Origin of the sequence: Streptomyces aureus (genome assembly GCF_000725495.1) — a bacterium.
Classification (GTDB): Bacteria; Actinomycetota; Actinomycetes; order Streptomycetales; family Streptomycetaceae; genus Streptomyces; species Streptomyces aureus_B.
On record NZ_JNZD01000032.1, the window covers coordinates 1 to 57671 of the forward strand.

A 57671-nucleotide genomic window follows, 5' to 3' on the forward strand; every position below is an offset into this window, starting at 1 on the left:
TCCCCCGAGCTCTCGGCTCCGCTCGAGCAGGGGGCACCCCCATGACGCCGCGCGGCCCGCCCTTCGGGCGAACGACGGGACTTTCGCAACACGCCCTAGGGCACGTGGTACGTCTCGCCGTACACCTGCCACCGCAGCGGGGTGTCCAGGCCGAGGTTCCCCTCGTCCAGGAAACGGCGCTGGGCCGTGTCGATGCGGGTGGTGTCCCGGTCCGGGTCCTTCGCCTTCATGGCCGCGCGCCGGACGTCCAGGAACGTTCGGAGGTACGTCCTCTCGTCGCCGCCCTCGGACGGCGGGGCCGCCTCGCGCAGCGCGCGCTCGCGCAGCCCCTGGAAGCCGTCACCGGTGCCGGGACCGTGCATCACCAGGGCGTCGTAGTAGATGAACTGGCCGAGCGTGCCGAGCCCGTCCAGCTTGGCGAGCCGGACCGCCGGGTCGAAGTAGACCCGGTCGCGCTCGGAGTCCTGGGCCTCGCGGAACGCGGCCACGCGGGCCTCGTGGCGCCAGGCCGCGACGAAGTCCGGGCCGAGCCCCGCGTGGGAGTCCGTGCCGTCGACCGCGCGCAGGGCCGGGAGGTAGCGGGCGAGCCCGTTGTCCGGGTGCGCCCTCGTGTAGCGCTCGACCAGGGTGAGCAGGTCGTGCGTGCCGGTGCAGAAACCGACGACGCCCGCCGTGTAGCCCTGGCCGTCACCGATGTCCTCGATGTAGCCGTACGCCGTGCGCCAGTTCAGCGTGGAGTTCTCGGCACTCGCCACGATCTGCTGGGCGAGCTCCTTCTTCGCCGGGGCGGCGAGTCCGGCCGGCCTGGCGGCGACGGCCGCGTCGTCGGCCGCCCGCTCCACCGCTGCCCGGCCGTCCGCCCGCTCCACCGCTGCCCGGCCGTCCGCCCGCTCCACCGCTGCCCGGCTGTCCGCCGCCCGGGACTGCGACGCCGGCGGCCGGCCGCCCTTGGCGTCGGCCGCGGCGTGCTCGGACGTGGCGCCGTAGACCGCCGCCGTGATCAGCACGGGAGCGAGGGCGAACAACAGGAAACCCGTACGTTTCATGACGGACAGGGTAGGCCGCGCGGGCCCGCGGGCGGGGAGGCCGGGCACACCGGACCCACAACCCCAGGTCCGGCCGTCACACCCTCGCTCCGTGTCGCCCCGGCCGGTCCGTCACACCTTTGCTCCGTGTCGCCCCGGCCCGTCCGTCACGCGCCGGACCGTGTCGCCCGGGGCGGCCCGTCACACCGCCGGACCGTGGACCCACTCGCGGCCTGTGGCAACCGCGGCCGTGTGGCCCCGAGCGGTCCGTCACATCCCGCCCGTCACACGGCGCCCGTCACACCGCGCCCGTCTTCAGCGCGGACACCTTCAGCACCGTGAGGGCCACCAGCAGCGCGAGCAGCCCCACGCAGACGGCCGCCTGGATCACTGCCCGCCGGGGGCCGCGGGGCGCGTACGCGTAGGCCGCCGTCACCACGCCGCCCGCGAGCAGTCCGCCGAGATGGCCCTGCCAGGACGTGACCCCCGCCGAGACCAGCAGCCAGATCAGCAGGCCCGCCATGTACCGGTTGACGCCGCTCATGTCCGCGCCGAGCCTGCGCGCCATCACGTAGTAGGCGGCGCCGATGCCGAAGATCGCGCCCGAGGCGCCGACCGTCTGGTCGCCCGGCGCGATCAGCAGCACGAGCACCGAGCCGCCGAGCGCCGACAGCAGGTACAGCGCGAGATAGCGGACCCGGCCGAGCTGGGCCTCGACAGTCCGGCCGATGTTCCACAGCGCGAACATGTTCATCACGATGTGGGCGATCCCGAACGTGCCCTCGGTCGGCGACAGATGCAGGAACGCGCCGGTCAGCAGCCGGTACCACTCCCCGGCGACCACGCCCTCAGGGTGGTAGAAGGAGGAGTGCACGTGGTCCCACAGGTAGTGGTTGCCGTCGGCGTCCACCAGGCCCGCGCCGAGCATCGAGAAGCGGTCCTCGACCGAGGAACGCACCAGTTCGCCCAGATAGGCCAGCACGTTCAGACCGATGAGGACGTACGTCACCGCCGGCACCGTCGAGATCCGGCCGCCGAAGGCCGTACGCGCCTGCCGGATCGACCGCGCTCCCTCCTTCACGCACTCCACGCACTGGTGGCCGACGGCCGCCTCGCGCATGCAGCCCGGACATATGTAGCGGTCGCAACGGGTGCAGCGCACATGCGACTCCACCTTGGGGTGGCGGTAGCAAGTGGTGACGGTGGACTCGGACTCCACGGCCGGCTCCTAGGAACGCGCGGGGAAAGGGGAAGAAACGAGCCGGTGGGGACGGCGGTGATCAAACTATCCAACGTCTCTGACAACGGGGAACGGCAGGGCCACGATCCGTGGCCGCCGTCCGCGGACCCCGGCGCCCGCCCTCCGGTCCCGGTCGCCAGGTGACGTAATCTCGGCGTTCCGCAGTCCGCGCACGACGGGAGCCCGCATGGCCGGAATAAGCCTCACCAAGATCGAGGAGGCCGCGCCGGCGCTGGTGGGCCCCTACAAGAGCGCCGGGATCAGCCTCGTCAAGCACGGACTGAGCGGCCAACGGGCCGCCGTGTACCTGGTCGTGGACTACTCCGGGTCGATGAAGCCGTTCTACGACGACGGCAGTGTGCAGGCCCTCGCCGACCGGGTGCTGGGCCTGTCCGCCCACCTCGACGACGACGGCACCGTGCCGGTCGTCTTCTTCTCCACGGACGTCGACGCCGTCACCGACATCGCGCTCGAGAACCACCGCGGGCGGATCGAGCGGATCGCGGCCGGGCTGGGGCACATGGGCAGGACGAGCTACCACCTCGCCATGGACGCCGTCATCGACCACTACCTCGACAGCGGCTCCAGCGCTCCCGCGCTGGTCGTCTTCCAGACCGACGGGGGGCCGATCAACAAGCTCGCCGCCGAACGGTATCTGTGCAAGGCCGCCCGGCTGCCGATGTTCTGGCAGTTCGTGGGTTTCGGCGACCGGGGCAGCAAGCAGTTCGACTTCCTGCGCAAGCTCGACGAACTGGCCGTGCCGCAGAAGCGGGTCGTCGACAACGCGGGCTTCTTCCAAGCCGGTTCGGACCCGCGCGCGGTGAGCGACGGGGAACTGTACGACCGGCTGGTCGCGGAGTTCCCGCAGTGGCTGGCAGCGGCACGGGCCCGGGGCATCGTGACCTGAGGGTGTGCGCCGTGGCCGGTGCGGGCGGGCACTGCGGTCCGACCGCACCGGCCTCTTCCTTCCCAACACCTCGCCGATGACGCCCCGTTGGCTTCGACCGGTCGACGTGCCACCCTGGTGGGCCGAGGGGAGCGGCGAATGGACGCACGAGAGATCGACTCCGGCAGGGCCGCACGGACTTCGGTGAACGGGGCACCTTCGAGCGGGACTTCGGGGACCCCCGGGCCGGAGGGGACCCTACGGGCCCGGCGCGGGCCGGAGACCGGCAAGGGGGAGCGGTTCGCCGACTGGGCCGACGGACGTCTCGGCGTCTACGCGCTGGCCAAGGCCAACATGCGAAAGGTCTTCCCGGACCACTGGTCGTTCATGCTGGGCGAGGTCTGCCTCTACAGCTTCCTGATCCTCATCATCACCGGTGTCTACCTCACCCTGTTCTTCGAGCCGAGCGGTGTCGAGGTCGTCTACCACGGTTCCTACGGGCCCCTGAACGGCGTCCTCATGACCCGGGCGTACGAGTCCACGCTCGACATCAGCTTCGACGTGCGCGGCGGACTCCTGATCCGCCAGATCCACCACTGGGCGGCGGTCGTCTTCCTCGCCGGGATGCTCGTCCACATGATGCGGGTGTTCTTCACCGGCGCGTTCCGCAAGCCGCGCGAGGTCAACTGGCTCTTCGGCTGGACCCTGCTGATGCTCGGCCTCATCACCGGGCTGACCGGCTACTCGCTTCCCGACGACCTGCTCTCCGGCACCGGCGTCCGCTTCGCCGACGGAGCGATCCTGTCCATCCCCGTCGTGGGGACGTACCTCTCTTTCTTCCTCTTCGGCGGGGAGTTCCCCGGGCACGACATCATCTCCAGGTTCTTCCCCATCCACGTCCTGCTGCTGCCGGGCATCATGCTCGGACTGGTCGTCGCCCATCTGATCCTGGTCTTCCACCACAAGCACACCCAGTACCCGGGGCCCGGGAAGGACCAGAAGTCGGTCGTCGGCATGCCGTTCCTGCCCGTCTACATGGCCAAGGCCGGCGGCTTCTTCTTCCTCGTCTTCGGAGTCCTGGCGGTCATGGGCGCGATCGCCACCATCAACCCCGTGTGGGCGTTCGGGCCCTACCGCCCCGACCTGGTCACCACCGGCGCGCAGCCCGACTGGTACCTCGGCTTCTCCGAAGGGCTCATCCGCGTGATGCCGGGATGGGAGGTCAACGCCTTCGGCCACACCCTCCAACTGGGCGTCTTCATCCCCTTCATGCTCTTCCCGCTGATCATGACCGCCATCGCCGTCTACCCGTTCATCGAAGCCTGGGTCACCGGCGACAAGCGCGAGCACCACGTCCTGGACCGGCCGCGCAACGCCCCCACCCGCACCGCGCTCGGCGTCGCCTGGCTGACCCTGTACGCGGTCCTGCTGATCGGCGGCGGCAACGACCTGTGGGCCACCCACTTCCATCTGTCGATCAACGCGATCACCTGGTTCGTCCGCGTCGCCGTCTTCGCCGGACCCGTCCTCGCCTACGTCCTCACCAAACGGATCTGTCTCGGGCTCCAGTACGCCGACCGTGACAAGGTGCTGCACGGACGCGAGTCCGGCACGATCACGATGCTGCCGCACGGCGAGTACATCGAGGTCCACCAACCGCTCACCCCGGAACAGCGGTTCACCCTCACCCAGCACGAACAGGCGCCGCCCTACGAGCTGGGCCCGCTCGTCGACGCGAACGGGGTGGCCCGCCGCGCCGGACCGGCCCGGCGGCTGCGCGCCCGGCTGGCGCGCGGCCTGTACGGGCCCGGCACGAGGGTCCCCAAGCCGACGGCCGAGGAGTACCGCGCGCTCACGAGCGGGGACGACCACCACCACTGAGCCCGGCCAGCGCCTCGGCCCTGCACACGGCCGGGGTGCCCCAGGCGCTCCGCAGGGCGCGGGCCTTGGTGAACCACAGGGACAGGTCGTACTCGGCGGTGTAGCCGATCGCGCCGTGCAGCTGCAACGCGGTCCTGGCCGTGCCGTACGCGGCCTCGCAGGCGGTGACCTTCGCGGCCGCCACATCGGCCGGCGCCATCGACAGCGCGGCCCCGAACAGCAGCGGCCGCGCGAACTCCAGGGCGATCAGCGCGTCCGCGAGCCGGTGCTTGACCGCCTGGAACGAGGCGACCGGAACACCGAACTGGGTCCGCCGCCCCGCGTACTCGACGGTCCGGCCGAGCAGCGCGAGCCCCACCCCGAGCGCCTGGGCGGCGGTGGCCAGCCGGGCCCAGGCCAGCGCCCGGAGCGCGGCGCGGGCGACCCCCGGTCCGGCGGCCAGGAGTTCACCGCCGCTGTCCGGACGGGCGAGCCGTCGGGCCGGGTCCAGGGACGCCCGCACCGGCCCGTGCCCGGCCGCGAGCCACAGCCCGTCACCGTCCACCACGAGCGAGACCGCGGCGGCGTCCGCGTCCAGCGCGTGACCGCCGGACAGGGCAGCGGGGTCCGCAGTGCCGCTTCGGGGCGATGACTCCGCCGGGTCGGGCAGGAGCAGGGTGGCCGGGCTCTTGCCCGAGGCCAGGTCCGGCAGGAGCCGTTCGGCCGGGCCCGGTTCACCCAGCGCGCTCAGCCCGCCCAGCAGGGCCGCCGCGGCGACCGTCTCCACCACCGGGCCGGGAACCGCGTGCCGCCCCAGCTCCACGAACGCCACCGCCAGGTCCACCGGCAGCGGGCCCAGCCCCTCGTACGCCTCCGGGACCGCCAGCGCGAACACGCCCGCCTCGGCGAGCCGCGACCACAGGGCCCGCCCCGGCACGTGATCGCCGCCGGCCCACGCCCGCACCGCCGCCGGGGTGTCCGCGGACCCCAGCATCGCGTCCAGCGAGGCGGCGAAGGCACGCTGTTCGGTGTCGAGGAGGAAACGCATCAGCGGCGGCCCTTCGGCAGGCCGAGCAGCCGCTCGGCGATGATGTCGCGCTGGATCTCGTTGGTGCCCGCGTACACCGGGCCCGCGAGCGCGAAGACGTACCCCTCGCACCAGGCGCCGTCCGCCGACTCGCCCCCGGCGCCCAGCAGATCGAGCGCCGTCTCGTGCAGCGCGAGGTCCAGCTCCGACCAGAACACCTTGTTCAGACTGGACTCGGAGCCGATGCCCTCCCCTTCGAGCAGCCGGGAGGCGTGGGCGTACGTGAACAGCTGGTAGGCCCGCGCCCCGATCACCGCGTCGGCCACCCGCTCGCGCAGAGCCGTGTCCGACGGGTCGCCCCGGTCCCGCCACAGCGCGGCCAGCCGGTCCGCCGCCGCCAGGAACCGGCCCGGCGAACGCAGCGTCAGCCCACGTTCGTTGCCCGCCGTCGACATCGCCACCCGCCAGCCCTGCCCCGGCTCCCCGATCACGTCCTCGTCGGGCACGAACACGTCGTCCAGGAACAGCTCCGCGAACGCCGGCCTGCCGTCCAGACGCCCGATCGGGCGGACCGTCACCCCCGGCGCGCGCAGGTCGAACATCAGATACGTCAGGCCCCGATGGGGTTTCTCCAGGCCCGGCTCGCTGCGGAACAGGCCGAAGGCCCGGTCGGCGAACGCGGCCCGCGACGACCACGTCTTGTGCCCGCGCAGCAGCCAGCCGCCGTCCGTCCGCACCGCCCGCGACCGCAGCGAGGCCAGGTCCGAACCCGCCTCCGGCTCGGACCAGGCCTGCGCCCACACCACCTCGCCGGTGGCCATCGACGGCAGCACCCGCGCCCGCTGCTCCGCCGTGCCGTGCTCGAACAGCGTCGGCGCGAGCAGACTCACGCCGTTCTGCCCGACCCGCCCCGGCGCGCCCGCCGCGTGGTACTCCTCCTCGAACACCAGCCAGCGCACCAGGTCCGCGTCCCGGCCGCCGTACTCCGCCGGCCACGACACCACCGACCAGCGGTCCGCCGCCAGTTCGGCCTCCCAGACGCGATGCGCCGCGAAGCCCTCCGCGGTCTCCAGCGAGGGCGGCGGGACCGCCGGGACGTGCTCGTCCAGCCAGGCACGGGCCTCGGCGCGGAACGCCTCGTCGGCGGGGGAGAGGTCGAGATCCATCGGCGGCACCTTCCGGCAACCTTCCCTAACAAGTGTTTGGTAGGTTAGCTTGGAGGCATGAGCGACGTCGAGAGCCCGGCGTACGTACCCGGCCACGGACTGCTGAAGGGCCGCAGCGCCGTCATCACCGCCGCGGCCGGCGCCGGCATCGGCGGAGCCACCGCCCGCCGGCTCCTCGAAGAGGGCGCCCGCGTCGTCCTCAGCGACGCCCACACCCGCCGCCTGGGCGAGACCCTCGACACCCTCACCAAGGAATTCGGCCCCGGCCAGGTCGCCGCACAGCCCTGCGACGTCACCGACGAGGACCAGGTCCAGGCCCTCTTCGACACCGCCACCCGCCTCCACGGCCGGCTGGACATCGTCGTCAACAACGCCGGCCTCGGCGGCATCGCACCCCTCGTCGACATGAGCGACGACCAGTGGTCCACCGTCCTCGACGTCACCCTGAACGGCACCTTCCGCTGCACCCGGGCCGCCCTGCGACGCCTCAGGGACGGCGGCCACGGCGGAGTCGTCGTCAACAACGCCTCCGTCCTCGGCTGGCGCGCCCAGTCCGGACAGGCCCACTACGCCGCCGCGAAAGCGGGCGTCATGGCCCTCACCCGCTGCGCCGCCGTCGAGGCCGCCGCCTACGGCGTCCGGGTCAACGCCGTCGCGCCCAGCCTCGCCCTGCACCCCCACCTGGCGAAGGTCACCACCCCCGGACTCCTGGAGGAACTGACCGCCCGCGAGGCCTTCGGCCGCCACGCCGAACCCTGGGAGGTCGCCAACGTCATCGTCTTCCTCGCCTCCGGCTACTCCTCGTACCTCACCGGCGAGGTCGTGTCCGTGAGCAGCCAGCACGCGTAGGACGACAATGACCCGGTGCCTACCAAGAAGAAGCCCCAGGTGACCGCCACCCCGGAGCGCCGCCGCGAACTCCTCGGCACCGCAGCCGAGGTGTTCGCCGAACAGGGCTACAACGCCACCACCGTCCGCCGCATCGCGGACGAGGCCGGGATGCTCGCCGGCAGCCTCTACTACCACTTCGACTCCAAGGAATCGATGCTGGAGGAGATCCTGCGCACCTTCCTCGACGAGCTCTGGGAGGGCTACGACACCGTCCTCGACGCCGGACTCGGCCCCCGGGAGACCCTCGAAGCCCTCGTCACCGAATCCTTCCGGGAGATCGACCGGCACCGCGCGGCCGTCGCCATCTACCAGAAGGAGTCCCGGCACCTCGCCGCACAGCAGCGCTTCGCCTTCCTCACCGAGTCCCAGCGCAACTTCGAGAAGGCCTGGCTCAGCACGTTGGAACGCGGAGTCGACGCCGGGGTCTTCCGCGCCGACCTCGACATCCGCCTGACCTACCGCTTCGTCCGCGACACCGTCTGGGTCGCCGCCTCCTGGTACCGGCCCGGCGGCCGGCACAGCCCCGAGGAGATCGCCCGCCAGTACCTGTCGATGGTGCTCGACGGCATCTCCGTGCGCGAGGAGACGTAAGCGGCACACCCACACCCCCAAGGAGCCGTCATGGCCGAGGCCTACATCGTCGAAGCGGTCCGCACCCCCGTCGGGCGACGCGGGGGAGGACTGAGCACCGTCCACCCCGCCGACCTCGGCGCGCACGTGCTCAAGGCCCTCCTCGAACGCTCCGGCGTCGACCCGGCGGCCGTCGAGGACGTCGTCCTCGGCTGCCTGGACACCGTCGGACCGCAGGCCGGGGACATAGCCCGCACCAGCTGGCTGGCGGCCGGACTGCCAGAGGAGGTCCCCGGGGTCACCGTCGACCGGCAGTGCGGCTCCTCCCAGCAGGCCGTCCACTTCGCCGCCCAGGGCGTGATGTCCGGCACCCAGGACCTCGTCGTCGCCGGCGGCGTGCAGAACATGAGCCAGATCCCCATCGCCTTCGCCTCCCGTCAGGCCGCCGCCCCCCTCGGCCTCACCGAAGGCCCCTTCGCCGGCAGCGCGGGCTGGCGCACCCGCTACGGCGACCGCCCCGTCAACCAGTTCCACGGCGCCGAACTCATCGCCGCCACCTGGGGCATCAGCCGCCTCGACCAGGAGGAGTTCGCCCTCCGCTCCCACCGACGGGCGATCCGTGCCGCAGACGAGGGCCGCTTCGCCCGCGAGACCGTCCCCCACGGCGACGTCACCGCCGACGAAGGCCCCCGCCGCGACACCACCCCCGAGAAGATGGCCGCCCTCGCCCCCGTCGTCGAGGGCGGCACCATCACCGCCGCCTGCTCCTCCCAGGTCTCCGACGGCGCCGCCGCGATGCTCCTCGCCTCCGAACGGGCCCTGCGCGACCACGGACTGACCCCCCGCGCCCGCGTCCACCACCTCTCCGTACGCGGAGAGGACCCCATCCGGATGCTCTCCGCCCCCATCCCCGCCACCGCCCACGCCCTCAGGAAGACCGGCATGTCCATCGCCGACATCGACCTCGTCGAGATCAACGAGGCGTTCGCCCCGGTCGTCCTCGCCTGGCTCAAGGAGACCGGCGCCGACCCCGAGAAGGTCAACGTCAACGGCGGCGCCATCGCCCTCGGCCACCCCCTGGGGGCCACCGGCGTCCGCCTGATGACCACCCTCCTGCACGAACTGGAGCGCACCGGCGGACGGTTCGGCCTCCAGACGATGTGCGAGGGCGGAGGCCAGGCGAACGTCACCATCATCGAACGCCTCTGAGCACCGGGCCCCGGCGAGCCGCGCGGCCGAACGGACACCTGCCGTCCGGCCGCCCCGGCACTCAGCTGCCCGGCCGCCCCGGCACCCAGTCGCCCGGCTCCACTGGCACCCAGTCGGCCGGCCGCACCGGGACCGAGTTGCCCGGCCCCACTGGCACCCAGTCGGCCGGCCGCACCGGGACCGAGTCGCCCGGCCGCACCGGGACTCAGTCGCCCGGGCCCCCGCCGCAGGTCTCGGCCCACGGCGGGCGCGCCCCGTCCCGTCGGGGCAGGGTGTCCAGGACCTCGTGGGCCTGTGCCATCACCCGCCCGACCAGTTCCGCGCACGACGGGAGGTCCTCGATCACGCCCGCCACCTGACCCGCCGCCATCACCCCCAGGTCCGTCCGGCCGTCCACCATCGACGCCTTCAGGAGCATCGGGGTGTTGGCGGCGAGCAGGACCTGGCTCCAGCTCAGATCGCGGCCGTGCCGCATCGCGAGACCGTCACGGACCATCCGGGACCAGGAGAGCCCCGATATCCGCCGGAACCCCGCGGCCCGCCGCACCGCCCGGACGAGCGCCCCGGTGCGCCCCGCCCGCTCCAGGCCCTCGACGAACTCGGTGCGCAGCATGCGGTGGGGCAGCCCGTCGACGGCCGTCGTCACGGTGACGTCCTTCACCGTCGCCGCCAGATACCTCGCCTTCACCGCGTCCGGGACCGTCGAGTCGGAGGTCAGCAGGAAACGCGTCCCCATCGCGATGCCCGCCGCCCCGTACGCCAGCGCCGCCACCAGCCCCCGCCCGTCGTGGAAACCGCCCGCCGCCACCACCGGGATGTCCACGGCGTCCACCACCTGGGGCAGCAGCACGCTCGTCGCCACCTCCCCGGTGTGACCGCCACCCTCCCCGCCCTGCACGATCACCGCGTCCGCGCCCCAGGCGGCGACCTTCTCGGCGTGCCGCCGGGCACCCACGGACGGCACCACGACCACCCCGGCCTCCTTCAGCCCGGCGATCAGCTCCCGGGACGGGGCCAGCGCGAAGGAGGCGACCCGAACACCCTCGTCGATCATGATCCGCACCCGGTCGCCCGCGTCCCCGGCATCGGCACGCAGGTTCACCCCGAAGGGCTTGTCCGTACGGGACTTGACCTCCCGCACCGCGTCCCGGAGCTGGTCCGTCGTCATCGTCGCCGAGGCCAGGATGCCGAGCGCGCCCGCGTTCGCCGCCGCCGAGACCAGACGGGGCCCTGCCACCCAGCCCATACCGGTCTGCACGAGGGGATGCCGGACCCCGACCAGCCGGGTCAGCGCGGTCTCCATCAGCGCCCGCCTCCACCGGGACCGGCGGGTATCCCTCCGCCCCGGGCACCGCCGTCCGCGTCGGCCGCCCCAGGCGCGTCAGCCGCCCCGGTCGCGCTCGCGCCGCCGGCCCCGCCCGGACTGACGCCTGTACGGCCGCCCGGACCGTCCCGCGGATCGGGCACCTCGCGTTCGCGCAGACCCCCTGGGTCGATCACTGTGCGGATCAGCTCCAGCTCCTCCGGCGTCGGGTCGCGGGTGAACGGCACTTCGTCCGGGACCGTCAGTGCGAAGCCCGTCGCCTCCGCGACCTGCTCGACGCTCACGCCCGGGTGCACGGACACCAGCCGCATCGAGTGATCGGGCGTCGCGAAGTCGAGGACGGCCAGATCGGTCACCACCCGCGGCAGCCGGTGGAAGCGGGCGGCGCCCGGACCCGCGGCGGCGATGCGGTCGTATCCCACCCCGCACACCATGTCGACCCGCTCCACGAACACCCGCGGCGAGTGCCGGGGGATCCAGTAACTGGTCGGGTTGTTCAGGGTGTTGACCGGTGCCCCGCGCACGCCCAGCAACTGGCGCCGGGGCCGGGACCAGTCACCGACACACGCGATGTTCTGGTTGCCGAACCGGTCGATCTGGCTCGCCCCCATCATCACGTGCCGCCGCCCGCCGGTCACCGCCGTCAGATGCCTGCGGTACGGCAGCCAGCCCTCAGGTGTGCCGTCCGGGGCGACGAGCAGCGCCTCGCCGTCCGTCAGCAGCAGATCCGGCGAGAAGGTGAGCCGGGCCAGCCGGGCGCCGACCGACGGGATCGCCCCCATCGGACTGGCCAGCACCTCGCCGTCACCCCGCCATGCCTCGGCACACGCGATCACGCAGTACTCGGCTCGGGTCACCCGGACCGCCCCGACGCCGTCCCCGCTCATCGCCACCGCTCCCTTCACCGCCCCCGCGCCCTCGTTCACCGCTCCCGCTCCTTCCGCCAGGTCCGCACCGCGTCCTGATAGTCCTGTTCGCCGCCGCCGAGGAACCGCTCGGCGAACTCGGCGTAGGGCGTGCTCGCGTACAGCCGCAAGAACGCCTCGTCCCGTCCGTAGTCCGGTGCGCACGAGGTGAAGTGCGCGCCGTTCGGCGTCTCCACCACCCCGGTCACGGACGACCGTTGGAGCAGCAACGTCTGCGGCGCCGCCTCCTTGGCCAGCTCCGCCGTGTCGACGATCCGCTCGCAGGAGACGTACGCCGTGTCCGCCGCCTCGCAGAACAGGTCGTCGAAGTACGGGTCGGGGCCCAGATACTGGCCGTTGCCCGCCCGGTCCGCGCGGTTCATGTGCACCAGCGCCGCGTCCAGGCGCAGCGCGGGCATGGCCACCAGCTCCTCCCGTATCCCCGACACCGGGTCCGGGTACGGCGAAGTGACCGTCCTGAGGTCAGGGTTGACCCGCATGACGTCCGAGCCGAGCCCCGCCCGCACCGGCAGGAACGGCAGTCGGTTCGCCGCCGCGTGCAACCCCCACATGAACATCGCCTCGTCCACCTCCCGCAGCTCGAACGCACCGCTCTCACGGGCCGCGCGGTAGTGCGGTTCGAGTGGGACGGAGTCGAGCGTCGCGAACGCGGTGACCAGGGTGCGGATCCGGCCGGCGGCCGCGAGCAGCCCGACGTCCGGGCCGCCGTACGACACGACCGTCAGATCGGTGATCTCGCTGCGGAGCAGCGCTCTCACCAGGGCCATCGGCTTGCGCCGCGCGCCCCAGCCGCCGATGCCGACGGTCATCCCGCTCTCCAGCCGGCCGACGACGTCCTGCGCCGACATGGTCTTGTCGCTCACCGGGGGGCCTCCTTGCCGAAGGTGTCGCGGACCCGGGACGCCACCCCGGCGAGAGCGGCCTCGAACGTGAAGCCCTGTTCGAAGCGGTAGCTGCGGCGCACGTCGACGGGGTCGATGCCGTTGATGGCGGCCTTGGCGAGCCGGATCAGCCGCCCGTCCTTCGCCGCGATCTCGCGCGCCAGCTCCAGCGCCGCCGCCCGCAGCTCCCCGCCGGGCACGACCCGCCACACCGAGCCGTGGTCGCGCAGCTCGGCCGCCGTCGCCGTGCGCGAGGTGTAGTACAGGACGCGCAACAGATGCGGGGGGACCAGGCGGGCCAGATGCGTGGCCGCGCCGAGCGCGCCCCGGTCCAGCTCGGGCAGGCCGAACACGGCGTCCTCGCTCGCCACGATCGCGTCCGCGTTCCCCACGAGCCCGATGCCGCCGCCCAGACAGAACCCGTGCACCGCCGCCACGACGGGCACCTCGCACTCGTACACCGCGGCGAACGCCTCGGCGCAGCCCCGGTTCGCGCCGATCAGCGCGCCATGACCGGTGTCGCGCTGGAGCTCCTTGATGTCGACGCCCGCGTTGAACCCGCGTCCCTCCGCTCTCAGGACGACACACCGGACGCCCGGGTCCTCGCCCGCCGCGCGCACGGCGTCGGCGAGCTCGAACCAGCCCCGCACCGGCAGCGCGTTCACCGGCGGGAAGTCGACCGTGACGACGGAAATCCCCTTTTCCGGGGACGAGGTGGAGACACCCATGGGCACATCAGCTACCTTTCCACCAAACGTTTGTTAGGTGTGATGCGAAGCTAGCAGCGATCGCGGCCCCGCGGGAGGCCCTGTGGACAACCCGGACACCACGAACCGACCCGGCCCCTCCGACCGGCCACCCCGGTCCGCCGACCGGCCGCCCGAATCCGCCGACCGCCCGCCCGGGGGGCCCACCGAGCGGCCACCTCGCTCCGCCGGTCGGCCCAGCCCTTCCGGTCGGCCCGGCCCCTCCGACCGGCCAGGTCCCCCGACCGGGCCCGAACCCCCGGACCCGCCCCGACCCCCGGACCCGCCCGGACCCGCCGTGGACCTCGCCGGTCGCACCGTCGTCGTCACCGGTGGCACCCGAGGGGTCGGGGCGGGCATCACGCGCGCCTTCGAGCAGGCCGGTGCCCAGGTCGTGGTCTGCGCCCGACGGCCGCCCGAAATCCCTCTGGGCAAGGCCGAGTTCGTCCCCCTCGACCTGCGCGACCCGGCCGCGGTACGGGCCTTCTTCGACGCCCTGCCCAGGCTCGACGTCCTGGTCAACAACGCGGGCGGCGCCCCGTACCGGCCCCTCGCCGAGGCGGACGCCGAGCGGCACGCCCGGGTGATCGAACTCAACCTCACCGCCCCGCTCACCGCCTCGCTCGCGGCCCGCGCCCACCTCAGGAGGTCCCGGGGCTCGATCGTGATGATCGGCAGCGTCAGCGGCTCACGCCCCTCGCCCGGTTCCGCCGCCTACGGCGCCGCCAAGGCCGGACTGGAGAACCTGGCCCGGTCGATGGCCGTCGAATGGGCGCCGGAGATCCGGGTCAACACCCTGGTCGTCGGCATGGTCCGCACCGAACTGGCCCATCTGCACTACGGCGGCGAGGACGGCCTCGCCGCCGTCGCCCGCACCGTCCCGCTCGGCCGTCTCGCCCGGCCCGGTGACGTCGGCGCGGCCGCCGTCTTCCTCGCCTCCGACGCCGCCGCCTACATCAGCGGCGCCTCCCTCCTCGTCCACGGAGGCGGGGAACGCCCCGCCTTCCTCGACGCCGCCACCGCCAACAAGGACCAGCCGTCAAGGGCCCAGCCGTCAGCCGACCAGGACCAGCCGTCAAGGGCCCAGCCGTCAGCCGACCAGGACCAGCCGCCAAAGGCCCAGCCATCAGCCGACCAGGACCACCAGGGAGCATCCCGATGAGCGCACCACCGCTGTGCCACGGGCGAGTCGTGATCGTCACCGGCGCGGGCCGCGGGCTCGGCCGGGCCCACGCGCTGGCGTACGCCGCCGAGGGCGCCCGGCTCGTCGTCAACGACCTCGGGGTCGGCCTCGACGGCACCCCCGCCGAGGACAGCCCGGCAGCGCGGGTGGCCGAGGAGATCCGCGCGGCGGGCGGCGAGGCGGTGGCCCACGGCGGGGACATCGCGACGACGGAGGGCGCCGCCTCTCTCGTCCGCACCGCCCTGGAGACGTACGGGCGGCTCGACACCCTCGTCAACAACGCCGGGTTCCTGCGCGACCGCATGCTGGTCAACCTCGACGAGGACGACTGGGACGCCGTGATGCGGGTCCATCTCAAGGGGCACTTCCTGCCGCTGCGGCACGCGGCGGCGCACTGGCGCGCGGAGGCCAGGGCCGGGCGCGCGCCCGACGCCCGGGTCGTCAACACCAGCAGCGGGGCGGGCCTGCTCGGATCCGTCGGGCAGGGCAACTACAGCGCCGCCAAGGCCGGCATCGTCGGCCTCACCCTGGTCGCGGCGGCCGAGATGGAACGCTACGGCGTCCAGGTCAACGCCATCGCCCCGGCCGCCCGCACCCGGATGACCGAACGCGCCTTCGCCGACGCCATGGCGGCCCCCGGCAGCGGATTCGACGCCATGGACCCCGGCAACGTCTCGCCGCTGGTGGTCTGGCTCGGCTCGGCCGCCAGCGCCGGGGTCACCGGCCGCGTCTTCGAGACCGAGGGCGGCCGGATCACGGTGATGGAGGGCTGGCGGCCGGGTCCGAGCGTGGACAAGGGCGCCCGGTGGACCCCGGCGGAGGCCGGCGAGACGGCCCGCGCACTGCTGTCCCGGGCCGAGGCGCCGGGCGCGGTGTACGGGGCGCTGTAGCGGATCCGCCCGCTTCGCGCTCCTCGGCGGCTCAGAGGCCGTGGCGGGTCGTGCTCGCCTTCAGCAGGGCGACGATCTCCGCGTGGCCGGTCTCCAGGTCGTCGCCGGCGAACGGACTGCCCTGCGCGTCCAGGAGCTGGACCTCGACGACCACGCCCTCGGGCGAGGAGTGCCGGTGGGTGACCGAGGCGTGCCCGGGACCGTGCGTGCGGGCCAGCGTCTCCCGCAGCTCGGCCTCGACGCCGACACCGAGCAGCCGGCGCGCCTCCGCCAGCGCCTCGCCCCGCGCACCCGCCCCGTGCGCCAGCAGCGCCCGTACGCAGCCGGGCGATCCCCGGTGCGCGGCCGCCACCAGCGGGGGTTCGCCCGCCGGTCCGGGCCGGCCGGGGTCCGCGCCCGCTCCGAGCAGCGCCTCCGCCACGGTGGTGTGACCCCGGCGCAGCGCCCAGGCCAGCGCGGTGAACCCGAACGCCTCCACGGTGTCCGGGTGCGCCCCCGCGGCGAGCAGGGCCCGGACCACCTCCGTGTGACCGCCGCAGGCGGCGCCGCACAGGGGAGCGTCCGTGCCCAGGCTGAGCCGGTCGGGCTCGGCGCCGGCGACCAGCAGCAGCCGTACGACGCCGGGCCGGTCGCTGACCGCCGCCAGGTACAGGGCGCTCTGGCCGTCCTCGTCGACCGCCTCGGGGCTCACCCCGGCGCGCAGCAGCCGTACGACCGTGTCCTCGTCACCCTCGTACACGGCGGGGAAGAGAAGCGCGGTCGGGTCGTTCGTGCTCATCCTTCGACCCTCGCTCGCCACCGGCGCGCGAGGCAAAGGCTTTCGGGGTGTTCTGCCTCACCCAACCCGGGGCCTGCGCCCGGCCTGCTCCGGACCCGAGCGCCGCCCGTTCCGTACCCGCACGCCGTCCGTACTCGGCCCGCGTGCCGTCCGTACTCGGCCCGCGTGCCGCCGGAGCGCGTCGCACTCCCCGAGGCGGACACGAGCTAGGTGTCGCACTCCAGCACCGTCCGGCACAGCCCGCAGCGCGCCCGTACCCGGCCCCGGACCGGCACCCTGATGCGCTGGTGGCAGGTCGGGCAGGGGAAGGCGACGCGCAGCGGCCCGCGGTCGTCGGGCGCGAACGAGTACGGGACGCCGGGGTCGTCGGGGGCGCGGTGGTCCTGGGCGTGGCGGCGGTCGCGGGCGTAGCGGCGGCGGCCCGCCCAGCCCGCCGCGGTCAGCGGCGGCTGCCGCGCGTCGTGCCGGGCCAGCTCCATGCCCTTGGTGTACGCGGTGTACGCCTGCGGGCTGGTGAACCACACCGACGGGTCCTCGCCGAAGACCAGGGCGCGCTTGGCGAGGACGTACCCGAACTCCTCGGGGGTCAGATAGCCGAGCTTCTGCGAGGTCGCGCCGTCCTCGCGGTAGGCGTCGAGCAGGAGCCAGCCCGCGCCGAGGTAGGCGGCGGCCGTGTCGGTGAGGATCTCGGTGTCGCGGATGCCGGGGAACGAGAGGTCCAGGCGGTGCAGCACGACGTGCATCACCTCGTGCGCGAGGGCGGCGCCGATGTCCCTGCGGTGGGTGCGGAACCGGTCGTTGAGCTCGATGAAGTACTCGGGTCCGGCGGCGAGTTCGACGTGCGCCGCATGGGTCATCTCGCGGAAACCGACGATCATCCGGGCGTCCGGCAGGTGATAGTGCCGCACCATCTCCCGGGCCACGCGCTGGGCGCCCAGATGCAGGTCGTCGACGTCCGCGAAGGCCACGTCGGCGGGCGCCACGCTGGTCGCGAAGGTGTGGACGGTGTCGTAGGAGAGCCGTCTGTACAGCGCGGTGATCGACGCCCGCACCGTGTCCAGATGCGGGTATCCGTGCTCGACGGGACCGCCGTTCGCCACGCCCGCACCCCCTGAAGACGCCGGAACCCCCTCTCCACTGTAAGCGGGGACCCGCCCGCCGGCGGGGCAGCGGGAAGGGCGGGGCGGCACCTGGCCGGAATGCGGCTCTTGCCCGGTAGTGCGGACGGTCCTCATAATCCCCACCAGCTTGGCAGGTGCATGCCATCGAGCCATCCGGCGTTCTCCGTGCATCCGCCCTGCGGACAACCCCCCACGGAAGGAACCACGTTGAAGTCTCCCAAGAAGTACGGCGTGATCAGAAGACTGCTCGCCATCGGCGCGGTCACCCTCGCCGCCGTCTCCCTCCAGCCGCTGTCCGCCCACGCCGCCCCCGCCCCCGTCGTCGGCGGGACCCGCGCCGCCCAGGGCGAGTTCCCGTTCATGGTCCGCCTCTCCATGGGCTGCGGCGGAGCGCTCTACACCAAGAGCATCGTCCTGACCGCCGCCCACTGCGTGAACGGCTCCGGCAGCAACACCTCCATCACCGCCACCGCCGGCGTCGTCGACCTCCAGAGCAGCAGCGCGGTCAAGGTCAAGTCGACCAAGGTGCTCCAGGCCCCCGGCTACAACGGCAAGGGCAAGGACTGGGCCCTCATCAAACTCGCCCGGCCCATCGAACTGCCCACCCTGAAGATCGCCACCAACACCGCCTACAACAACGGCGACTTCACCGTCGCCGGCTGGGGCGCCACCCGCGAGGGCGGCGGACAGCAGCGCTACCTGCTCAAGGCCACCGTCCCCTTCGTCGACGACGCCACCTGCCAGCGGGCCTACGGCAGCGACCTCGTCCCCGGCGACGAGATCTGCGCCGGATTCGTCACCCAGGGCGGCGTCGACACCTGTCAGGGCGACTCCGGCGGACCCATGTTCCGCAAGGACGACACCGGCGCCTACCTCCAGGTCGGCATCGTCAGCTGGGGCCAGGGCTGCGCCGAACCCGGCTACCCCGGCGTCTACAGCGAGGTCTCGACCTTCGCCGCCGACATAGCCCGCGCCGCCGCCGGCCTCTGATCCCCGGCCCGGCCGCGCCACCGGCACGAACGGGCCCGCGCCACCGGCACGAACGGCGCGGGCCACCCGTACGACCGGCCCGCGCCACTCGTACGTACGGCGCGCGAGCCCCGTACGAATCGTGAGACCCGCGGACCGCACGACACGTACGACGCGTACGACCCGCGAGACTGGTACGACCCGCGCACACGACGCCCGCGGCCCCGGCCGCGGGCGCCCCCGCACGCCCTCCCGTCAGGACCGGGCCCCCGCCCGCCCCGTAGGGTTGGCTGTCATGACCACCAGCAAGCCCCAGGAAGCCGGACCCGACGTCAGCGCGGAACTCGCCCGGCTGCGCGACAGCATCGACAACATCGACGCCGCCGTCGTCCACATGCTCGCCGAACGCTTCAAGTGCACCCAGCAGGTCGGCCACCTCAAGGCCGCCCACCAGCTGCCGCCGGCCGACCCCTCCCGCGAGGCTCACCAGATCGCCCGGCTGCGCCGCCTCGCCGAGAGCGCCAAACTCGACCCGGCCTTCGCCGAGAAGCTGCTGAACTTCATCATCGCCGAGGTCATCCGCCACCACGAACGCATCGCCGACGACGCCGGCGGCGCCACGACGGACCCCTCCGACCCGTCCGAGTGACCACGGCGGGCCGCGCCCGCCCCCGCCGCGCGACACCCCGCACCCCGGCACACCCCCTCCGCCGCAGCCCGTGACCGGGCGGCACCAAAGCGCACATACCGCACCACCCCTGTGTGCCGACCTCGCCATCGGGCAGCATGGGCTCATGTCCGTACTGACGCGCGACGAAGCGCAGACCCGTGCCAACCTCCTCGACGTCCACCACTACGGGATCGAACTCGACCTGACCGGAGGGGACGAGACCTTCGACTCCCGGACCGTCATCCGGTTCACCGCCCGTACCACCGCGGACACCTTCGTCGAGCTGAAGCCCGCACAACTGCGCTCCGTCACCCTCGACGGCCGGCCCCTCGACCCGGAGACCCTGGACGAGAACCGGCTGCCCCTGAAGGGACTCACCGCCGGCGAGCACGAACTGCGCGTCGACGCCGGCATGCGCTACTCCCGCACCGGGGAGGGCATGCACCGCTTCACCGACCCCACCGACGGCGAGACCTACCTCTACACCCAACTGTTCATGGAAGACGTCCAGCGCGTCTTCGCCGCCTTCGACCAGCCCGACCTCAAGTCCGTCTTCGAACTGACCGTCACCGCCCCCGAAGGCTGGACCGTCCTCGCCAACGGCGTCACCGAACACCTCGGGGACGGCCGCTGGAAGGCCGCCCCCACCCCCCTGATCTCCACCTACCTCGTCGCCGTCGCCGCAGGCCCCTGGCACTCCGTACGCACCGAGCACGCCGGCCTCCCCTTCGGCCTCCACTGCCGCCGCTCGCTCGCCCCCTACCTCGACGCCGACGCCGACGAGATCCTCGACGTCACCCGCGCCTGCTTCGACCGCTACCACGAGAAGTTCGACGAGCCCTACCCCTTCGACTCCTACGACCAGGCGTTCGTCCCCGAATTCAACGCCGGCGCCATGGAGAACCCCGGACTCGTCACCTTCCGCGACGAATTCGTCTACCGCTCCGCCGTCACCGACACCGAACGCCAGACCCGCGCCATGGTCATCGCCCACGAGATGGCCCACATGTGGTTCGGCGACCTCGTCACCCTGCGCTGGTGGGACGACATCTGGCTCAACGAGTCCTTCGCCGAGTACATGGGCTACCAGACCCTCACCGAGGCCACCCGCTTCACCGACACCTGGGTCGACTTCGGCGTCGCCCGCAAGTCCTGGGGCTACGACGCCGACCAGCGCCCCTCCACCCACCCCGTCGCCCCCGACCCGGACGCCGTCCCCGACACCGCGTCCGCCATGCTCAACTTCGACGGCATCTCCTACGCCAAGGGCGCCTCCGCACTGCGCCAACTCGTCACCTGGCTCGGCGAGAAGGACTTCCTGGCCGGCATCAACACCCACTTCGCCCGCCACAAGTTCGCCAACGCCACCCTCGCCGACTTCATCGACAACCTCGCCTCCGCCACCGAGCGCGACGTCCACGCCTGGGCCGACGCCTGGCTGCGCACCACCGGGGTCGACACCCTCACCCCCGAGATCACCGACGCCGACGGCCAGTGGCAACTCACCGTCGGCCACCAGGGCAGCCGCCCCCACCGCATCGCCGCAGGCGCCTACGACACCGTCCCCGGCGAGGACGGCCGGCTCACCCTGCGCGACCGCTTCGAACTCGACGTCCCCCAGGACGCCCCCACCGACCCCAGGCCCGGCCGCCGCCCCGACCTGCTCCTCCTCAACGACGGCGACCTCACCTACGCCAAGGTCCGCTTCGACGACAAGTCCTTCCAGACCGTACGGGCCGCCCTCTCCGGCCTCCCCGACCCGCTCACCCGGGCCACCGTCTGGAACGCCCTGCGCGACGCCGTGCGCGACGGCGAACTGGCCCCCACGGCCTACATCGAGGCCGCCCGCGCCCACCTGCCGCACGAGACCGACCTCGCCCTCGTCCAAGGCGTCCTGACCTTCGCAGGCGTCCACGTCGCCGACCGGTACCTGCGCCCCGAACAGCGGCCCGCCGCCCTCGCCACCCTCACCGACCTGTGCCGCGACCTCATCCGCCGCACCGAGGACGGCTCCCACCCCGGCCTGCGGCTGACCGCCGTGCGCCACCTCATCGACGTCGCCGTCCACCCCGACACCATCAGCGCCTGGTTCTCCGAGGGCACCGTCCCCGGCGGCCCCGAACTCGACCCCGAACTGCGCTGGCGCATCCTCGGCCGGCTCAGCGTCCTCGGTGCCGTCGACGACGCCGTCATCGAGGCCGAACTCGTCCAGGACCCCAGCGCCACCGGCCAGGAAGGCGCCGCCCGCTGCCGCGCCGCACTGCCCGACCCGGAGGCCAAGCGCGCCGCCTGGGACGCGATGTTCTCCGGCGACGACCTCTCCAACTACCTGTTCAGCGCCACCGCCCAGGGCTTCTGGCAGCCCGAACAGACCGACCTCCTGAACGGGTACGTCGAGCGCTACTGGCCCGACGTCGTGGCCCTCGCCGCCCGCCGCGGCCCCGCCATCGCCGAAGCCGCCGGCCGCTACGCCTTCCCGGCCTGTGTCGTCACCCCCGAGACCCTCTCCCTCGGCGAGGCCTGCCTGCGCGACGCCGACCCCATCCCGGCCCTGCGCCGCAAGCTCGCCGACCAACTCGACGACCTCGCGCGGGCGCTGAAGGTGAGGCAGGCCTAGGCCCCACCACCCGGTGACCGGCCGCCGAGGCCGGTCCCCCGACCGTCCTCCGGACCCCCGGAGCGATCCCGAACGCCGGACAGCCGCCCAAGGCCGTCCGGCGTTCGCCGTGCCAGGCCCGGGCCGTCCACGGCGCCTTGGCTGTTCCAAGGTGCGTGCGGCCGGCCCCCGGCGCCGCCGGCCGTTCGACGGCCTGTGCGGCCGTTCCGTGGCGTTCTCCGGTCCTTCTACGGCGTTTCCGTCCCGTCCACGCTGTCCGCGGCCGTTCCACGACGTCCGGCCCCGCTCACACAAATCCTCCGTACGGCAGTACCCCCGCCGGGGCCGAATCGTTGTCCTTGGCGGGCGCACCTGCCCAAAAACTCGTACACGCCGGGAAGGACCCGCCGCACGTCACCGGAGGACACCCATGAGCACGGCGCCCCTCGCCTCAGGCCCTTCTGGCCCCGACGCACTGCGGCCGTTGCTCGACACCGTCCTGGACGCCCTCACCCAAGGCGCCACCGCCCGGGGCGGCCCCCTCCCGGCCGGAGGGCCCACCGAGGTCGCCCAGCGCCTGCGGACGGCCCTCGGCGACCCCCTGCCCCGGTACGGCAGCCCCGACGCCCTGCACACCCTCGTCCGAGCCCTCGCCGAAGGCGCCGCCGACCCCGCCGACCCGCTGTGCGCGGCCCACCTGCACTGCCCGCCCCTGGCCGTCGCGACCGCCGCCGACCTCGCCGCCTCCGCCCTCAACCCCTCCCTCGACTCCTGGGACCAGGCCCCCGCCGCCTCCGAACTCGAAGCGGCCGTCGCCCAGGCCCTCGCCCGGCTCGTCTACGGCCCCCCGGACACCGAGGCCACCCCCGACGGCCAGGACGCCCGGGACGCCCCCGCCCCCCGGGACGCCCCCGACACCGAGGCCGGCCCGGACACCCAGGCCGCCCCGGAAAGCCGATGCGCCCGGAGGAGTCAGGACCGACAGGCAACCCCGGGCACCCAGGGCGTGCGAGACCCACACAGCGGCCCGCCCGCCCTCCCCGCCGACGCCCTCGTCACCACCGGCGGCACCGAGTCCAACCAACTCGCCCTCCTCCTCGCCCGCGAGAAGCACCACGGCATCCAACTCGTCTGCGGGGCGAACGCCCACCACTCCCTCCACCGCGCCGCCTGGCTCCTCGGTCTCCCCGAACCCGTCGTCCTCCCCGCACCCGCCGGCACCCTCGACCTCGCCGCCCTCGACAGCGCCCTGACCGACCTGCCCGGCCCCCTTCTGGTCGCCGCCACCGCCGGCACCACCGACGCCGGACTCATCGACCCCCTGCCCGACATCGCCCGCCTCTGCGCCGCCCACGGGGCCCGCCTCCACATCGACGCCGCTTACGGCGGAGGCCTCCTCTTCAGCGACCGGCACCGCGGCAGACTCGACGGACTCGCCCACGCCGACACCGTCACCCTCGACCTGCACAAACTCGGCTGGCAACCCGTCGCCGCCGGACTCCTCGCCGTGCGCGACCCCACCGACCTCGCCCCCCTCGCCCACCGCGCCGAGTACCTCAACGCCGACGACGACACCGAGGCGGGACACCCCGACCTCCTGGGCCGCTCCCTGCGCACCACCCGCCGCCCCGACGTCCTCAAGATCGCCGTCACCCTCAAAACCCTCGGACGCGACGGCATCGGCCGGCTCGTCGACCAGGTCTGCGCCCACGCCGAGGAACTCGCCGACCTCATCGCCGCCCACCCCGGCTTCGAGCTCCACGACCACCCCACCATCAGCACCGTCCTCTTCCGGCCCCACGGCGCCACCGACGACACCGTCGCCGCCGTCCGCCGCACCCTCCTCGACCAAGGCCGCGCCGTCCTCGGCCGCGCCACCCTCGACGGCCGCCGCTGGCTCAAGGCCACCCTCCTCAACCCCCACACCCGGCCCGGCGACCTGGCCACGCTCCTGAAACTGGTGGAAGGACACACCCCCCGATGAGACCGACCCCGCACCCCCCCCCCCCGCGCCCCCCCCCCCCGACCCCCCCCCACCCCCAGCGCCCCACCGCCGAGACCCCCCGCGACCTCGTCGGCATCGGCATCGGCCCCTTCAACCTCTCCCTCGCCGCCCTCGCCCACCCACTCACCGAACTCGACACCGTCTTCTACGAACAACGCCCCGGCTTCGACTGGCACCCCGGCCTCCTCATCGACGGCGCCACCCTCCAAGTCCCCTTCCTCGCCGACCTCGTCACCCTCGCCCACCCCACCAGCCCCTGGTCCTTCCTCAACTACCTCAAGGAACGCGACCGCCTCTTCCCCTTCTACTTCGCCGAGCGCTTCCACATCCAACGCGCCGAATACGACGCCTACTGCCGCTGGGTCGCCGACAACCTCCCCGGACTCCGCTTCGCCCACCAGGTCGACACCGTCCGCTGGAACCCCGAACACGACCTCTTCGAAGTCGACTTCACCCAGCTCGACAGTCACGGACAGGCCCAGGCCCTCGGCCGCACCCACACCCGCAACATCGTCCTCGGCGTCGGCACCGCCCCCCACATCCCCGAACCCCTCAAACCCCTCGTCGACGCCCCCGACGCCCCCGTCATCCACGCCGCCGACTACCTCAAGCACCGCGACCGGTTCCTCACCGCCGACCACATCACCGTCATCGGCGCCGGCCAGTCAGGAGCCGAGGTCTTCCTCGACCTCCTCCGCAACCGCCCCATCGGAAAAGAAAAGATCCACTGGCTCGCCCGCACCGAGGCCTTCGCCCCCATGGAGTACTCCAAACTCGGCCTCGAGCACTTCACCCCCGACTACACCCGCTACTTCCACGCCCTCACCGAACCCGTCCGCGACCGCCTCCTCGCCGCCCAATGGCAGCTCCACAAAGGCATCGACGCGGACACCATCGCCGCCATCCACGACGAGCTCTACCGCCGCACCCTCCACGGAGGCTGGCCCGACGCCGTCCTCACCCCCGCCGTCACCGTCCGCACCGCCGGACGCATCGCCACCACCAAGATCGAACTCCACCTCGAACACGTCCAGCAGGGCACCCGGTCCCGGCTCACCACCAACGCCGTCGTCCTCGCCACCGGCTACCGCGAACGCCCCATTGCCCCCCTCCTCGCCGGCCTCGACCCCTACCTCCGCCGCGACAACGCCGAACGCCCCGACATCGACGACCAGTTCCGCCTCGTCCTCGACCCCACCGTCACCGGCCGCGTCTACGTCCAGAACGCCGAACTCCACACCCACGGCGTCGGCACCCCCGACCTCGGCCTCGCCGCATGGCGCAGCGCCACCATCCTCAACTCCCTCACCGGCAAGGACCCCTACCCCCTCCCCGGACGCACCGCCTTCACCACCTTCGGCCTCGAACACGCCCCCCGCATCCCCGCCGCCCGGCAGGAACCCCGGACCCTCACCCCCCTCGTCCCGCTCATCCCGCTCGTCGACGGGCGATGAGAACCACCCCCGCATCCCCTCATCGGATCAGCCGCCCCGATCGGTTCACGCACCGGCCGGAACCGTCCGACCACCCCGCACACCCGCCGAAAACGCGACGGCGCCGACGCGAGAACCGCGCCGACGCCGCCACCTGAACCACCCACGCCCTAGAACACGGGCACACCCTCACGCGTCAGCTTCCAGTCCACCGACGCGAAGTCCTTCGGGTCCAGCACACCCTTCGCCGTGACCCACTCCGCGATCCGCGTCCGGATCTCCGTCGACTCCGACCACACCTCGGTCGCCGAAGCGACGAACGGGAACGCGCCGCCACCGTTCGCCCGGTAGTTGTTCACCGCGAACACGAACTGCTGCGCGTCGTCCAACGCCGCACCGTTGTACGTCAGGTTCTTGATCCGCGAACCCTCCGCCTGCGCGATGTCGATGTCGTACCCAAGACCCGACACATAGTCGTAGTTGTAGTCGGGGCGGTTGTTCGCGTTCGTCAGCTTCTCCGTGTCGACCGCCGCGCCCACCGGCGTCTGCACGAAGTAGTTCGCCGAATACTCCAGGTACGCCCGCACCTGCGCACCCGTCATCACCTTCGCCACCAGCGTGTTGTCGTACACGTACAGGCTCGACAGGTCCCGGATCGTCACATTGCCCGCCGGGATCTCCGACGTCCGCGAGAACGGCGACGCCTGCGCGATCACCGGCAGCGACGCGTACTGCGTCCCCACCAGCGCCGCCCGCACCACGTCCTCCTGCACCTTCGTGATCAGATCGATGATCGGAGCGTCCTTGTAGCGCGCCTCCACCGTCGTCAGCGTGTCCGTCGCCCGGCCCACCACCTGGTTGACGTACGTCACCACCGCGTCGTGCTCGTCCTTCAGCAGCCGCGTGATCCTCGGGTCGTCCGCCACCGAGTTCGCGTTGCGCACCGAGGCCGACACCGACTCGACGTGCCAGCGCCCCTTCTCGAAGACCAGCCCGAAGTCGAACACCGACAGCCGCTCCGCGAACGCCAGCGGCTCCGACAGCACGACCGTCTTCCCCGTCGCCGTGTTCGTGACCTTCAGCTCCGGGATCTCCAGATGCGCGTGACCCACCAGGATCGCGTCGATCCCCGGCACCTGCTGCGCCACCAGCGCCGCCGAGTTCTCCACGTACGGCACCTGGTCACCGTACGACGACGTCCCCGACGTACCCGAATGCGCCGACACGACCACCACGTCCGCACCCATCGACCGCAGCTTCGGCACCCACTTCGCCGCCTGCTCCTCGAGCCCCTGGAACGTCAGCTTCCCCTGCACGTACGCCTTGTCCCAGATCGCGATACCGGGATTCGTCAGACCCAGCACCGCCACCTTCACCGGCGGAGCCCCGTGCACATGGAACTCCTTCATGAAGTACGGGGGAAACGCCGGCTTCAGCGTCTTCGCGTCCAGCGCGTTCGCCCCCAGCAGCGGGAAACGGCACTGCGACTCGAACTTCCGCAGTGTCTCGATCCCGTAGTTGAACTCGTGGTTCCCGAGCGCCACCGCGTCGTACCCGATCGCGTTCATCGCCTGCGCCATCGGGTGCACCGGACCACCCTTGGCGGTGATCGGGTCGACCTTCGCGTAGTAGTACGTCAGCGGCGTGCCCTGGATCGTGTCACCCGCGTCCAGCAGCAGCGTGTTGCAACGCCCCTTCTCCGCACGGATCTCGTTCACCAGCGTCGAGATCCGCGCCAGCCCCTGGGCGTTGCCCGCCTTGTCCGCGTACTCCGCGTCCTTGAAGTAGTCCCAGTTGAAGACGTGACCGTGCAGATCGGTCGTCCCCATCACCGTCAGCTCGTACCGCTTCACCGGCCGGCCCCCCTTCGCCCCCTCCGCGGCCTGCGCCACAGGAGCCGCGCTCACACCCGCGAGCGCCACCCCCGCACCTGTCACGGCGGACTCTTTCAGAAACTTCCGGCGGTTCAACGGCATCTCTGGAACTCCTCGGGAAAAGGTCAATGACGCGCGTAGATTCTGACCCAACACCCGCCCCCGCAAAAGACCCTGGAGGTTTCCATCTGATGGCCGGACGGCACCGGAGACCCTCCGGGTCGTGACAGACCAGGACGTACGCCCCCACATGCCCGAGCGGACGCCCGCCCCCGACCCGCACACGCCCGACCCGCACACCCCCGGTCCGGACCGAACCCGCACTTCTCGACCGCGGACCCCCGGCCGCGGACCCCTCGACCGCGTACCCCTCGACCGCGTACCCCCGACTCGGGACCACTCGACTTGGGATCACTCGACCCCGGACCTGCGGCCCCTGCCCCGCACGTCCCGCCCGAGCGCGGATCGACGCCCGCTTCACCGGCACGCCACCGCGACTCCAGCCCCACCTGGCAGCATCACGGAATGTCACCACACAACTCGTCCGCGCACCCACCCCACCGCCCGGAGCACACTGGACGGAAACGGGAACGGCAAAGCGCCGACCGCACCAGGAGCGATCCTCCGCTCATCGGAGCGGTGCGGCGCACAATTCAACAGTTGTCAATAACCCTTCACGCAAAGGTTGTTGAGTAGTCATGCGCGACCAATTCTCTACCGACCGGTAAGGCCTAGGCTCGAATCATGCGCCGAGCAAAAATCGTCTGCACACTGGGCCCCGCCACCGACTCGTACGACCAGATCAAAGCCCTGGTCGAGGCCGGAATGGACGTAGCCCGCTTCAACCTCAGCCACGGCACCCACGCCGACCACGAAGAGCGCTACCGGCACGTCCGGAAAGCCTCCGACGAAACCGGCCGCAGCGTCGGAATCCTCGGCGACCTTCAAGGCCCGAAGATCCGCCTCGGCCGATTCACCGAAGGCCCCGTACTCCTTGAACGCGGAGACACCTTCACCATCACCGTCGAAGAAGGCGCCCAAGGAGACCGCGAATCCTGCGGAACCACGTACGACGGCCTCGCCGCCGACGTCACTCCCGGTGAACGCATCCTCGTCGACGACGGCAAGGTCTGCCTCGAAGTCACCGACGTCGACGGCCCCCGCGTCCACACCACCGTCATCGAAGGCGGCATGGTCTCCGACCACAAGGGCCTCAACCTCCCCGGCGTCGCCGTCTCCGTCCCCGCCCTCTCCGACAAGGACGAGGACGACCTCCGCTGGGCCCTGCGCACCGGCTTCGACGTCATCGCCCTGTCCTTCGTCCGCAGCGGCAAGGACATCCAGGACGTCCACCGCATCATGGACGAGGAAGGCCGCCGCCTCCCCGTCATCGCCAAGGTCGAGAAGCCCCAGGCCGTCGACAACATCGACGACATCGTCGCCGCGTTCGACGGCATCATGGTCGCCCGCGGCGACCTCGGCGTCGAAATGCCCCTCGAGCAGGTGCCCATCGTCCAGAAGCGCGCGATCAAACTCGCCAAGCGCAACGCCAAGCCGGTCATCGTCGCCACGCAGATGCTCGACTCGATGATCGACAACTCCCGCCCCACCCGCGCCGAGGCCTCCGACGTCGCCAACGCCGTCATCGACGGCACCGACGCCGTCATGCTCTCCGGCGAGACCAGCGTCGGCAAATACCCCATCGAGACCGTCAGGACCATGTCCCGCATCGTCGAAGCCGCCGAGGAGGACATCCTCGCCAAGGGGCTTCCGCCGCTCACCGAACGCAACAAGCCCCGGACCCAGGGCGGAGCCGTCGCCCGCGCCGCCGCCGAGATGGGCGACTTCCTCGGCGCCAAGTTCCTCGTCGCCTTCACCCAGTCCGGCGACACCGTCCGCCGTCTCTCCCGCTACCGCTCGCCCATTCCCCTCCTCGCGTTCACCCCCACTCCCGCCACGCGCTCCCAGCTCAACCTCACCTGGGGCGTCGAGACCTTCCTCGGCCCCCACGTCGACTCCACAGACGCCATGGTCGACCAGGTCGACGAACTCCTCCTCAAGTACGGGCGCTGCAACAAGGGCGACATCGTCGTGATCACCGCGGGCTCCCCGCCCGGAGTCTCCGGCTCCACGAACCTGGTCCGCGTCCACCACGTCGGCGAGGACGACAGCCCCAAGTAGCCCCACCCGCCCGAAGGGCCCCTGCCGGGCCGGCGATCCCACCCCGACCGCCGGTCAGTACTTGGGGCCCACATGGGCGTCCAGGAGGGCTACCGACGCCTTCTTGGCGACGGAGATGTTGCGGGAGTTCGGCTGTTTCCATTCGACGCCGACCGCGTCGAGCGTGCCGGTGAAGAGGCGCAGGATGTCGGCCGACCTGTTGGTGAAGAAGTACCGGGGATATTCGTAGCGCTTCGTCTTTCCGGCGACGACGCGGGTCGTCCAGTTGGTGACGCGACAGCCGTCGGAATGGATGAGTCCCCGGACGAATTCCCAGGGATGGGCATCGACGATGCGCTGCTGCCACGGCTCAAGGGCGATCTCGCGCTCGTGCTTCTTGCCGGGACCGTGCTGGGGGAACAGGCAGGGCCAATGCTTGCTCGAACCGGTGACGTATTGGCATCCCGCGCTCCGGACACGGCAGACCCTGTTGTCGGGACGCAGGAGTTGTACGGCCTCCACGCATGCGTCGATGAGTCCTGGCCAGGCGTCGGCGCATGCGATGCGGAGTGAGTAGACGCCCCGGCGGAGGGGGCTGATACACCCGTCCCCGAGATAGAGGCCAAGGAGATAGGCGTACGCCGCGGGCTCGTCGGGATCCTCGGGTGTGGCCCGGCATCTCGGACAGGGCCGCGAGCGGTTGTCGTCGAGCGGTTCGACGCGTATCCGCCATGAGCGGATCGCGGCTCGGGAGATCCCGGTCTCCTTGCTCACCGAATTCAGGCTGCGGCCCTGATCGGCCAGAGCGAGAGCTCGCCTGCGTGTGCCCATGTCGTACATGAGCTCCACTCTGTGGATGATGGAGGCGTGACACGCAGCAAAAAGCGGATGTTCACGAGAACGGGAACATCCGCTTCTGGATGGCGACCTTGGAATCCAAGGAAAAGTGCCCCGAGTCGGACTCGAACCGACACTGTATGGGTTTTGAATCCATTGCCTGCTGCCAATTGGGCTACCGGGGCCCGCTGAATCGAAGGTTAACCCCGACCCGCTGCCCGACCACCATACCGCAGCTAGGTAGGCTCTTGGGAGCAGTACCCGGCCTGAACGAGGAGCCCCCGTGACCGCCCCCGAGTCGCCCCAGCCCGTAGACGCGCCCGACGACGACAAGTCGCACGTGCCTCCGCTGACGACCCGTGTCGTCATCGCCGAGGACGAGGCGCTGATCCGTCTCGATCTCAAAGAGATGCTGGAGGAGGAGGGCTACACCGTCGTAGGTGAGGCGGGTGACGGTGAGCAGGCCGTCGAGCTGGCCCGGGAGCACAAGCCGGACCTGGTGATCCTGGACGTGAAGATGCCGAAGCTGGACGGCATCTCCGCGGCCGAGAAGATCGCCGAGGAGTCGATCGCCCCGGTGCTGATGCTGACCGCGTTCTCGCAGCGGGACCTGGTCGAGCGGGCCCGTGACGCGGGCGCGATGGCGTACCTGGTGAAGCCGTTCAGCAAGAGCGACGTGGTGCCGGCGATCGAGATGGCGGTGTCCCGGTTCGCGGAGCTGAAGGCGCTGGAGGGTGAGATCGCGGATCTCACGCAGCGTCTGGAGACGCGGAAGCTGGTGGACCGCGCGAAGTCGGTGCTGCAGACGGAGTACGGACTGACGGAGCCGGCGGCGTTCCGGTGGATCCAGAAGACGTCGATGGACCGTCGTATGTCGATGCAGCAGGTGGCCGAGGCGGTCATCGAGGACGCCGCGGAGAAGAAGGCGGCGAAGGGCTAGTCAGCCGGTCCCGAGCCCCGCAGCAAAGCATGGTCCGCGTCGTAGCGGCGGACGGAAGAGGCCCGCACCCCTGACGGAGGTGCGGGCCTTTTCGTGCGACCGGGGTCGCGGGGGTGTCAGTCCTCGCCGAGGTACGCCTTGCGGACGGACTCGTCGTGGAGCAGGTCCTGGCCGGTGCCGGAGAGGACGATGCTGCCGACCTCCATGACGTGGGCCTGGTCGGCGAGCGAGAGCGCCGCCTGGGCGTTCTGCTCGACGAGCAGGATGGTGGTGCCGGACGCCTTGAGTTCGGCGATGGTGGCGAGGATCTTCTGCATCATGATCGGCGAGAGGCCCATGGAGGGCTCGTCGAGCATGAGCAGCTTGGGCTGGGACATGAGCGCGCGGCCCATGGCGAGCATCTGCTGTTCGCCGCCCGAGAGGGTTCCGGCGGCCTGCTTGCGGCGCTCTCCCAGGATGGGGAAGAGGTCGTAGGCGCGCTGGATGTCCTTCTCGATGCCCGCCTTGTCGCTGCGGAGGAAGGCTCCGAGCTGGAGGTTCTCCGCGATGGTGAGGCGGGGGAAGATGTGGCGTCCCTCGGGGGAGTGCGCGAGTCCGAGGGAGACGATCTTGTGGGCGGGGATGTTGGCGAGGGGCTTGCCGTCGAAGAGGATGCGGCCTCCGCTGGGCTTGAGAAGCCCGGAGAGGGTGCGCAGGGTCGTCGTCTTGCCGGCGCCGTTGGTGCCGATGAGGGTGACGATCTGGCCGGCTTCGACGGTGAAGGAGATGCCCTTGACGGCTTCGATCTTGCCGTAGGCGACCTTGAGGTCTTCGACCTCGAGCAGTGCGGTCACTGGGCGTTTCCTTCCTTGGTGGTGCTGCCCTGCGCGTCGGAGGCGTCGGACGCGGTGGCGTCCTCGGTCTCGTCGGCGGCTTCGGGGGCCTCGGATGCTTCCTCGGCCGCGGGGGCGTCGTCGGTGTCCGTGCCGTCCTCGGCTGCGGGGGTTTCCTCGGCGTCCTCGGCCGCGGGTGCTTCCGGGGCGTCCTCGGCCGGGGTGGCCGCGGCCTCGGGCTCGGCCGGGGTGGCCGCGGCCGTTCCGGCGGCCTCGGCGGCTTCGACCTCGGCGACTTCCTCGTCGCCGGGGGCGCCCTCGAAGGGGGTGCCGAGGTAGGCGGCGATGACGCGCTCGTCGCCCTGGACGACGTCGGAGGTGCCTTCGACGAGCTTCTGGCCCTGGACGAGGCAGGCGACGCGGTCGGACAGGTTGAAGATGAAGCGCATGTCGTGCTCGATGACGAGGACGGCGATGCCGCGGTCGCGGATGGCGAAGACGAGCTCTTCGGTCGCGCGGGTTTCCTGGGGGTTCATGCCGGCGGTGGGCTCGTCCAGGAGGAGCAGGCCCGGCTCGCTCGCCATGGCGCGGGCGATCTCCAGCTTGCGCTGCTCGCCGTAGGGGAGGTTGCGGGAGAGGTGGTCGGCCTTGTGGGCGAGGCCGATGAACTCCAGCAGTTCCATGGCGCGTTCGCGGGAGGCGGCTTCGGCCTTGCGGAAGCCGGGGCCGCGCAGGAGGGCGGACCAGAGGCCCTCCTTGGTGCGGGTGTGGCGGCCGACGAGCACGTTCTCCAGGACGGTCATGTTGGCGAAGAGCCGGATGTTCTGGAAGGTGCGGGCGATGCCGGCGCTGGTGACCAGGTGCGGCTTGGGGGGCAGCACGGTGCCCTTGTAGGCGACTTTGCCCTCGGTGGGGACGTAGAGGCCGGTGAGGCAGTTGAAGAAGGTGGTCTTGCCCGCGCCGTTGGGGCCGATGAGGCCGACGATCTCTCCGGCGTTGACCGTGAGGTCGACGTCGCGGACGGCGGTGAGGCCGCCGAAGCGCATGGTGACACCGGTGGCTTCGAGGACGGGGCTGGGGGCTGTGGTGGTGGTCATGTTGGTTACGCCCCTGCCTTGGTGACGCCGACGGTGGAGTCGGGCAGGCCTTGTTCGGGGATGTGGACGGTCTCGTCGCTGTCGTCGCTCTCGTGGAATTCGAGCTGGTTGCGGCGGTTGGCGATGATGCCCTCGGGGCGGAAGCGCATGAGGAGGACGAGCGCGACGCCGAAGGCGAGGAGTTGGTACTCCTTGAGGAACTGGAGCTTCTCAGGGAGGAGGTAGAGCATGGTGGCGCCGAGGATGGGTCCGCTGACGGTGCCCATGCCGCCGAGAACGACCGCCGCGAGGAGGAAGGCGGAGTTCGGGGGCACGGAGCCGGCGAACTGGTACGGGGCCGGGTTGACGCTGTAGCCGACGTGGGCGCTGACCGTTCCGGCGAGGCCGGCGAGGGAGGCGCCGAGGGCGAAGGCGACCAGCTTGACGCGGAAGCCGTTGATGCCCATGGCGGTGGCGGCGGTCTCGTCCTCGCGGATGGCGATCCAGGAGCGGCCGATACGGGAGTCGGCGGCGCGGGAGAAGACCACGACGACGAGTCCGGTGATGAGCAGCATCAGCAGGAAGTAGTTGGCGAAGCGGCCGAGGGCGTGGCCGGCGACGTCGTGGCTGGTACCGAAGTCGAACCCGAAGATGTTGAGGTCCGGGATCATGGAGATGCCGTTGGGGCCATTGGTGAGGTTGGGTCCGGAGGCGCCGTCCAGGTTGTTGACGGCGATGCGGAAGATCTCTCCGAAGCCCAGGGTCACGATGGCGAGGTAGTCGCCGCGCAGTCGCAGGGTGGGGGCGCCGATGAGGACGCCGAAGACGAGCGACGCGGCCATACCGGTGAGCATGGCGGCCCAGAAGGGGAACTGGACGCCGGAGAAGCGGGAGAACTCGGAGCCGGAGACGAGGGCTGCGGCGTAGGCGCCGACGCCGAGGAAGGCGACGTATCCGAGGTCGAGGAGTCCGGTGAGGCCGACGACGATGTTGAGGCCGAGGGCGACGGTGCCGACGACGAGAATGCTCACGCCGACGTTCGAGTTGTGCTCGTTGTTCGCGAAGTAGGGGAAGATCGCCGCGGCGAGGAACGCCATGGTGGTGGCGAATCCCTTGTGGCGGGCGTTGAGCTGGGCGAAGCGGTCGAAGAGTCCGGCGGTCTGGAGGGCCCAGGTGCCGAAGACGACGAGGAGCAGGTAGCCCAGGAACGTTTCGCTTGCGTCGGGGTCGACGCCGATGCCGTACGTGAACGCGGTGAGCGCGACGGCGGTGGCGCCGGTGATGACGAGGCGCTCGGCCCAGCCGGGCAGCTTGGCGGCCGGCGGGATGAGGCCGGGCTTGGTGACGTAGTCCTTGAAGGTGTCACCGGGCTTGGGGAGTGCCAGGGTGCCGAGGAGGGCGATCAGGGAGCCGACGGCGGCGAGGTAGGCGCCGGGGTCGAGTGCGACGAGGCCCTTGAGGTCGACGGCGATGGCGATGGCGCTGAACCAGCTCACGGCGAACGCGGAGGCGGCGGCGAGGACGACGGGCTGGGTGGCGCCCGCCGGGTTGAGCCAGCCGAGGCCGCGGACGTTCCAGAGGGTCAGCGCGAACAGCAGGGTGAGGACGCCGGCGACGATGTCGAGGACCTGGAGTCCGGCCGGGGAGCCGTAGTAGGTGAGGTCCCCGGGGAAGTCGGACGTGTAGGTCCAGGACATGAACGTGCTGGCGATGGTGGCGATGGCGCCGACCGCGACGAGGACGCGGGCCGCGCTCTCGGGGAGCGCGATCAGGCCGCGCTCGGGGGTGGTGGTCTCGGTGGTTGCCATGGTGCTCACGCCCTGTCCGCGACGCGTTCGCCGACGAGGCCCTGTGGCCTGAACAGCAGTACGAGGATGAGGAGTACGAAGGCCCAGACGGAGGACCAGCCGCCGCCGCCGAGCTGCTGCATGCCGGGGATGCCGTCGATGTAGCTGGTGGCCATGGTCTCGGCGAGGCCGAGGACGAGGCCGCCGATCATCGCGCCGTAGATGTTGCCGATGCCGCCGAGGACCGCCGCCGTGAAGGCCTTGAGGCCCATCTGGAAGCCCATGTCGTACTTGACTGTGCCGTAGCGCAGGCCGTACGCGACGGCGGCGACGGCGGCGAAGAAGCCGCCGATGGCGAAGGCGATGACGATGATGCGGTTGGTGTCGATGCCCATGAGCTGCGCGGTGTCAGGGTCCTGCGCGGTGGCCTGCATGGCGCGGCCGGTGCGGGAGAGGCTGACGAAGAGCGCGAGGGCCGCCATGCACAGGGGGGCGGCGACGATGACGAAGACGCTGCCGCTCTGGATGCTGATGGAGCCGATGTGCCAGGGCCCGAAGGGGAGCTGGGGGAACGTCAGGTCGGTCTTGGCGTTCGGGTAGGCGTTGAAGACGACCTGCTGGAGGGCCAGGGACAGACCGATGGCGGTGATGAGGGGTGCGAGGCGTGGTGCTCCGCGCAAGGGGCGGTAGGCGAAGCGTTCGGCCCCGACGGCGATGAGGACGGAGACGATGCCGCCGCCTATCAGCATCGCTGGGAGGGCGATCCACATGGATGTGCCGTTTGGCAGAACGTAAAGGTAGACCGAGAGGGCGCCGAAGCCGCCGGTCATGAAGATCTCGCCGTGGGCGAAGTTGATGAGCTGGACGATGCCGTACACCATCGTGTAGCCGATGGCGATCAGCCCGTACATCGAGCCGAGGAACAGCCCGTTGGCCAGCTGCTGCGGCAGGGTGTTCACCGCGTGGCCTCCATGTGGTGGGGAGAGTTGAGCAGGGCGTATGAAGCGGGCCGCGCGGTGACGTGTGGTCGTGGCCGCGCGGCCCTGTGGTTGTGCGGAGGGCCTGTCCGGTGGATCGGACCGGGCTGTGGTGCCGTCGGGGCGCCGTGCCTGGTTGTGGACCGATCCACCGTCAGTGGCCCGGGTGGTGCTGATCAGCCGTTGAACGTACCGCTCTTGACGGCCTTCCACTTGCCGTCGACGACCTGGTAGACGGTGAGCTGCTTGTTGGTGGTGTCGCCGTACTCGTCGAAGGAGACCGGGCCGGCGATGCCGTCGAACTTGGTCTTCTGGACCTCGGCGACGATCTTGGCGCGGGCGCCGTCCGGGATCTTGCCGTCCTTCACGACAGCGCCGATGGCCTTGATGATCGCCGTGGCGGCGTCGTAGGAGTAGCCACCGTAGGTGCCGTAGTCACCCTTGAGGCCGGACGCCTTGTACTTCTTGATGAAGTCGGCGGCGGAAGCCAGGGAGTCGACGGGCTGGCCGACCGAGGTGACCAGGTCGCCCTCGGAGGGCTTGCCGGCGGTCTGGATGTAGGTGTCGGAGAACATGCCGTCGCCACCGAACAGCGGGATCTTGGCTCCGCCGTCCTTCAGCTGCTTCGTGAGCTTCTCGGACTCGTCGTACTGACCGCCGTAGTAGACGAGGTCGGCCTTGGAGTTCTTGATCTTGGTGACGAGCGCGGAGAAGTCCGTGTCGCCGGTGTTGACGTGGTCCTCGCCCGCGAGCTTGCCGCCGGACTTGGTGAAGCCGGCCTTGAAGAGCTTGGCCAGGCCGGCGCCGTAGGTCTGCTTGTCGTCGACGACGTACACCTTGCGCTTCTTCAGCGTGTTGTAGGCGTAGTCGGCCGCGAAGCCGCCCTGGAGGGCGTCGGTGGTGGCGGTGCGGAAGTAGGTCTTGAACGGGCGGGTCTTGGAGGTCTGCCAGTTCTTGCCCTGGGTGAGCTCGGGGGCCGTGTTGGACGGCGAGATCTCGACCAGGTTGGCGGTGTCGAAGACCTGCTGCATCTGGGTGGCGACGCCGGAGTTCAGCGGGCCGACCACGCCGAGGACCTTGTCGTCCTGGACGAGCTGGGTGGCGTTGGCCTGGCCGGAGGCCGGGATCGCCTTGTCGTCGAGCGCCTTGACCTTGAAGGTCACGCCGGGAACGGTGTTGTTCTTGTTGGCGTCGTCCACGGCGATCTGGACGCCGCCCTGGATGCCGAGGCCGGTGGCGGAGTTCTGACCGGTCAGCGGCGCGTCCACGCCGATGATGATCTCGGTCTTCTTGCTGCCCTTGCTGTCGCCGCTGTCGTCGCGCGAGCCGCAGGCGGTCAGCGTGAGTGCTCCTGTCGTGAGCACGGCGGTGAGTATGACCATGGAACGCTGTCGCACGTTGAATCCTCTCCCTGGCGCGGCACCCCAGGGTGGGGGCCGTGATTCTCGCCGGGCCGTACTTGGTGAAGCAGGGCCGTGCAGTGACGCGCCCGGCGGCGCGGTGACTGGCCGTGACTATAGGCGCAGGTCGGGGGGGTGGGGAGGAGCGTGGGGAAGGCTGTGACGCTCTTGTTATCCGGGGGGCGTCTCGCGGGGTGTGGGCCGGACGATCGGAGCATTTCGGCGCTTTGGCCGGACGCGGTTGTGTGTTCGCATGGTGAGAACGCGCAGATCCGGGTTGATGGCGGATACCGGAAGCAGGCGGCCCGGCGGCGGTCCTGAGGGCCCTCGCGGGCGCACTGCAAGGCGGCCCGCGGGACGGGCATTGATTTATTGCGGCAGAGGTAACCGACTGTTACCACCGTGTGATGTGGCCGCGGGTGTTCTGGCTGGGCGAAGTGGGTGTGCAGGCGGGCCTGTTGGGGCGTCAGGGGGCGTGCGGGGCGGGGGTGTGCGCGGGAGGGCGCACGCCGCCGAAGTGAGCCTTTGCGGTTGCTGTGCGTTGCCGTCGCGGACGCGCAGGTCGGGGCGGGGGCCCTCGGGGACGGGTGTCGGCCCGGCGCGGTTGTATACGGCGCCGCGCAAGGCGATGAGGCAAGGGGTTTCCGGCCTTCACTGACAGTGGCAGCGGCGCAGGGCCGGCGCGCTCAACTCGTTCGGCGCGGGGCCCACTTGGCGGACGGTGACGGCGGTGCGGTTCGCGCGGCCGGCCGGGAAGCGGAAGCAAGTGCCCGCCTCGGCAGGGTGGTTGGCTGGGACGGTGGCGGCTCCGTCGGCGACAGGCCGGATGGGTGCGGGACGCCGGGGAGGCCGGTTGCGATCGCGACGGGGGCCGGGGCGGGCGGCGTCGGTGCGGGCCGGGGGTGGGGGGCGTCGGTGCGGGCCGGGGGTGGGGGCGGGGCTTCGGCGGGCCGGGAGGCTTCGGTGTCCCGGGTCTGCCCGGGCTGGTCTGCGCATCAACGAGGCGTTGCGGGGCGGGAGTTGAGTCACCGGAGGGGCCGGCGTCTGGAGTGCGCACGCTCGGCGGTGCCCGGCGCGCCCCGGTCGCAGGTGGTGCTGGGCCTGAGGAGGTGGGGTGCGCTTGGCCCAGGGGAAGTGCCCGGCCGGGCGGATGCCGATAGGTCGAGGCCCTCTGCGAGCGGGTTGGCGTTGAGCCTGAGCGGAACCCCGCTCGCGGGTGGTGCTGGGCCTGAGGGGGTGGGGTGCGCTTGGCCCAGGGGGAGTGCCCCGGCCGGGCGGATGCCGATAGGCCCGGAGGCAGGCCCTCTGCGGGCGGGTTGCCTTTGAGTCCGAGCGGAACCCCGCGGGCGGGCCGGTTGGCGCTGGGCCCCAAAGGATGCCCCGGTCGGGCGGCCGGAAACCCTTGCCCTCAGGTCGCGGTTCACACGCCCTGAGGGTGCCGACGGTCCTACGGGAGCGATTCCGAACCCCGGGGCCTTTTGGCGGGCCCAGCAGCGTCCCGGCGCGTCTTGCGCGTCCGGGTGAGCCTCGCAGCGTTCGGACGGGTCCTGGGGCGTTCGGGAGCGTCCGGGAGCGAGGTCGGCCCTCGGTGTGCCCGGCCGATCGGTCGGACGGGTTGGTGATCCGCCCGGACTGCTCCAGCGGGCCGATGATCGGCCCCGACCACTCCGGCGGTCCGATGATCGGTCCCGGCTGCTCCGGCGGGCCGCGACGATCCGCGCCCGTGGCGCCCGGCCCGTACGTACGGATCCCCGGCCTCCCGCCCTCTCCAGTGGCCCGGAGGGGCTCGGCGCCCCGGAGCCCTCGGCCGCCCGGAGTCGCCCGGCCCCTATGTACGGATCACCGGCCTCCCGCCCCCGGTGGCCCGGAGCCCTCGGCGAGCCCTCGGCCGCCCGGAGTCGCCCGGCCCCTATGTACGGATCACCGGCCTCCCGCCCCCGGTGGCCCGGAGGACTCGGCGCCCCGGAGCTCTCCGGGACCCGGCCCCCTCGGGTACCCGGAGTCGCCCGGGCCTCTTCGGGCACCCGGAGTCGCCCGGGCCCCGAGATGCCCGGACCTCAGCCCTGGGGCACGTCCTTGAGGATGCAGGTGAGGCGGGCGCTGCACACACGCTTGCCGTCCTCGCCGGTGATGGCGATCTCGTACGTCGCCGAGGTGCGCCCGCGGTGGACGGGGGTGGCGACGCCGGTGACGAGGCCGGAGCGGACGCCGCGGTGGTGGGTGCAGTTCAGGTCGACGCCGACGGCGATCTTTCTGCTGCCGCCGTGGAGCATGGCGCCGACGGAGCCGATGGTCTCGGCGAGGACGGCGGAGGCGCCTCCGTGCAGCAGGCCGTAGGGCTGGGTGTTGCCCTCGACGGGCATGGTGCCCACGACGCGGTCCGCGGAGGCCTCGATGATCTGGACGCCCATGCGGTTGCCGAGGTGGCCCGCGGAGAAGAGGGCGGGCAGGTCGACGCCGAGCGCGGCGTACTCGTCGATGACCCCTTGCGGGAACTTCGGGGTGTGCTGTTCGCCCATGGGGCCCGGCTCCGTTCGTCGTGGACCGCTGCGTCGCGGAGGTCTCCTGCTGAGCGAACGCTCAGTCGGCTGTCGATTGTTCCAGACGGACGACCACGGATTTGCTGGCAGGGGTGTTGCTGGTGTCGGCGGTCGAGTCGAGGGGGACCAGGACGTTGGTCTCGGGGTAGTAGGCGGCGGCGCAGCCGCGGGCGGTGGGGTAGTGCACGACGCGGAAGCCGGGGGCGCGGCGTTCGACGCCGTCCTTCCATTCGCCGACCAGGTCGACGTAGGAGCCGTCGGCGATCTTCAGCTCGCGGGCGTCGTCGGGGTTGACGAGGACGACGCGTCGGCCGTTCTTGATGCCCCGGTATCGGTCGTCGAGTCCGTAGATGGTGGTGTTGTACTGGTCGTGGGAGCGCAGGGTCTGCAGGAGCAGGCGGCCCGCGGGGAGTTCGGGGTGTTCGACGGGTGCGGCGGTGAAGTTGGCCTTGCCGGTGGCCGTCGGGAAGCGGCGTTCGTCGCGGGGGGCGTGGGGGAGGGCGAAGCCGGCGGGGTCGGCCACGCGCGCGTTGAAGTCCTGGAAGCCGGGGATCACGCGGGCGATGCGGTCGCGGACGGTCGCGTAGTCCTTCTCGAATTCTTCCCAGGGAGTGGTGCTGGCCTCGCCGAGGACCGCGCGGGCGAGGCGGGCGACGATGGCGGGTTCGGACAGCAGGTGGGGGCTCGCGGGCTCCAGGCGGCCGCGTGAGGCGTGCACCATGCCCATGGAGTCCTCGACGGTCACGAACTGTTCGCCGCTGCTCTGGAGGTCGCGTTCGGTGCGTCCGAGGGTGGGCAGGATGAGGGCGCGCGCGCCGGTGACGGCGTGCGAGCGGTTGAGCTTGGTGGAGACGTGGACGGTGAGGCGGGCGCGTCGCATGGCCGCCTCGGTGACGTCGGTGTCGGGGGAGGCGGAGACGAAGTTGCCGCCCATGGCGAAGAACACCTTGGCGTCGCCGTCGCGCAGGGCGCGGATGGCGCCGACGACGTCGTAGCCGTGTTCGCGGGGTGCCGTGAAGCCGAACTCCTTCTCCAGGGCGTCGAGGAACGCGGGGGCGGGGCGTTCGAAGATGCCCATCGTGCGGTCGCCCTGGACGTTGGAGTGGCCGCGGACGGGGCAGACGCCGGCGCCGGGGCGGCCGATGTTGCCCCGCAGCAGCAGGAAGTTGACGACCTCGCGGATGGTGGGGACGGAGTGCTTGTGCTGGGTGAGGCCCATCGCCCAGCACACGATGGTGCGCTCGGAAGCGAGGACCATCCTCAGGGCTTCGTCGATGCTGTCGCGGGTGAGGCCGGTCGCGGTGAGGGTCTCGTCCCAGTCGGCGGCGCGGGCGGCCTCGGTGAAGGCCTCATATCCGTGGGTGTGTTCGGCGACGAACGTCTCGTCGACGGCGCCCTCGGTGTCCAGGATGAGCTTGTTCAGCAGGCGGAAGAGCGCCTGGTCGCCGCCGATGCGGATCTGGAGGAAGAGATCGGTCAGGGCCGCGCCCTTGACCATGCCCTGGGGGGTCTGCGGGTTCTTGAAGCGTTCCATGCCCGCTTCGGGCAGCGGGTTGACGGTGATGATCTTCGCGCCGTTGGCCTTGGCCTTCTCCAGGGCGGAGAGCATGCGCGGGTGGTTCGTGCCGGGGTTCTGTCCGGCGACGATGATCAGGTCCGCCTTGTAGAGGTCCTCCAGCAGGACGCTGCCCTTGCCGATGCCGATCGTCTCGTTGAGCGCGGAGCCGGACGACTCGTGGCACATGTTCGAGCAGTCGGGCAGGTTGTTCGTGCCGAGTTCGCGGGCGAAGAGCTGGTAGAGGAACGCGGCTTCGTTGCTGGTGCGGCCGGAGGTGTAGAAGAGCGCCTCGTCGGGGGAGCCGAGCGCGGCGATCTCCTCGGCGACGATCTCGAAGGCGCGGTCCCAGCCGACGGGCTGGTAGTGGTCGGCGCCCTCGGGGAGGTACATGGGGTAGGTGAGGCGGCCCTGCTGGCCGAGCCAGTAGCCGCTGCGGCCGGCGAGGTCGGAGACGGGGTGCGCGGCGAAGAAGTCCGGGGTGACGCGGCGCAGGGTCGCTTCCTCGGCGACGGCCTTGGCGCCGTTCTCGCAGAACTCGGCGGTGTGCCGGTGCTCGGGCTCGGGCCAGGCGCAGCCGGGACAGTCGAAGCCGTCCTTCTGGTTGACGCGCAGGAGGGTGAGCGCGGTGCGGCGGACGCCCATCTGCTGCTGGGCGATGCGCAGGGTGTGTCCGATGGCGGGGAGTCCGGCGGCGGCGTGCTTGGGTTCGGCTACCTGCGGAGCGTCCTGGACCGGATCGCTTTTCGGCGGCTTGCTGGCCATCGCTGAACCCCTTCGCGTGCGCACGGCGGTGTGCGTGTGTTCGTACCTCTTCGATCCTCGCACGCGTGGCCGACAGCCTTGGCCGTGGGTTGTGGGAATCCGGGGCGGGAGGCCGGTGCGCGGGGCCGGGAGGGCCCGCGTTGTCAGCGGGCCGTGGCAGGATCGGGGGTGTGGCAGAGACAGCATCGAAGAAGACCGAGAAAACCGCAGGTACGGGCCGCCCGCGCCTGATGCTCATGGACGGGCACTCGCTGGCCTACCGCGCGTTCTTCGCGCTGCCCGCGGAGAACTTCACCACCGCGACGGGTCAGCCGACGAACGCCATCTATGGTTTCGCGTCGATGCTGGCGAACACGCTGCGCGACGAGTCGCCCACGCATTTCGCCGTGGCGTTCGACGTGTCGCGCAAGACCTGGCGTTCGGAGGAGTTCACCGAGTACAAGGCGAACAGGTCGAAGACCCCGGACGAGTTCAAGGGGCAGGTCGAGCTGATCGGCGAGCTGCTGGACGCGATGCACGCGCAGCGGTTCGCGGTCGACGGCTTCGAGGCCGACGACATCATCGCGACGCTGGCGACCCAGGCCGAGGCCGAGGGTTTCGAGGTGCTGATCGTCACGGGCGACCGTGACTCCTTCCAGCTCGTCTCCGAACACACGACGGTGCTGTACCCGACGAAGGGCGTCTCGGAGCTGACCCGGTTCACTCCGGAGAAGGTCTTCGAGAAGTACGGGCTGACGCCGGCGCAGTACCCGGACTTCGCGGCGCTGCGCGGTGACCCGTCGGACAACCTGCCGGGCATTCCCGGGGTGGGCGAGAAGACGGCCGCGAAGTGGATCAACCAGTTCGGTTCGTTCGCGGAGCTGGTCGAGCGGGTCGAGGAGGTCAAGGGCAAGGCCGGCCAGAACCTGCGCGACCACCTGGAGGCGGTGAAGCTCAACCGCCGTCTCACGGAGATGGTCAAGGACGTCGAGCTGCCGCGGACGGTCGCGGACCTGGAGCGCGCGGCGTACGACCGCACGGCGCTGGCGATGGTCCTGGACACGCTGGAGATCCGTAACCCCTCCCTGCGCGAGCGGCTGCTCGCCGTGGATCCGGGCGCCGCGGAGGCCGAGGAGGCCCGGCCGGCCGTCGAGGGCGTCGACATCGACGGAGCGGTGCTGGGCGCGGGAGAGCTCGCGCCGTGGCTCGCCGGGCACGGCACCGCGGTGCTGGGCGTGTCCACGGTGGACTCGTGGGCGCTGGGTTCGGGGTCGGTCGCCGAGGTGGCGCTGGCCACGGGCGAGGGTCCCGCGGTCTGGTTCGACCCGTCCCGGCTGGACGAGGCGGACGAGAACGCGTTCGCCGCGTGGCTCGCCGACGCCGGCAGGCACAAGGTGATGCACAACGCCAAGGGCGCGATGCGGGTCTTCGCCGAGCACGGCTGGAGCATCGAGGGCGTGACCATGGACACGGCGCTCGCCGCCTACCTGGTCAAGCCGGGCCGTCGTTCCTTCGCGCTGGACGCGCTGTCCCTGGAGTACCTGGGCCGGGAGCTCGGGCCCGCCGCCGCGGCCGACGGACAGCTCGCGTTCGGTACGGACGAGCAGGCCGAGGCCGACGCGCTGATGGCGCAGGCCCGCACGATCCTCGATCTCGGGGAGGCGTTCGGCGAGAAGCTCCAGGAGGTCGGGGCCGCGGATCTGCTGCGGGACATGGAGCTGCCCACCTCCAGCCTGCTGGCGCGTCTGGAGCGGCACGGCATCGCCGCGGACCGCGCGCATCTGGAGGCCATGGAGCAGATGTTCGCGGGCGCGGTGCAGCAGGCCGTGAAGGAGGCGCACGCGGCGGCCGGGCACGAGTTCAACCTCGGTTCGCCCAAGCAGCTGCAGGAAGTCCTCTTCGGTGAACTGGCCCTGCCGAAGACGAAGAAGACGAAGACGGGTTACACGACGGACGCGGACGCGTTGGCCTGGCTGGCGACGCAGACCGAGAACGAACTGCCCGTGATCATGCTGCGGCACCGTGAGCAGGCGAAGCTGCGGTCCACCGTCGAGGGTCTGATCAAGACGATCGCGACGGACGGGCGTATCCACACGACGTTCAACCAGACGGTGGCGGCGACCGGCCGGCTGTCGTCGACCGATCCGAACCTCCAGAACATCCCGGTGCGCACGGACGAGGGCCGTGCGATCCGCCGCGGGTTCGTCGTCGGGGAGGGCTTCGAATGCCTCATGACCGCGGACTACAGCCAGATCGAACTGCGGGTCATGGCCCATCTGTCCGAGGACGAGGGGCTGCTGGAGGCGTTCACCTCCGGTGAGGACCTGCACACCACCGTCGCCTCCCAGGTGTTCTCGGTCGAGCGGTCCGCGGTCGACGCGGAGATGCGCCGCAAGATCAAGGCGATGTCGTACGGCCTCGCCTACGGGCTCTCGGCCTTCGGTCTGTCGCAGCAGCTGAACATCGAGGCGGGCGAGGCCCGTGCGCTGATGGACACCTACTTCGAGCGGTTCGGCGGAGTACGGGACTATCTGCGCCGCGCGGTCGACGAGGCCCGGGCCACCGGCTACACCGCGACGCTCTTCGGACGCCGCCGTTACCTGCCCGACCTCAACAGCGACAACCGGCAGCGCCGTGAGGCGGCCGAGCGGATGGCCCTGAACGCGCCCATCCAGGGCACCGCCGCCGACATCGTCAAGATCGCGATGCTGAACGTGGACCGGGCGCTGCGCGAGGCGAAGCTCGACTCCCGCATGCTGCTCCAGGTCCATGACGAAATCGTCCTGGAGATCGCTCCCGGTGAGCGGGAGCGCACCGAGGAGCTGCTGCGCCACGAGATGGCCTCGGCCGTCCAGCTGGACGTCCCGCTGGACGTCTCGGTCGGCGCGGGCCGTGACTGGGAGTCGGCCGCGCACTAGGGCACCGCGCCGCGTCACCAGAAGGGCGGGGGCCCGGCACCTTCAAGGTGCCGGGCGCCCGGTTCCGCGGCCGGTTTTCAGGTGTGCCCCGGTTTCCGGGCGGGGTTCAGACATCCCCGGCTGCGCCGCGGTGCTGCGGTGACCCTGCCTCCCTGGGGGTGGCCTTCGGCCTCGGGCGCGGGGGCGCTGCTCCGTGGACCACGGCGGGGGCCGGGACGGGTGCCCTCCTCGCCGGGGCCGGGTGTCCGTGCTCCCGTGCCCGGTGGCCGGGGACGCGCCCCGGGGCCGTCGCTCGTGGCGCTCCAGGCCGTCACCTCCTGGCGTCCCGGGCCGTCACCCGCCTGGCTCTCCCGGGGAGCCCCGGTCCTTGGGGTGCCGTGAGGATGCGGGCATGGGTATACGCACGCCGCACCGCCGTACGGCCCTGGGGTTGCGCACCGTCCATCGCCGGACCGCCATGGCCACCACGGTGGTGGTCGCGACCGCCACGGTGGCCGCGGCCGTCGTCCCGGTGCTGTTCGCGCAGGTCCCCGCGGTCGCGGCCGAAGCGGCCACCGTCCAGCTGCCGGGATCCGGCCTTTTCCGGGCGAGCCCCTCCCGCGCGGACGAGGACCGCGAGGAGGACTTCGGGGCCCGGCTGTCCCGCGATCTGCAGGCGGCACTGTCCGCGCGTCCGGGGACGGTCCTGGTGTCGGTGCCCGACCCGGTCCCGGCGGACGTCGGTGCCCGCCCCGCGGGCGCCCGGGTCCGGCGGCTGCCCGTGGCGCTGGCCGACGGCGTCCGCGCGGTCCTGAGCTCCGGCGCGCACCGACTGCGGCTGCTCGCCCGGCTCCGCGACGGCCGGGGCCGTGGCGCGTTCTTCGGCCTCACGCGCGCCCTGGGGGCGCACACCTCGGCGGGCCGGCTGCCCCGGGCCGGGAACGGCGGGCGCGTCCACGGCATCGGTACCTTCACCGGCCCGGCCCGCAGCTACCGCGTCATCGTCCTGTCGTACGACCAGCCGACGCCGGCCTACGGCGCCGGGGTCGTCCAGCGGGTCGTGCGGGCCGTGCACCGGAGCCTCGGCCAGGGACGCGGGCTGCTTCGCACGCTCGCCGCCGGCGCCCCGGTCAGCGTGCGCCGGGACGGCTCGGCTCCGCAGGCGCCGGAGCGGGACCGGGACGAGCCGGAGCGGGACGCCAGATCCTGACCGCCACGACGTACAGGCACAGGCCGAGGACCAGGCCGGCGCCGCCGCCGAAGCACAGCGGCGGAATGAGCTCCCACGGCTTCGCCACGGACTTCCAGTACGCCCACCAGCGCACCGCCCGCTGCACCGCGGCGGCCAGCGCGAGGCCGCCGATCACCGCGAAGGCCAGCCGGCGGTCGGCGGCGGACAGTACGGGCACGGCGACGAGGGGGCCGTCCGGAGCCCGGCGCAGCGCCCGCACCACGAAGGCCACGATCACGACGGCCGCGACCGCCGAACTGCCGTACTGGACGTACCAGTACAGCGGCTGGCCCGCGAGGGTCCGTCCGAGGACGGGCAGGAGCTCGACTCCCCACCGGTCGTGATGCGTGAACGCGTCCCACACCACATGGGTCAGCGCGCCGAGCGCGGCGGAGGCGTACCACCACCACGCGATCGGCGCGCGCACCGGCTCGCGCGCGGCTCCACAGCGCAGGAGCTGTGCCGTGCGCCCCGCTCGTGCCGCGGGCATCAGGGCGACGAGCGGCTCGCGCAGGATCAGCCAGGCACCCACCAGCATCCATGCGATGAGCACATCGACGGTGAACACTCCGGTGAACGAGTGGGTGAACGTGCCGAACTCCATCGCGCCGGGCACGACGCTCGCCGCGTAGTAGGTCAGGTCGGGGGCGAAGGAGCCCGCCACGAGAACGGCGGGAATCAGTCGGCCGCGGCCGTTTCCGTCCCCGCGTATCGCGGGCAGCACCGCGGCCGCGTGACTGAGAGTGAACGGCAAAACATCCCCCTGCGTCACCTGTTGACCGGCTATGGTCGGCCGGTTGATCACCAGAGGCCAGTATGCGTGACGACGGTACATGGCCAAGTGGTGAATATCGGGCGCGAACAGCTCCCTGGGCAACGGAAGTTGTCGTAGGGTCACTTGGGTTGCCGTGCGGGGGAGCGCGGCCGGAATCAGCGGCATCGCACAGGTCTGAGCGACGACGGGGCATCCCGGTCGTCCACGGGAGGGGTTCTAAGGATGGCGGCGCAATTCGGCAGGAGGCTGCGCAAGGGCGCGGCAACCACCGCTGTGGCCGCGGTCGCGGTCGCGGCCCTGTCCGCTTCCCAGGCCCCGGGAGTGACCGTCGACGACCACGGCAGACAGTCCACGGGCGCCGACCTCGGCCTGGGTACGGGCGACACCGGAGGCGGCGACGGCACCGCGACCGGCAACTCGCGCTACTTCACGGACCTCCCGCCCCTGCAGAGCCCCAACCCCGCGCCGACCACGGGAAGCCAGACGCCCGCCGCCACGGGCTCCGCCGAGGCGGGCATCCCCGCGACGGTGCTGGCCGCCTACAAGCAGGCCGAGTCGTCGCTGCGGGAGTCGAAGCCGACCTGCAACATGCCCTGGCAGCTGCTGGCCGCCATCGGCAAGGTCGAGTCGGGCCAGGCCCGGGGCGGCCGCGTCGACGCGAACGGCACCACCTTCTCGCCCATCCTCGGTCCGGTCCTCAACGGCAACGGCTTCGCCAGCATCAAGGACACCGACCACGGCGCGTTCGACGGCGACAGCACGTACGACCGCGCGGTGGGCCCCATGCAGTTCATCCCCTCCACCTGGGCGTGGGCGGGCCGTGACGGCAACGGCGACGGCAAGAAGGACCCCAACAACATCTTCGACGCGGCGCTGGCCGCCGGGCACTACCTCTGCCGCTTCGACCACGACATGGCCGTCCAGGCCCAGATGAACGCGGCGATCCTCAGCTACAACAACTCGACGGCGTACCTCAACACCGTCCTGTCGTGGCTCGAGTACTACCGCAAGGGCACGCACGAGGTGCCCGACGGCACCGGCACGCTGCCCTCGCACCACAGCGACGAGCCCACCTCGCCGAGCCCCAGCCCCACGCCCCCGCAGCCGTCCCCGCCGAGCAGCCCCCGGCCGGACGGGCCGAAGAGCCCCTCCCCGAAGCCGACCCCGCCCGCCACCCCGACCCCGCCGCCCACGCAGCCGCCGACGGGGACGCCCACGCCCACGCCGACGCCCACCGAGACGGTCGACCACCTGACGAACGTGGGCTCCGGGAAGCTCACGGCGACGGCGGGGGACACGTTCGCGCAGAAGATCGCCGTGCGCACCGACGACAAGGCCGGCAAGGCCGTGGCCAAGGTGCGGGTGCGCTTCTCGATCGTCGGTGACACCGACGCCACCTTCACCGGCGGCGAGAGCGTGGCCACCCTGGTCACCGACAAGACCGGCACCGCCACCGCGCCCGCCCTGGTGGCGGGGGAGAAGACGGGCGACTTCACGGTCCGCGTCACCGTCGTGGGCCGCGTCATGGCCGGCCTCGACTACACCGCGAGCGTCACCGAGCGCCGGGCCGACACCCTGGCCCGCACCGGCGACACCGCGCTGACCTGCGTCCCGGGCGGCGAGTTCGCCGACCAGGTCGAGCTGAAGGCCACCTACAAGGGCGCCCCCGCGGGCAAGGTCGCCGCGACCGCGACCCTGGTCAAGTCCGCCGACGACACGGGCGAGAACGACAAGGGCCCCTACTTCAAGGACGCCGACGGCAAGCCCGTCCGCACCCTCGCCGCCCTCACCACGGACGCCGACGGCCTGCTCAAGCTGCCGAAGCTCTACGCCGACGACACCACCGGCACCTTCCTGCTCCGCGTCACCACCGCGGGCGGGGCGACGCTGACCGTCGAACTGACGGTGGCCGCCGCCGAGACCACCACCCCCGCCACGCCTTCCGCCACGCCTCCGGCCACGGCCTCGTAGAACCGCGCCGCCCCGGCGCGGCCACGGCTCGTCCCAGGGCGCCCTCCCGGCTCACGCCGAGGGGGCGCCCTGATCCGTTGTGCGTACGACGTGTTCTCATCTCGGGCCGCCGTTGCTACGGTGCCGGACCTGACGATGTATCAGCTCCTGCTCCGGGAGGCCCGTATGCGTGCCCTCATCGCCGCCGCGACCGGCCTCGCCGCCGCGCTCGCGCTGGTCCTGGCCGTCACGGCCATGGGCTCGCCGGCCGGACACACCTCGCCCAGGCCGCTGCTCACCACCGTCCCCCAGCACCCCTGACCCAACGCACCGGGAGGGCCGCCGAGATGCGCCGCAAGGCAAGCCTGATCCTGCTCGCGCTCGCCGTGTTCTTCGCGGCGCTGTCCCCGCTGCTGCGCTGGTACGCCTTCCCGCGCCTCGCCAAGATCCCGGCCGGCCAGTACCAGGACATGGTGCTGGAGGCGAAGGACGCGACCCTCCTCGATTACGGCACCATGAAGGCAAGGAAGGTCTCCAAGGTCACCGTCGTGCAGACCCTCAAGGGCAACGTCGAGGCATCCGAGAAGATCGAGCGCAGTGCCGGCCGTGACGTCGTCGTCTGGGACTCCCTGTCCTACGTCCAGGGCCCCGACGGGAAGATGGTCTCCAAGCTCCCGGAGCGCTACATCTTCGACGCGCACAGCCAGGAACCCGTCCACGCCACCGGCGAGTCCGTCGACGGCGACCCCGTCACCCGCCGGGGCATCGAGTTCAAGTGGCCCTTCAGGACCGAGAAGCGGGACTACGAGTACTTCGACGCGCAGACCCGCACCTCGGCGCCCATCCACTACAAGGGGACCAGGACTTTCCGGGGCGTCGAGGTCTACTACTTCGAGCAGACCATCCCCTGGACCAAGGTGCGGTTCCCCAAGATCATGCCCGTCCAGGGCGTCACCCCCGAGTCCCTGGCCAAGACCGGCACCACCCGCTGGTACACCACGGTCCGCAGGTTCTGGGTCGAACCGGTCACCGGGGCACCCGTCTACGGCGAGGAGAGCCACAAGGAGGAACTGCGCGGCGGCACGCTCCTGGGGGGCCGGGACAAGGTGACCGCCTTCTCCGGAGACGTGAAGATGCGCGAGGACTACATCCGGCACACCGTCGACCTCGTCAAGGCCAACCGCACCCTCGTCCTGCTGATGACCTCCTACCTCCCCTGGGGCTTCCTGCTCCTCGGCGCGGCCCTGCTGGCCCTGTCGCTGTACCTGGAGGCCCGCGGCCGCAGGCCCGGTGAGCCCACGCCCGCCCCGGCCACCGACCCCGAGCCCGTCAGCGCCTGAGCCGCGCGTTGGTGAACCGCGTCGGCTCGGCGGTGGCCGGGTCCTCGGGCCAGGGGTGCTTCGGATAGCGGCCGCGCAGCTCCGCACGCACCCCCTTGTAACCGTCCTTCCAGAAGGACGCGAGATCGGCGGTCACCGCGGCCGGCCGGCCCGCGGGGGACAGGAGGTGCACGAGCACGGGCACCCCGGCGACGACGGGAGACGCCTGCAGCCCGAACATCTCCTGCAGTTTCACCGCGAGCACCGGCCGCGCCGGGTCGGAGTAGTCGACCCGGATCCTCGAACCGCTCGGCACCTCGATCCGCTCGGGCGCGAGCTCGTCGAGCCGGGCCGCCTCCCCCGTCGCCCAGGGCAGCAGCCGGTTCAGCGCCTGCCCGGCGTCGATACGCGCCAGGTCCGCCCGCCGCCGCGCACGGCTCAGCTCCGGCTCCAGCCACTCTCCCACGCGCGCGTGCAGGGCCTCGTCGTCCACGTCCGGCCACGGGTCGCCGAGCCGTCCGCGCAGGAACGCGAGCCGCTGCCGCAGCACCATCGCGTCCGGCGACCAGCGCAGCAGCCCGAACCCCTCTTCCCGCAGCCCCTCCAGCAGCGCCTCCCGTACGAGACCGGGGTCCGCGTCGCGCAGCGGCCGCACGGCCAGCTCCACGGCCCCGAGCCGCTCCACCCGCCGGGCGACGACATCGCCCCCGTCCCAGTGGACCTCCTCGCCCTCGCCGTACAGGCCGGCGGCGCCCCGCCGTGCCGTCGGCTCGTCGATCACCGCCGCGAGCCGGATCCGTGCGTGTCCCCTGCCGACGGGGCGGTCGGCGACGGCGACCGCGAGCCAGGGCGCGCCGCGCAGGACCGAACCCTCACCGGCGTCCGCGCGGGTGCCGCCGACCATGAGGTGGGAGCCGCCCCGCAGACTCGCGACGCGCTCGGGGAACGCCAGCGCGGCGACGAGCCCGGCGACCTGGTCGTCCCCGGACCCCGCACCGGCCGCGTTGCCCGGCCGGCCGACGTGGCTGCCCGGAGAGGAAGGGGTGACGGAGGGGGCGGGGGTGGGGGCGACGGGGGAGGCAGGCGAGGACTTTGGGGCGGTTGAGGACTTTGGGGTGGTTGAGGCGGCAGAGGACACTCGGCCAGGGCCAGGGCCAGGGCCAGGGCCGGTGCCAGTGCCCGTGCCCGTGGCAGGTCCGGAGGCCGACCGGCCGACGGAAGCCGCCCCGGTGTCTCCCGAGGCCGGACCAGAAGCGGGGGTGCCGGGGGAGGCCGTGGTGTCCGTCAGACCGGCTGCCGCCGTGCGCAGGCGGCGGGACTCGGTCCGCCAGCGGGCGGCGTAGCCGTCGCCGCCGCGCCGCGCGGTGCGCCAGACCGCGGCCAGGTCGTCCCCGTACTCGCGCGGGGGCTCCTCGCTCAGCAGGGCGACCACCTCGGCGGCCTGTGCCGCGCCCACCAGCGGGGCCGCGTCCAGCAGGGCCCGCGCCAGTCGGGGGTGCAGGCCCACCCGCGCCATCCGCCCCCCGCGTTCCGTGGCCCGGCCGGCGGCGTCGACCGCGCCCACGGCCGCCAGGACGGCCCGCGCCGCCGCCATCGCCCCGCCCGGCGGGGGATCCAGCAGGGCGAGCCCGGATGCGTCGGGATCGCCCCAGCAGGCCGCCTGGAGCGCGAACGCCGTCAGGTCGGCCACCTTGATCTCGGGAGCCGGGAACGGCGTCAGTCGGCCGTCCTCCGCCTCCGCCCAGCAGCGGTAGACCGTTCCCGGCGCCTCGCGGCCGGCCCGGCCCGCCCGCTGCCGTCCGGCCGCCTGCGACGCCCGTACGGTCGCCAGGGCGCTCAGTCCGCGCGCGTGGTCCACCCGCGGCTCGCGCGCGAGCCCCGAGTCCACGACCACCCGCACCCCCGGGACCGTCAGCGACGACTCGGCCACCGAGGTCGCGAGCACCACCCGACGCCGGGCACCCGCCGTGAGCACCGCGTCCTGGACGGCCGCCGGAGCCCGCCCGTGCACCTGGAGGACGTCGACGTCCCCGGCACCGCCCAGCTGCCCGGCGACCCGCGCGATCTCTCCTACCCCGGGCAGGAAGCACAGGACGTCACCCGTCCGTTCGGCCAGCGCCCGCCGCACCGTGGAGGCCACGTGCGTCAGCAGTGCCGGGTCCACCCGCGTCCCGTGCGGAGGCCGTACGGGACGCGTGGGCGGTGCCCACACCGTCTCGACCGGATACGAGACGCCCTGCGCCTCGACGACCGGCGCGTCGCCCAGCAGCCGGGCCCAGCCCCCGGCGTCCGTCGTCGCGGACGCGGCGACCAGCCGCAGCTCGGGACGGAGCGCGGCCCGCACGTCCAGCAGGAATGCGGCGACCGTGTCGGCGTCCAGGTGGCGTTCGTGGCACTCGTCGAGCACGACCACGTCGACGCCCGCGAGCTCCTGGTCCCGCTGCAGCCGCTGGAGCAGGACCCCGGTCGTGACCACCTCCACGCGCGCGTGGGGGCCCACCCGCCGCTCCCCGCGCACCGTGAAGCCGACGCTCCCGCCGACCTCCTCGCCCAGCAGCCACGCCATGCGCCGGGCGGCGGCCCGCGCCGCGATCCGCCGGGGCTCGGCCACCACCACTCGCCGGGCCGGGCGCCCGCCGTCCAGCAGGCCCGCCAGGGCCAGCGGCACCAGCGTCGTCTTTCCGGTGCCGGGCGGGGCCACCAGCACCGCGCCGCCGTGCCCCGCCAGGGCGTCGTCCAGAGCGGGCAGGGCGCCGCGCACGGGCAGCGCGTCCAGGGCTTCGTAACGGATCACGCCCCCAGTCTCGTACGAGCGCGGGACCGGTGGGCCCGAAGGGCGGGAGGGCCCCACGCGAGGGCACGAACCGATGGGAGGGCCCCACGCGGGGGCAGGAACAGACGGAGGGCCCCCACGCACGCGTGGAGGCCCTCCCGCCCGTCCCGTCCTCGGGCCGGTCCCGCCCAGTCGTCAGTCCCGCTCGCAGACGAAGATCGCCGTGCCCGGGATCAGGTTGCCGCGCAGCGGGGACCAGCCGCCCCACTCCTGGGTGTTCCAGGCGGGCCACTCGGGCTCGACGACGTCGACCAGGCGGAAGCCGCCGGCCACCACGTCGCGCACCCGGTCGCCGAGCGTCCTGTGGTGCTCGACGTAGACCGCGCGGCCCTCCTCGTCCTGCTCCACGTACGGGGTGCGGTCGAAGTAGGACGCGGACACCGAGAGTCCCTCGGGGCCGGGCTCGTCCGGGAACGCCCAGCGGACCGGGTGCGTGACGGAGAAGACGAAACGGCCGCCGGGACGCAGGACCCGGTGGACCTCCCTCAGCACCAGCACCGGGTCGGCGACGAAGGGCAGCGCGCCGTACGCGGAGCAGGCGAGGTCGAAGGAGCCGTCCGCGAACGGCAGCGCGCTCGCGTCCGCCTCCACGAGGGGCACGGCGCCGCCGATGCGCAGCGCGTGCTGGAGCTGGCGGTGGGAGAGGTCCAGGGCGACAGGGCGCGCGCCCTGTCCGGCCAGCCAGCGCGAGCACTGGGCCGCGCCGGCGCCGATCTCCAGGACGTCCTTGTCCTTGAGGTCCTCCGCGGGGCCGAGCAGCTCGGCCTCCACCTCGTCGAGACCCTCGGGGCACCACACGAAGCGGTCGTCGCCCAGGAACGTGCCGTGCTCGATCTGGTAGTCGTCCGCGTTCCGGTCCCACCAGCCCCGATTCGCCCGGGAACTCTCGATGAGATCCGCATCACGCCGGGTGGCTTCCGGTTCGAACGGTTCGGGCTCTTGGATGATCGGCTCCCTCGTCGTACTCTTCCGTCCAACCCGTCTCGGGCGTGTCACGACAGAGGCGTCCTACTGCCCGCGTGGCCTTGTGAGACAGGTCTTGTGCCGGGATTGCGGCGATCCGCCCCGGGTGTGCGCCTTCGCGCATTGACCCTGCCCGGCTGCCCCCGTATGCTACAAGTTGCGCTGCGGGCCTGCGCTCCTCAGACATAGCAGGCTGTGCTCGCATCTGTATGTATGTCCCCTCGGTTCTCGAGGCGCCTACCCGGCTTGGCCGGAACGGGCGCTTCCTTGGCTGTCCGGCTTCTACAGGGCGAAACGGGCTCCCGGCGTAAGCAGTACCTACGACTCACTGTCCGTACCGGAGCCCTTTCCCACATGACGAGCAGCACCGAGACCACCGCCACCACCCCGCAGGTTGCGGTCAACGACATCGGTAACGAGGAAGCCTTCCTCGCCGCGATCGACGAGACGATCAAGTACTTCAACGACGGCGACATCGTCGACGGCGTCATCGTGAAGGTCGACCGGGACGAGGTCCTGCTCGACATCGGTTACAAGACCGAAGGTGTCATCCCGAGCCGCGAGCTCTCGATCAAGCACGACGTCGACCCGAACGAGGTCGTCAAGGTCGGCGACGAGATCGAGGCCCTGGTTCTCCAGAAGGAGGACAAGGAAGGCCGCCTGATCCTCTCGAAGAAGCGCGCCCAGTACGAGCGCGCCTGGGGCACCATCGAGAAGATCAAGGAAGAGGACGGCATCGTCACCGGCACCGTCATCGAGGTCGTCAAGGGTGGTCTCATCCTCGACATCGGCCTCCGTGGCTTCCTGCCGGCTTCTCTCGTCGAGATGCGCCGTGTCCGCGACCTCCAGCCCTACGTGGGCAAGGAGCTCGAGGCCAAGATCATCGAGCTGGACAAGAACCGCAACAACGTGGTCCTGTCCCGCCGCGCCTGGCTGGAGCAGACCCAGTCCGAGGTTCGCCAGACGTTCCTCACCACCCTGCAGAAGGGTCAGGTCCGCTCCGGCGTCGTCTCCTCGATCGTCAACTTCGGTGCCTTCGTGGACCTGGGTGGCGTCGACGGTCTGGTGCACGTCTCCGAGCTCTCCTGGAAGCACATCGACCACCCCTCCGAGGTTGTCGAGGTCGGCCAGGAAGTCACCGTCGAGGTCCTCGACGTCGACATGGACCGCGAGCGCGTCTCCCTGTCGCTCAAGGCGACGCAGGAAGACCCGTGGCAGCAGTTCGCCCGTACGCACCAGATCGGTCAGGTCGTCCCGGGTAAGGTCACGAAGCTCGTTCCGTTCGGTGCGTTCGTCCGCGTGGACGAGGGCATCGAGGGTCTGGTCCACATCTCCGAGCTGGCCGAGCGCCACGTGGAGATCCCGGAGCAGGTCGTCCAGGTCAACGACGAGATCTTCGTCAAGGTGATCGACATCGACCTCGAGCGTCGTCGCATCAGCCTCTCGCTGAAGCAGGCCAACGAGTCCTTCGGTGCCGACCCGGCCTCGGTCGAGTTCGACCCGACCCTGTACGGCATGGCCGCGTCGTACGACGACCAGGGCAACTACATCTACCCCGAGGGCTTCGACCCCGAGACCAACGACTGGCTCGAGGGCTTCGAGTCGCAGCGCGAGGTCTGGGAGAACCAGTACGCCGAGGCGCAGCAGCGCTTCGAGCAGCACCAGGCTCAGGTCATCAAGTCCCGCGAGGCCGACGCTCAGGCCGAGGCCGAGGGTGCCACCTCCGCGAGCGCGGCTCCGGCTGCCTCGGGTGGCGGCGGTTCGTACTCCTCGGAGTCGGACGACAACTCCGGCGCCCTGGCGTCGGACGAGGCGCTCGCCGCCCTCCGCGAGAAGCTCGCCGGCGGCCAGAGCTGACGCTCACCGCTAGCAAGTAGCTGAAAGAAGCGGGCCCGCACCGATCCGGTGCGGGCCCGCTTCGCTGTGCCCGGACCTGTGCCACGTGCTCCCAGCGCCGGACGGGAATGTCCGTGCTCCATGCCACGTTGTGCAGTATGAACACGAGGAGGAGCGGTCACAGTGCTTGATCCGCAGGGTTTGTACGCATGGGAGCCGAAGGGCCTCGCCGTGGTCGACATGGCTCTCGCCCAGGAGTCGGCCGGTCTGGTCATGCTCTACCACTTCGACGGATACATCGACGCGGGCGAGACCGGCGAGCAGATTGTCGACCGGGTGCTCGACTCGCTGCCCCACCAGGTCGTGGCCCGCTTCGACCACGACCGGCTCGTGGACTACCGCGCCCGCCGTCCGCTGCTGACATTCAAGCGCGACCGCTGGACCGAGTACGAGGAGCCGACCCTCGAGGTACGGCTCGTGCAGGACGCCACCGGCGCGCCGTTCCTGCTGCTGTCGGGACCCGAACCGGACACCGAGTGGGAGCGCTTCGCCGCCGCCGTCCAGCAGATCGTGGATCGGCTCGGGGTCCGCCTGAGCGTGAACTTCCACGGCATCCCCATGGGCGTCCCGCACACCCGACCGGTGGGCCTCACCCCGCACGGCAACCGCACCGACCTGGTGCCCGGCCACCGCAGCCCCTTCGACGAGGCACAGGTCCCCGGGAGCGCCGAGTCCCTCGTCGAGTACCGCCTCATGGAGGCCGGATACGACGTCCTCGGTGTCGCCGCGCACGTGCCCCACTACATCGCGCGCTCCGCGTACCCGGACGCCGCGCTCACGGTCCTGGAGTCCATCACGGCCGCGACCGGCCTGGTGCTGCCCGGGATCGCGCACGCCCTGCGGACCGAGGCGCACCGCACGCAGACCGAGATCGACCGTCAGATCCAGGAGGGCGACGAGGAACTGGTCGCGCTCGTCCAGGGCCTTGAGCACCAGTACGACGCCGCCGCGGGCGCCGAGAGCCGCGGCAACATGCTCGCGGAACCGGTCGACATCCCCTCGGCCGACGAGATCGGCCAGGAGTTCGAGCGTTTCCTCGCGGAGCGCGAAGGCGACGCCTGATCCCTCACTCCCTCCCGGGTCCGCGGGGGATCGGGCTCCCGGGGAGAGGGGCCGTCCGAGGCAGGGCCTAAGCTGCGAGGCATGCTGAAGGTGGGCCTGACCGGCGGTATCGGCGCCGGCAAGAGCGAAGTGTCACGACTGCTCGTCGAGCACGGCGCGGTACTGATCGACGCGGACAGGATCGCGCGCGAGGTCGTCGCCCCCGGAACTCCCGGGCTGGCGGCGGTCGTCGACGCCTTCGGGGAGGACGTCCTGGCTCCCGACGGGAGTCTCGACCGGCCCAGGCTCGGCTCGATCGTCTTCACCGACCCGCAGCGGCTCGCCGTCCTCAACTCGATCGTCCACCCCCTCGTCGGCCACAGGTCGCGCGCTCTCGAGGAGGCCGCGCCGAAGGACGCCGTCGTCGTCCACGACGTCCCCCTTCTCACGGAGAACGGCCTGGCCGCGCTGTATGACCTCGTGGTCGTCGTCGACGCCCGCCCCGAGACACAGCTCGACCGGCTCGTCCGCCTGCGCGGCATGACCGAGGAGGACGCCCGAGCGCGCATGGCCGCCCAGGCCTCCCGCGACGAGCGCCTGGCGATCGCCGACATCGTGATCGACAACGACGTACCGCTGGAGCGACTGGAGCTGCGCGTGGCGGACGT

43 protein-coding genes, 1 tRNA gene and 1 pseudogene (1 of these 45 running past the window's edge) are annotated in these 57671 nt (G+C 71.8%); 22 read left to right on the plus strand and 23 right to left on the minus strand.

Annotated features, from left to right (window positions below; translation table 11 throughout):
* Positions 1–95: 95 nt before the first annotated feature.
* The gene (locus tag IO36_RS31175) at positions 96–1046 is read right to left on the minus strand and encodes a chitosanase (protein ID WP_037624834.1); all 951 of its coding nucleotides are present in this window, start codon (positions 1044–1046) and stop codon (positions 96–98) included.
* Positions 1047–1323: 277 nt separating this feature from the next.
* Complete coding sequence (locus IO36_RS31180; RefSeq protein ID WP_037624680.1) at positions 1324–2244, minus strand: rhomboid family intramembrane serine protease; 921 nt, start codon at positions 2242–2244, stop codon at positions 1324–1326.
* 208 nt (positions 2245–2452) lie between these two features.
* On the opposite strand from IO36_RS31180, the gene IO36_RS31185 reads away from it, so the two are divergent.
* Both IO36_RS31185 and IO36_RS31190 read left to right on the plus strand, forming a co-directional pair.
* Positions 2453–3172 (plus strand): vWA domain-containing protein, encoded by a 720-nt coding sequence (locus IO36_RS31185; RefSeq protein ID WP_037624681.1) that lies wholly within the window; start codon positions 2453–2455, stop codon positions 3170–3172.
* Between the two features lie 138 nt (positions 3173–3310).
* Complete coding sequence (locus tag IO36_RS31190) at positions 3311–5032, plus strand: cytochrome bc1 complex cytochrome b subunit (RefSeq protein ID WP_078943561.1); 1722 nt, start codon at positions 3311–3313, stop codon at positions 5030–5032.
* Here the strand turns inward: IO36_RS31190 and IO36_RS31195 are convergent.
* Together IO36_RS31195 and IO36_RS31200 are read right to left on the minus strand one after the other, a co-directional pair.
* Positions 5004–6059, minus strand: coding sequence for an acyl-CoA dehydrogenase family protein (locus IO36_RS31195; RefSeq protein WP_037624683.1), 1056 nt, complete (start codon positions 6057–6059; stop codon positions 5004–5006). The two genes, IO36_RS31190 and IO36_RS31195, sit on opposite strands and share 29 nt — an antisense overlap.
* Positions 6059–7204 carry an acyl-CoA dehydrogenase family protein gene (locus IO36_RS31200; RefSeq protein WP_037624684.1) on the minus strand — a complete coding sequence of 382 codons (1146 nt, stop codon included), beginning with the start codon at positions 7202–7204 and terminating at the stop codon, positions 6059–6061. Before IO36_RS31200 ends, IO36_RS31195 begins: the two co-directional genes overlap by 1 nt.
* A 57-nt stretch (positions 7205–7261) precedes the next feature.
* On the opposite strand from IO36_RS31200, the gene IO36_RS31205 reads away from it, so the two are divergent.
* Genes IO36_RS31205 through IO36_RS31215 form a run of 3 tightly spaced genes read left to right on the plus strand, consistent with a single transcriptional unit; the run spans position 7262 to position 9874 of the window.
* Positions 7262–8053 carry an SDR family oxidoreductase gene (locus IO36_RS31205; RefSeq protein WP_037624686.1) on the plus strand — a complete coding sequence of 264 codons (792 nt, stop codon included), beginning with the start codon at positions 7262–7264 and terminating at the stop codon, positions 8051–8053.
* Between the two features lie 15 nt (positions 8054–8068).
* A complete protein-coding gene (locus IO36_RS31210) occupies positions 8069–8686 on the plus strand; it encodes a TetR/AcrR family transcriptional regulator (RefSeq protein ID WP_037624688.1) in 618 nt (205 codons plus the stop codon).
* A gap of 30 nt (positions 8687–8716) precedes the next feature.
* Positions 8717–9874 (plus strand): acetyl-CoA C-acetyltransferase, encoded by a 1158-nt coding sequence (locus IO36_RS31215; RefSeq protein ID WP_037624690.1) that lies wholly within the window; start codon positions 8717–8719, stop codon positions 9872–9874.
* A gap of 205 nt (positions 9875–10079) precedes the next feature.
* Here the strand turns inward: IO36_RS31215 and IO36_RS31220 are convergent, their stop codons facing one another.
* The 4 genes and pseudogenes from IO36_RS31220 to IO36_RS31235 form a co-directional block, all read right to left on the minus strand.
* A complete protein-coding gene (locus IO36_RS31220) occupies positions 10080–11177 on the minus strand; it encodes an NAD(P)H-dependent flavin oxidoreductase (protein WP_051901093.1) in 1098 nt (365 codons plus the stop codon).
* A 161-nt stretch (positions 11178–11338) separates the two neighbouring features.
* Positions 11339–12085: pseudogene (locus IO36_RS31225) on the minus strand (CoA-transferase subunit beta); the annotation flags it as partial.
* A 35-nt stretch (positions 12086–12120) separates the two neighbouring features.
* The gene (locus IO36_RS31230) at positions 12121–12987 is read right to left on the minus strand and encodes a CoA transferase subunit A (RefSeq protein WP_037624692.1); all 867 of its coding nucleotides are present in this window, start codon (positions 12985–12987) and stop codon (positions 12121–12123) included.
* Positions 12984–13733, minus strand: a complete 750-nt coding sequence (locus IO36_RS31235; protein ID WP_037624694.1) for an enoyl-CoA hydratase family protein — start codon at positions 13731–13733, stop codon at positions 12984–12986. Before IO36_RS31235 ends, IO36_RS31230 begins: the two co-directional genes overlap by 4 nt.
* A 316-nt stretch (positions 13734–14049) precedes the next feature.
* On the opposite strand from IO36_RS31235, the gene IO36_RS31240 reads away from it, so the two are divergent.
* Complete coding sequence (locus IO36_RS31240; protein ID WP_037624696.1) at positions 14050–14913, plus strand: SDR family oxidoreductase; 864 nt, start codon at positions 14050–14052, stop codon at positions 14911–14913.
* A complete protein-coding gene (locus tag IO36_RS31245) occupies positions 14910–15824 on the plus strand; it encodes an SDR family oxidoreductase (protein ID WP_037624698.1) in 915 nt (304 codons plus the stop codon). Before IO36_RS31240 ends, IO36_RS31245 begins: the two co-directional genes overlap by 4 nt.
* A 31-nt stretch (positions 15825–15855) precedes the next feature.
* Here the strand turns inward: IO36_RS31245 and IO36_RS31250 are convergent, their stop codons facing one another.
* A complete protein-coding gene (locus IO36_RS31250) occupies positions 15856–16602 on the minus strand; it encodes an ankyrin repeat domain-containing protein (RefSeq protein ID WP_037624700.1) in 747 nt (248 codons plus the stop codon).
* Between the two features lie 206 nt (positions 16603–16808).
* The gene (locus IO36_RS31255) at positions 16809–17702 is read right to left on the minus strand and encodes a hypothetical protein (protein WP_037624702.1); all 894 of its coding nucleotides are present in this window, start codon (positions 17700–17702) and stop codon (positions 16809–16811) included.
* A gap of 228 nt (positions 17703–17930) precedes the next feature.
* Here IO36_RS31255 and IO36_RS31260 point away from each other — a divergent pair, with 228 nt between their 5' ends.
* The 5 genes from IO36_RS31260 to IO36_RS31280 all read left to right on the plus strand — a co-directional run bounded on the left by IO36_RS31260 (position 17931) and on the right by IO36_RS31280 (position 25417).
* Positions 17931–18713: a S1 family peptidase gene (locus tag IO36_RS31260; protein WP_037624704.1), complete on the plus strand. Its 783-nt coding sequence runs from the start codon at positions 17931–17933 to the stop codon at positions 18711–18713.
* Between the two features lie 274 nt (positions 18714–18987).
* Positions 18988–19341: a chorismate mutase gene (locus IO36_RS31265; protein ID WP_037624706.1), complete on the plus strand. Its 354-nt coding sequence runs from the start codon at positions 18988–18990 to the stop codon at positions 19339–19341.
* A gap of 145 nt (positions 19342–19486) precedes the next feature.
* Positions 19487–21979, plus strand: coding sequence for an aminopeptidase N (gene pepN / locus IO36_RS31270; protein WP_037624708.1), 2493 nt, complete (start codon positions 19487–19489; stop codon positions 21977–21979).
* 409 nt (positions 21980–22388) lie between these two features.
* Entirely contained in the window at positions 22389–23942 is a 1554-nt protein-coding gene (locus IO36_RS31275) for a pyridoxal phosphate-dependent decarboxylase family protein (RefSeq protein ID WP_037624710.1), read from the plus strand.
* The gene (locus IO36_RS31280; RefSeq protein ID WP_037624712.1) at positions 23939–25417 is read left to right on the plus strand and encodes a lysine N(6)-hydroxylase/L-ornithine N(5)-oxygenase family protein; all 1479 of its coding nucleotides are present in this window, start codon (positions 23939–23941) and stop codon (positions 25415–25417) included. Before IO36_RS31275 ends, IO36_RS31280 begins: the two co-directional genes overlap by 4 nt.
* 149 nt (positions 25418–25566) lie before the next feature.
* On the opposite strand, the gene IO36_RS31285 is transcribed toward IO36_RS31280, so the two are convergent.
* Positions 25567–27372: a 5'-nucleotidase C-terminal domain-containing protein gene (locus tag IO36_RS31285; RefSeq protein WP_037624714.1), complete on the minus strand. Its 1806-nt coding sequence runs from the start codon at positions 27370–27372 to the stop codon at positions 25567–25569.
* Between the two features lie 642 nt (positions 27373–28014).
* Here IO36_RS31285 and pyk point away from each other — a divergent pair.
* Positions 28015–29451, plus strand: coding sequence for a pyruvate kinase (gene pyk / locus IO36_RS31290; RefSeq protein WP_037624715.1), 1437 nt, complete (start codon positions 28015–28017; stop codon positions 29449–29451).
* A 54-nt stretch (positions 29452–29505) separates the two neighbouring features.
* On the opposite strand, the gene IO36_RS31295 is transcribed toward pyk, so the two are convergent.
* Positions 29506–30270 (minus strand): helix-turn-helix domain-containing protein, encoded by a 765-nt coding sequence (locus IO36_RS31295; RefSeq protein WP_037624716.1) that lies wholly within the window; start codon positions 30268–30270, stop codon positions 29506–29508.
* Between the two features lie 107 nt (positions 30271–30377).
* A tRNA-Leu gene (locus tag IO36_RS31300) sits at positions 30378–30452 on the minus strand.
* Between the two features lie 98 nt (positions 30453–30550).
* On the opposite strand from IO36_RS31300, the gene IO36_RS31305 reads away from it, so the two are divergent.
* Positions 30551–31207, plus strand: coding sequence for an ANTAR domain-containing response regulator (locus tag IO36_RS31305; protein ID WP_037624717.1), 657 nt, complete (start codon positions 30551–30553; stop codon positions 31205–31207).
* Positions 31208–31323: 116 nt separating this feature from the next.
* Here the strand turns inward: IO36_RS31305 and IO36_RS31310 are convergent, their stop codons facing one another.
* The 7 genes from IO36_RS31310 to IO36_RS31340 all read right to left on the minus strand — a co-directional run bounded on the left by IO36_RS31310 (position 31324) and on the right by IO36_RS31340 (position 42119).
* Positions 31324–32040, minus strand: coding sequence for an ABC transporter ATP-binding protein (locus IO36_RS31310; protein ID WP_037624718.1), 717 nt, complete (start codon positions 32038–32040; stop codon positions 31324–31326).
* Entirely contained in the window at positions 32037–33116 is a 1080-nt protein-coding gene (locus IO36_RS49055) for an ABC transporter ATP-binding protein (protein WP_037624719.1), read from the minus strand. The genes IO36_RS31310 and IO36_RS49055 overlap by 4 nt, the downstream gene beginning before the upstream one ends.
* Positions 33117–33121: 5 nt before the next feature.
* On the minus strand, positions 33122–34903 hold the full coding sequence (locus tag IO36_RS31320) for a branched-chain amino acid ABC transporter permease (protein WP_037624841.1): 1782 nt from the start codon (positions 34901–34903) through the stop codon (positions 33122–33124).
* Positions 34904–34908: 5 nt separating this feature from the next.
* Positions 34909–35841: a branched-chain amino acid ABC transporter permease gene (locus IO36_RS31325; RefSeq protein ID WP_037624720.1), complete on the minus strand. Its 933-nt coding sequence runs from the start codon at positions 35839–35841 to the stop codon at positions 34909–34911.
* A 194-nt stretch (positions 35842–36035) separates the two neighbouring features.
* Entirely contained in the window at positions 36036–37241 is a 1206-nt protein-coding gene (locus tag IO36_RS31330; RefSeq protein ID WP_037624721.1) for a branched-chain amino acid ABC transporter substrate-binding protein, read from the minus strand.
* 2075 nt (positions 37242–39316) lie between these two features.
* Positions 39317–39778: a PaaI family thioesterase gene (locus tag IO36_RS31335; protein WP_037624722.1), complete on the minus strand. Its 462-nt coding sequence runs from the start codon at positions 39776–39778 to the stop codon at positions 39317–39319.
* A 61-nt stretch (positions 39779–39839) separates the two neighbouring features.
* Positions 39840–42119: an FdhF/YdeP family oxidoreductase gene (locus IO36_RS31340; RefSeq protein WP_037624724.1), complete on the minus strand. Its 2280-nt coding sequence runs from the start codon at positions 42117–42119 to the stop codon at positions 39840–39842.
* A 170-nt stretch (positions 42120–42289) separates the two neighbouring features.
* On the opposite strand from IO36_RS31340, the gene polA reads away from it, so the two are divergent.
* Both polA and IO36_RS31350 read left to right on the plus strand, forming a co-directional pair.
* Positions 42290–45016 carry a DNA polymerase I gene (gene polA, locus IO36_RS31345; protein WP_037624725.1) on the plus strand — a complete coding sequence of 909 codons (2727 nt, stop codon included), beginning with the start codon at positions 42290–42292 and terminating at the stop codon, positions 45014–45016.
* A gap of 391 nt (positions 45017–45407) precedes the next feature.
* The gene (locus IO36_RS31350; protein ID WP_037624728.1) at positions 45408–46205 is read left to right on the plus strand and encodes a hypothetical protein; all 798 of its coding nucleotides are present in this window, start codon (positions 45408–45410) and stop codon (positions 46203–46205) included.
* On the opposite strand, the gene IO36_RS31355 is transcribed toward IO36_RS31350, so the two are convergent.
* A complete protein-coding gene (locus IO36_RS31355) occupies positions 46126–46980 on the minus strand; it encodes a DUF4184 family protein (RefSeq protein ID WP_037624730.1) in 855 nt (284 codons plus the stop codon). The two genes, IO36_RS31350 and IO36_RS31355, sit on opposite strands and share 80 nt — an antisense overlap.
* A gap of 243 nt (positions 46981–47223) precedes the next feature.
* Here IO36_RS31355 and IO36_RS31360 point away from each other — a divergent pair, with 243 nt between their 5' ends.
* The 3 genes from IO36_RS31360 to IO36_RS31365 all read left to right on the plus strand — a co-directional run bounded on the left by IO36_RS31360 (position 47224) and on the right by IO36_RS31365 (position 50291).
* Entirely contained in the window at positions 47224–48972 is a 1749-nt protein-coding gene (locus IO36_RS31360; RefSeq protein ID WP_037624732.1) for a lytic transglycosylase domain-containing protein, read from the plus strand.
* A gap of 165 nt (positions 48973–49137) precedes the next feature.
* A complete protein-coding gene (locus IO36_RS46315; RefSeq protein WP_107065849.1) occupies positions 49138–49272 on the plus strand; it encodes an SPW_0924 family protein in 135 nt (44 codons plus the stop codon).
* A 26-nt stretch (positions 49273–49298) separates the two neighbouring features.
* Positions 49299–50291, plus strand: coding sequence for a cell envelope lipid trafficking protein PgfA (locus tag IO36_RS31365; RefSeq protein ID WP_037624735.1), 993 nt, complete (start codon positions 49299–49301; stop codon positions 50289–50291).
* On the opposite strand, the gene IO36_RS31370 is transcribed toward IO36_RS31365, so the two are convergent.
* Positions 50281–53064: an ATP-dependent helicase C-terminal domain-containing protein gene (locus IO36_RS31370; RefSeq protein ID WP_037624737.1), complete on the minus strand. Its 2784-nt coding sequence runs from the start codon at positions 53062–53064 to the stop codon at positions 50281–50283. The two genes, IO36_RS31365 and IO36_RS31370, sit on opposite strands and share 11 nt — an antisense overlap.
* Before the next feature lie 174 nt (positions 53065–53238).
* Positions 53239–54099, minus strand: coding sequence for a class I SAM-dependent methyltransferase (locus IO36_RS31375; protein ID WP_078943563.1), 861 nt, complete (start codon positions 54097–54099; stop codon positions 53239–53241).
* A gap of 321 nt (positions 54100–54420) precedes the next feature.
* Between IO36_RS31375 and rpsA the strand changes: the two genes are divergently transcribed.
* From rpsA to coaE, 3 genes are all read left to right on the plus strand, one after another.
* Positions 54421–55923, plus strand: a complete 1503-nt coding sequence (rpsA, locus tag IO36_RS31380) for a 30S ribosomal protein S1 (RefSeq protein WP_037624739.1) — start codon at positions 54421–54423, stop codon at positions 55921–55923.
* A gap of 162 nt (positions 55924–56085) precedes the next feature.
* On the plus strand, positions 56086–57024 hold the full coding sequence (locus IO36_RS31385) for a PAC2 family protein (RefSeq protein WP_037624741.1): 939 nt from the start codon (positions 56086–56088) through the stop codon (positions 57022–57024).
* A gap of 81 nt (positions 57025–57105) precedes the next feature.
* Positions 57106–57671 carry the 5' portion of a dephospho-CoA kinase gene (coaE, locus tag IO36_RS31390; protein WP_037624744.1) on the plus strand. Its footprint extends 43 nt past the window's final position, so only the first 566 of its 609 coding nucleotides appear in the window; the start codon lies at positions 57106–57108; the stop codon falls past the right edge of the window.

Excerpts from the sequence above, each read along its gene's own strand:
- IO36_RS31200 (WP_037624684.1), bottom strand. The coding sequence starts at position 7,204 with ATGGATCTCGACCTCTCCCCCGCCGACGAGGCGTTCCGCGCCGAGGCC.
- IO36_RS46315 (WP_107065849.1), top strand. The coding sequence starts at position 49,138 with ATGCGTGCCCTCATCGCCGCCGCGACCGGCCTCGCCGCCGCGCTCGCG.
- pyk (WP_037624715.1), top strand. The coding sequence starts at position 28,015 with ATGCGCCGAGCAAAAATCGTCTGCACACTGGGCCCCGCCACCGACTCG.
- IO36_RS31335 (WP_037624722.1), bottom strand. The coding sequence starts at position 39,778 with ATGGGCGAACAGCACACCCCGAAGTTCCCGCAAGGGGTCATCGACGAG.
- IO36_RS31275 (WP_037624710.1), top strand. The coding sequence starts at position 22,389 with ATGAGCACGGCGCCCCTCGCCTCAGGCCCTTCTGGCCCCGACGCACTG.
- IO36_RS31280 (WP_037624712.1), top strand. The coding sequence starts at position 23,939 with ATGAGACCGACCCCGCACCCCCCCCCCCCGCGCCCCCCCCCCCCGACC.
- IO36_RS31175 (WP_037624834.1), bottom strand. The coding sequence starts at position 1,046 with ATGAAACGTACGGGTTTCCTGTTGTTCGCCCTCGCTCCCGTGCTGATC.
- IO36_RS31330 (WP_037624721.1), bottom strand. The coding sequence starts at position 37,241 with ATGGTCATACTCACCGCCGTGCTCACGACAGGAGCACTCACGCTGACC.
- IO36_RS31320 (WP_037624841.1), bottom strand. The coding sequence starts at position 34,903 with ATGGCAACCACCGAGACCACCACCCCCGAGCGCGGCCTGATCGCGCTC.
- rpsA (WP_037624739.1), top strand. The coding sequence starts at position 54,421 with ATGACGAGCAGCACCGAGACCACCGCCACCACCCCGCAGGTTGCGGTC.
- IO36_RS31340 (WP_037624724.1), bottom strand. The coding sequence starts at position 42,119 with ATGGCCAGCAAGCCGCCGAAAAGCGATCCGGTCCAGGACGCTCCGCAG.
- IO36_RS31295 (WP_037624716.1), bottom strand. The coding sequence starts at position 30,270 with ATGTACGACATGGGCACACGCAGGCGAGCTCTCGCTCTGGCCGATCAG.
- IO36_RS31205 (WP_037624686.1), top strand. The coding sequence starts at position 7,262 with ATGAGCGACGTCGAGAGCCCGGCGTACGTACCCGGCCACGGACTGCTG.
- IO36_RS31365 (WP_037624735.1), top strand. The coding sequence starts at position 49,299 with ATGCGCCGCAAGGCAAGCCTGATCCTGCTCGCGCTCGCCGTGTTCTTC.
- IO36_RS31265 (WP_037624706.1), top strand. The coding sequence starts at position 18,988 with ATGACCACCAGCAAGCCCCAGGAAGCCGGACCCGACGTCAGCGCGGAA.
- IO36_RS31215 (WP_037624690.1), top strand. The coding sequence starts at position 8,717 with ATGGCCGAGGCCTACATCGTCGAAGCGGTCCGCACCCCCGTCGGGCGA.
- IO36_RS49055 (WP_037624719.1), bottom strand. The coding sequence starts at position 33,116 with ATGACCACCACCACAGCCCCCAGCCCCGTCCTCGAAGCCACCGGTGTC.
- IO36_RS31185 (WP_037624681.1), top strand. The coding sequence starts at position 2,453 with ATGGCCGGAATAAGCCTCACCAAGATCGAGGAGGCCGCGCCGGCGCTG.
- IO36_RS31195 (WP_037624683.1), bottom strand. The coding sequence starts at position 6,059 with ATGCGTTTCCTCCTCGACACCGAACAGCGTGCCTTCGCCGCCTCGCTG.
- IO36_RS31360 (WP_037624732.1), top strand. The coding sequence starts at position 47,224 with ATGGCGGCGCAATTCGGCAGGAGGCTGCGCAAGGGCGCGGCAACCACC.
- IO36_RS31245 (WP_037624698.1), top strand. The coding sequence starts at position 14,910 with ATGAGCGCACCACCGCTGTGCCACGGGCGAGTCGTGATCGTCACCGGC.
- IO36_RS31285 (WP_037624714.1), bottom strand. The coding sequence starts at position 27,372 with ATGCCGTTGAACCGCCGGAAGTTTCTGAAAGAGTCCGCCGTGACAGGT.
- IO36_RS31350 (WP_037624728.1), top strand. The coding sequence starts at position 45,408 with ATGGGTATACGCACGCCGCACCGCCGTACGGCCCTGGGGTTGCGCACC.
- IO36_RS31220 (WP_051901093.1), bottom strand. The coding sequence starts at position 11,177 with ATGGAGACCGCGCTGACCCGGCTGGTCGGGGTCCGGCATCCCCTCGTG.
- IO36_RS31250 (WP_037624700.1), bottom strand. The coding sequence starts at position 16,602 with ATGAGCACGAACGACCCGACCGCGCTTCTCTTCCCCGCCGTGTACGAG.
- pepN (WP_037624708.1), top strand. The coding sequence starts at position 19,487 with ATGTCCGTACTGACGCGCGACGAAGCGCAGACCCGTGCCAACCTCCTC.
- IO36_RS31190 (WP_078943561.1), top strand. The coding sequence starts at position 3,311 with ATGGACGCACGAGAGATCGACTCCGGCAGGGCCGCACGGACTTCGGTG.
- IO36_RS31235 (WP_037624694.1), bottom strand. The coding sequence starts at position 13,733 with ATGGGTGTCTCCACCTCGTCCCCGGAAAAGGGGATTTCCGTCGTCACG.